Raw genomic sequence first — 48,968 nt, 5'->3', positions numbered from 1 at the left:
GGCTTTTTTATGCGGTTAACGGAGGGTCTGTTTAAGCTGTAGGATCAAGGTTTTGGAGGCTTTCATCGTCCCGCTCAGGGGATAACCCAATAACCCGTTTATATAAAAACGAGGCAGAACTTGTTGAAATTGCAAGGAGCAGGGGGATTATCAGAAGATTAGTCAGAATGAAGATTATGACCTTTAAGGCCGCTGCCGTAAAAATCATGCTCAATAACTTCAGCGCAAAGAAAGCGCTCAGACCTAGAACTGTTCCAATAAGGGCGAGTAAAACCAAGGCAATGATGAAGGAAAGGATCAGTTTTACACCCTTATTCAGGAAAAGCCTGATCTGGATTGGTTGATCCAGGGCAATTGCCGGATAAATGAAAACGACCGTTACAAGAATGGGCACTAGGAGCAATAAAAATAGCGGTAAGCCAATCTCAAGCGGAAAGACTTTTCCTATTCCGGCCGCCAAGCTGGTCATGCCAAGCGTAAATAAAACAGACAGAGCGCCGAATTTTAATTCTCGTTTTCCAAGCCTGTAATTAAACCACTTCTTCTGTCGTTCGGATTGCAGAATAGAGTATCGATGCCAGGCAACCGCAAACATTGCATAGATAAAGGGCTGCAAAAGATTACCGGCCGGTATCATCCAGCCTCCCAGCCAGCCTTGTAACCAGGCAACGATTGAGACCAAAAACAAAATAGGGATGACATGAAAAATACAATTCAGGAAATTTGCAAAGACAAACTTGACTGCGTCATAAACGCAGTGTGTCACACTCAGGTAATTTGTCATTTATTCCCCAACCCCAAATGATATTACATCTGCTTACTATAGGTATCCCTCCGTCCTTTAACAATAAGAGACATTCGTCAGGGAGACGGTGTGTTTGGCGAGAGGGCGCGTACATTAAGCAGACATACAAAACCATTTGCCAAGCTGCAAAGGTATGATCGCGATTGTTTGGTATTTGTTATATTAATTAAATTAAATATAATGGTTTGAAACAGCTGGGAGGAACCTGCATGTTTAGTAAAGATCAATTTATTGAAGATTGCAAAAGCGCGGCTGAAGAAGGACAGAGTGCTGTAAGAGCAGTTGTAGAGCGGGCGGTTTCCGATCCTGCGGCTATTATGCGGGAATTGGGCGCGCCTGAGGTCGCGGGGATTGAACCGATTTATCACTCTGATAGTCTGACTATCCTAAATGTGATCTGGCCGCCTTTCATGAGCGTGACGCCGCACAATCATAACATGTACGCGGTCATCGGACTATATACTGGCCGGGAAGACAATGCGTTTTGGCGGCAGAAAGACGGCGAGATAGAAATCGCGGGCGGAAAATCCATCGGGGTAGGGGATGCTGAAACACTGGGGCGGGACATTATTCATTCGGTCCTTAACCCGATTAATAAGAAAACAGCGGCCATACATGTGTATGGCGGTGATCTAATGTCTCCTTTAAATGACCGTATGCAGTGGGATGCAGAAACGTTAAAGCCCGCGCCATTGGATATGGATGACGTGAAACACCGCTTCGCGGAATTCGGCCAGCGATATGACCAATGGGAAAAACAGGCGTGAAGTGCGCAGAGTGCGTACGTTCAGAGTGGATCCCGATTCTCAGGCAAGGCCGAGTTCGCGCTGTTTCGCCTTGGTTAGTTTATTGGAAATAATGCGCCAGGCTTCTTCAATATAGGCTTTTATATCGCCATCTGACATGCCGGCCGGATCTGTAATTTGAACCCATTTGGCGCGGGCAAGATAGGGCGCGGGAATGATGCCCTCCTGTTCGGTCAAAATGGAATAGGATAAATCATTACATTTAAACGATATTTTTTGGTTTTTTCCCGGGCCCCAATGAGAACAGATGGCAAAGATCTTCCCACCCACTTTCCAGACACTCGCGTTTCCCCACTGGATGACGTTTGTTGTAGCGGATAGCTGGCTGCAAAAAAGATCAAATTCGTCGCGTGTCATAATGTTCCTTTTCTATGCATCACGATACTCGTTGGACGGTTGTAGCCAGCATGGGCGTTTTCTCTTATTTTTGTAAAGCCCTTACGTGAGAATAACGCCTGATTTTCCGTGAGCTCAATTCGCACTTCCAGTTCAATGTCCGGTTTCTCGTTTTGCTGGGCGAATTCGATACAGGCAGTAATCAACATTGAGCCAATCCCCTTGCCCTGACAATCTGGATCAACAGCCAGTTTTCCAAGATAGAAATTTGACGGTTGCTCTTTCAAAAAAACGCATCCAACAAGTCGGTTCTCTTCAAATGCGATAAACAGTGTCTCGGATCGTGATTTTGCCTCAAGGCTTTCAGCCGTTAGTCTGTTCATTGAGGAGGGAGGATCAATGCGGGCTGCCATATAGGCATATGATTTTTGTATTAAGGTCAGCAAGTCTTGCCAGCGATTAAAATCATCTGTGCATATTGATACGGATATCATTAAAAAGGCCTCGATTATATCAGGGCCGAGAGTTTAGCGAGGTGGTTTGTTGAACGCAATAAGGGTTACAGGCCGGGCCGATAATTGAGAGAATTGGTCGAGTTGGAAGCAACGTCTTCTTCAATATCCTCATCTGTTTGACTGACATAATCGACAAAGGACAGGATTTTGTTCACAGTCTCGCCATCGTTGGAAATAGGGCAGCTTACGGTATGAACTTTCAAGAATTCTTTGTGCGGACCTACATAAGGGATTTCGCTGAAATTAGAAGTTTTAGTGATAACAATATTCTCAAACGCCTCCCAGATTTTACTGCCTGGTTCGCGTCCGGGAAAGTTCCGCCAGTTTCGACGCATGCTATTGCTGTTGCTGCGTTCCAGAATATTCTCGCCGGTTATCATCTCGACAAAATCAAGTGGATCCCTGAGGACATGGGTGACGATTGCAGAAGGAAGTAAAGGTTTGAATTTTGCCGGATCAATGTCTGACCAACGGGGCATTTCCCTGTCGCCTTTACAAGACATCCAGTAATTATAACCTTGGCTTACAATTTCAGATATTTGACTGGAACTGGACGTCAGCAACATATTAAAGACCATAACAACAGGATACCTAAGGCCTCTAATATAAATTTATTCTGATTAAAAAGGAATATCTTTTTGGTCTATTTGGACTATAGGCTTAAGACACCAGTACTTTTGTTCTGCTTGCCGGAAAAATAACGCAGGCCGCGGTTCCCTTGTTGATTTCGCTTTTTAGTAGAAATTGCCCGCCATGGGCTTCCGTCAATAGCCTCACAAGGCTTAGCCCCAGACCGGTTCCCTGATGATTTCGGTTGTATGACGATTGAACCTGTCCAAATTGTGCTTGAACATGTTTTAGGTCTTTTTTGGCTATTCCGATGCCGTTGTCCAGAACGTTGATGGAGATAGATTTGTCGTCACAAATTTCGATTTGTACTTTGATCGTGCCTTTTGCATCGGTAAATTTGACTGAATTGGACAAAAGGTTCGCAATAATTTGCTTAATGCGAGTAGGATCCCCAACAATTATGGGCAGGTCTTCAGGGATGTCTGTTTCCAGTTGTATTTCGCGGCTTTTTGCATCGACAGAAACCATCTGAAGACATGACCTTACAACTGATTTCAGGTCTAGATCCTGTTCTAACAAATTGATTTGGTTGGCTTCGATTTTTGCAACATCCAGAATATCGTTGATCACTTGAAGCAAATGAGTACCGGCAGAATTGATATCACCCGCATATTCGGCCCGCTTTTCCTTCTCGAGCATGGTGTAATCGTCCATCATCAGAAGCTCTGAAAAGCCAATAATCGCATTTAAAGGCGTGCGAAGTTCGTGGCTCATATTTGCAAGAAACTGCGATTTGGACTGGCTGGCTTTTTCAGCAATCTCTTTAGCGGCCTTCAATTCCGATGTTCTGGCTTCTACACGTTCTTCCAGTATTTCATTGTTATGCCGTAAAATATTTTCAGCATGGGTTTGTTCCGTTACGTCAGTGTAACAAATAACCAGTCCATCTGTTGTCGGTTGGGCGGCAATTTTAATGTGGCGATCATCGTTCCGGTGGCGGACCGTTGTAAACGGAACTGCAGCACGGGCAATCGACATGTATTTTTCAACTTGCTCTGATTGGTCGCCTGCTCCGTATTCTCCGCTTTGGGCGTTATATTCGAAAAATTGTCGGATTGGCGTACCGGGGACGTTGAGTGAACTTGGATAGTTTAGGAGTTTGATAAAATTTTCATTGCAAGCCACGAGACAGAGGTCATTATCAAACAAAGCCAAGCCGGTTTCTACACTGGTCATGATTGTTTCCAGGGCTGTCGCCTTTTCAGACAGTTCCTGTTCGCGAATTGCCAACTGTTGGGTTCGTTCCTGAACCCGAATGTCCAGGATTTCGTTGGCATTTTCCAAAGCACTACGAGAGTTTGAAATTTCCGTGATGTCAGTATAGGTCGAGATCATACCGCCGTTGGGAAGAGGGGATCCATCGATTTGCAGTACCAGACCATCCGGGCGCGTACGCTCAAAAGAGTGGGGCACCATCAGTCGGCACAAATCTATCCGTTCCTGAACCAGATCTTCAATGTCGCCCGGTCCATATTCACCGCGTTTGGCATTATATCTGAAGATATCGCCTATCGGGACACCGGGAATACCTAGATAGCGGGGAAGTTCGAGTAATTCACAAAACCGGTCATTGCTGAACGCTACTCTTAATTCTGAGCAAATGACAAGAACGCCTTGATCCAAATAACCAAAACAGGTCAGTGCGAGATTTTCATCCCAGTTACTAGTCACTTAATTAACGCCCCAGACTGAATTTAATTTATGTCCTGAAATACAGTTTATTCTTATGTTTAGCCTATTTTATCCTAACTATTTACTAATAGTCAGGTGAAAAATCTAATTAAATGCCATAACGTCATTACGTTGACAATTCGATCCAGATCGGGGTGTGATCGGAGGGTCTTTCCTTCCCGCGAGGTCCCTTGGAAATACCAACATTTTTAAGTCTGTCAGTGGCTTCTGCGGATAGAAGTAAATGGTCAATACGGATGCCATTGTCTTTTTGCCAGGCGCCGCGTTGATAATCCCAGTAGGTATAATTAACATCACGGGTCCATGTCCGAAACGCATCGGCATATCCCATATTCAGAAGTTGCCTGAAACGAGCACGGCTTTCCGGTTGGGTCAGGGCATCACCCTCCCACGCTTTGGGGTCGTAGCAATCTTCATCTTGCGGGATGATGTTATAATCGCCGGCAAGCACAATAGGCTCCTCCCACGACAGTAACGTACTGGCACGGGCGATCAGGCGGTCCATCCATTCAAGTTTATAAGGGAATTTTTCTGTATCGACCGGGTTTCCGTTCGGCAGATAAATGGAGGCGATCCGTACACCATTGATTGTCGCTTCAATATATCTGGATTGCTCGTCCGCATCGTTTCCGGGAAGACCACGCATCACGTCTTCGATAGGAAATTTGGAGAGAATTGCAACGCCGTTATAGGTTTTTTGCCCATGAGTTTCGATGTTATATCCCAGTTCTGCAACTTCTTCGCGGGGAAACATTTCGTCGATTGCCTTAAGTTCCTGAAGGCAGACAACATCAGGGGCTTCATCCTGTAGGTAATCAACCAGACGGGGCAGGCGTGCTTTTACTGAATTGATGTTCCAACTGGCGATTTTCATTAGGCGGTCCCATTTATCTCAAAAAGCAAATTCTGCCGTTATTGATGACGGCTTTTAACGATGAATGCAAATTGATATTGTGGACTTCTTAAACCGAGAAAGAAGACCCGCAGGAACAGGACGCCGTTGCATTGGGGTTTTTGATTTGGAAAGAGGCACCGATCAGGTCACTGACATAATCAATTTCGGCCCCTGCAAGGTAAAGCAGAGAGACACTATCCACCAGAAGGGTCGCGCCTTGATTTTCGACAACCACGTCATCCGGGTTTTTTGTGTCTTCCAAGTCAAAGCTATACTGGAACCCTGAGCATCCGCCTCCATCGACGGCAACCCGGAGCATGTTTTTTTCAGATTTCATTTCGTCGACAATAGCATTGATCCGCAATGCCGCGCTATCGGACAATTTGACGGGCGGTTCAGTTGTTTGTGGTGCAAACATTAATATTGCTTCCAAAATTAAAGTGATAGACAACGATTTTTACATCTTAGTTGTATCAGGTTTGGACCCTGAACCCTAATCATGTATTAATCCTGATTGGATTTGTCAATTGTAACACATTTGCGCAGAATTGGGAATATGAGCGAAAACCACACGTCGTCTATCCGTCGCATCCTGGAAACGGTATTTTTAAAGCTGATTTCAGACGGTAAAATGGAACCGGACCGTTTAGCTGATCTCAAGCTTCGCCCTCCGTCGAATGAGGGTTTTGGTGATTTATGCAGCAATTGTCTTATGCTTCTTGCACAGGAAGAAGCCCTTAAGGACGAGGACAATGCTGCCTTGTTCATCGCACCGCTTAAAGTGCTTACTTTTGTTCAGTCGGTTGACGTGGCGTCAAATGGCTATTTGAACATCACGATTAAGCCGAGCTACTGGTTCGATCGGATGGTGGACCTGTTAAATGATTTCAAGGCGTTCGAACAAAGCGCCGCTACGGCCCTGAAGGTTCGGCATCAGATGGTTGAGGTTCCGCAAAATTCAGAGGGTCTTACTAACGCGCGTCGGGTCTGGAATGCTGAGGCCCTTGGGCATCTGGCCGTAAAGCTGGACTGTCAGCTGGAGACAGTCCCCGGTCCGGAGGCGCAGCAGGCAGGATTTCCGGCGCAAGCGGCGATAGCAAAATGCGGATTGGCCCGCACCAAACTGGCCGTGCTTTCTAACGCGCCAGATTTTTCCGTCAATTTCAGCCCTGTATTGGCGATTGATGCCAGTTACGATAATCCGGTATTTAGTCTGGCCTATGCCCATGCCCGTATTCAATCCATGCTGGCCCGGGTGGAGAAGGTTTCTGCAGATGGTCAGTTGCTTCATCCTATTTCTGACAGTTCTATTGAACTGAACCAACGACTAGAAAAACAACTATTGAAAATGGTCTGTGATTGGCCGGACATTGCTGTTCAAACGTGGGAAAAAAGAGATATGCTCCATCTGTTCTCTTTCCTGCAGGACCTAACCCTGCTATTTTTTGCGCTGGTTGAAAAGGAAAGGCCACAATCCACTGATTATTTGATGGAAACGGAGAAGGGCGGGGGGCGCCAATTGCTGTTCCGGGCCGTTGACCGATTGATCTGTGAAGGGCTGGGCCTTGTGGATTTCGACATCTTAGAGGAGTTTGTCTAGGTGAGTGATAACTATAATTTTGACGATGACGATGATGCTTTTTACGACGATGAGGATATTCCCTCATTTAACCGCTGGAAGCTGATCGGCGGCGCGCTAACGGTTGTGATTGTCGTCGGTTTTGGCATCGGAATCTGGTACGCATATGACCAGGGCGTTAAAAAAGGAGTGCAACTCGCCCCACCTATCGTTACCGCGGATACCTCACCTGTAAAAACCATCCCCGAAGATAAAGGGGGAATGGATATTCCGCATCAGGATAAGAAGGTCTTTAGCGTTCTGGAAAATGAAAAAGAAGAAGAAAAGGTGGAGACCCTGATGTCACCGCCAGAGAGCGCTATTCCAGAACCTGCCCCGGTCGATATTTCCGAAAGCGAGACTGAAAGTGCAGAAGCCAAAGCGGATAAACAGTCTGAGACATTGATGTCAAAAGCAGAGGCTGCTCAGAAACAAGCTGAAGAGGCCGCGGCTCTTGCTGCGGCTCAGGCAGCCAAGGTGGCAACAGAGTTAAAGAAAAAACAAAATGAGCCAGTAGCGGCAGTAGACGCGACCAAGATGACGGACAATACGGAGCCGGCTGCGAATACCAGCAAGGCAATGGAGGCACCAAAATCGGTGGCTGATGTCAAGGTCGCGGACGCCCCAAAATTAGACGCTGCTAAAGAGGTAGCGGAAGCCCCGGTTGTGAAAGAGGCTCCGAAGCCCGTCACGCCAGAGCCAGAAGCAAAAAAGGTCGTGGCAGAGAAACCTGAACCGGCTAAGGAACTACGCCCGGAAGATATTAAATTTCGTGTTCAGTTAGGGGCGTTTCGATCGACCGATGCGGCTGAAATAGCCTGGCAGCGTTTCCAGAAAGCCCATGAAGGACTTTTGCGAGGGATCCCGCATCGCGTTCAGGAAGCAGAGGTTAAAGGAAAAGGTCTGTTCTATAGACTGCAAGTAGGCGCCTTTGCCGACAAAGCGTCGGCTGGTAAATTATGTGCGGATCTCAAGGCAGAAAAGCAGGACTGTCTCGTTGCAAAAAACTGATATGAAAGATGTGAAGTCGGTCATTTTTTCATGTGAAGGGCTCGTACTCACGGCTCAGGAAAAGGAATTTTTTGCAAGCGAAAAGCCGCTTGGCTTTATCCTGTTTGCCAGAAATATAGACAATCCGGAACAGGTTAGGACCCTTGTCAACGCCCTGCGAGTGTCTGTCGGTCGGCCAGATGCGCCGGTTCTGCTGGATCAGGAAGGAGGGCGTGTTCAACGGTTGCGCTCTCCGCACTGGTTTGAAGCGCCTTCATTCGGACGGTTGGGACAGCTGTATGATTTGGATGCTGCAAAAGGAATAGAGGCGTGCCGGCTGGCAACGGCCCTAATTTGTGACGATTTGAACGGGGTCGGCATCACTGTTGATTGCTCCCCCTGTCTTGATCTGGCGCTACCCATTACCTCATCGGTTATTGGGGACCGATCGTTTCACGCGGATCCGAATATCGTTGCAAAACTTGGTGCAGTTGTAGCGTTGGAATTTATCGAAAATGGCATCATTCCAGTCATAAAACATATACCCGGTCATGGGCGCGGAACCGTCGATAGCCACTTGGAGTTACCTGTAGTGGACGCGGGTATAGAAGAGCTGGCATCCACTGATTTTGCCCCTTTCAAACAATTGGGCCATAGTCCCTGGGGGATGACCGCCCATATCGTTTTCAAGCAGATCGATCCAGAACGGCCCGCTACGCAATCTGCAAAAGTGGTCACTGACATTATTCGAAATCAAATCGGGTTTGACGGACTTCTTCTGACGGATGATCTCAATATGGACGCATTGGACGGTCCTTTGGAAAAACGGGCAGAACGGGCGCTGGAAGCGGGTGTGGATGTGGTGTTGCATTGTTCAGGCAAGCTGGACGAAATGAAGGTAGTGGCACAAGCTTGCGGTCCCCTGCAAGACGCGTCTCTTAAACGGTATCACGCGGCGCAATCAATGATCCAGACCCCTCCCCAAGACACGTTTTCACCATCACAGATGAAGGCGCGACTGGATCAACTTTTAGAGTTGGTAAACTAATTTATGAATATTGAAGCGATTTTGTATCAGGTTTCCGTCTGGTTGATCCCTGCGCTGCTGGCGATAACGTTGCACGAGGCCGGACACGCCTTTGCTGCCTGGAAATTGGGGGACGGAACGGCAAAAGCAATGGGTCGGGTAACCCTTAATCCTTTTAAGCATATTGATCCGGTTGGCACTGTTTTAATCCCCGGAATGCTGCTTTTATTGAAGGCCCCCTTTCTGTTCGGCTACGCAAAACCTGTTCCGGTTAATTTCCGTGCCTTGAATAAGCCTCGGCGGGATATGGTTCTGGTTGCATTAGCCGGTCCGGGGATGAACTTCGTGCTTGCCTTTCTCTTTGCCTTATCCATTCATCTGTTGCCCTTACTGCCGGAAGATGTTGCTCTTTGGGTGATCGAAAATCAGCGAAACGGCATTGTCCTGAATGTCGTCTTGGGCGTTTTTAACCTGCTGCCCATTCCGCCGCTTGATGGCGGACGAGTAGCGGTTGGCATTCTTCCAAATTTTCTTGCCATTCCTCTGGCACGACTGGAACGGTTCGGCTTTTTGATTTTAATCGGGTTGATTATTCTTCTGCCAATGGTCAGCAGAAGTTTGGGCATGGAATTTAACCCAATTGGCTGGGTGATGAGCGGACCGATTTCATTTGTTGTGTCCGCAATTGCCAAGTTGGCTGGTCTCGGCTAAGGTTTTTTATCAGAGCAGGCTTGGGGGGCTCATGAAAAAACCGCAGGGATTATTCGATAAAGGATCAGAATTTCAGGAGGATGAGCGGCCGGACCGCCCAACGAACGCCCTTGTCGTCGATTTGGAAGGGTATGAAGGGCCGCTGGATGTTTTACTGGTTCTGGCGCGAGACCAGAAAGTGGATTTGCTGAAAATCTCTATTCTGGAACTTGCGGAGCAGTATCTCGCGTTTATTGAAGAGCTGCAAAAGTTGCGGCTGGAAATTGCGGCCGATTATCTTGTAATGGCAGCATGGCTTGCGTTTTTGAAATCCCGTTTGCTTATTCCGCAAGAAGATGAAGAAGGCCCGAGCGGCGCTGAGATGGCTGAACGGCTTGCTTTTCAACTTAAGAAGCTTGAGGCCATGCGGGGCGCGGCAGAAAAACTGATCAATGGTACTTTGACAGGCCGGGATAGGATGAGGCGGGTGCAGGCCGAAGGGGTCACTGTTATTCGCCATTCCAAATATGATTGTAGCCTTATGGAACTGTTGCAAGCCTACGCTGCCCATGAAGATCGCAAGGGCATTCGAAATCCATTGAGACTGATGCGGGATACGGTTTTTACCGTTGAAGCTGCCCTCGAAAGATTGGAACGAATGCTGGGAACCCTGCCTGAATGGACAGAGTTAAAAGCCTATTTGCCTGAAGGGTTGAAAGACCCGTTTGCGGTGCGCTCGGCAGAAGCATCAACCCTGTTGGCCAGTTTGCAAATGGTCAAGGAAGGGTATCTTGAAGTACAGCAATCAGAAACCTTTGGTCCAATTCGGATCCGTTCGAGAAAAGAGGGGAGGGACGAATGAGTGTAAATCCAGATCATGTCCGAATGGCAGAAGCGCTTCTTTTCGCGGCCAAGGCACCGTTAAGTGAAGTGGATATTGCCGCTCGTTTGCCTGAAGAGGCCGATATCATGGGCGTATTGGAGGTTATTCAGCGTCATTATGAACATAAAGGGTTTAACCTGGTAAAAGTCGCCGGGAAATGGACGTTCCTGACCGCTTCTGATTTGTCCTGGTTATTGCAGGATGAGAAAGAAAAAACCCGTAAATTAAGCCGTGCCGCGTTGGAAACATTAGCTATTATTGCGTACCATCAACCGATTACAAGAAGTGAAATCGAAGAAATTCGGGGTGTTGGCCTTAGTCGCGGTGTGATGGATGTTTTGTTTGATGCAGGCTGGATCCGCCCGCGCGGGCGCCGCCGCACTCCGGGAAAACCGGTTACATATGGTATTACAGAAGAATTCCTGATCCATTTCGGTCTGGACGACATACGCGATCTGCCCGGCTTCGATGAGTTGCGGGCGGCCGGGTTGCTCACGACAGAACCTTCCGGGCTGTTTGACGACCTTGTGGGGGGTGAGAGCGAGCCTCACCGTGACATTGAGGAAGAAGAGGATTAATCCAGCGGCGTCAGATTCAGGGTTTGCCGGGTTGCCTCGGTTAGTCGGTGTGGCAGGGACGACAGGTCAAACCATTTAAGTTCTGTAATTGCCTCTGGTTCTTTGATCTGTGGGGTGCCCGCCTGTATGGATGCGTGGTAAACCGGGGCAAGCCAGTGTTCCCGGTTCTGTGTATCGATAAATTCCACGAGATGAGCAAGGCCTCTTACTTCTATATGAAGGCCAAGTTCTTCTTTTATTTCTCGGATCGTGGCCTGTTCGGTTGTCTCACCGAAATCAACCTTACCGCCCGGAAATCCCCAAGAACCAGCTTCAGGGTCCCGGCGACGCTTAACCAGAAGAACCTTCTTGTTTGTATCCTGAATATAGGCACCGCAACCTACTCTGGGCTCATTCTGCTGCATGCTGTCTCTCCGCTATTCTTGAGCATACGACCAATCTGTCCGCTTCGTGACGATAGGGGTATCAGACGGATTGCCGCAATTCAAAAAGATTTTTTATCCTCTAACAGTGACGAATTGTCGCCTCTGCGACTGATTATTATTTACAGAACGGACTGAGAAGCTTATGCAAGGCCTATCACGAAACTGGTACAAGAGAGCGTATAGTTTGGCCTTAGCCGATCAGCCATATAGTTTATCGTCTGATAAGGGGCGCCGTTTGCCTTGGGGCCGTTGGTCCAGTACGGCCTTTTCCATGCTGGTTGCGGCTCTTGTCTCGATCCCGGTCGTCGTGATTTTTGGCTTTTTATTCGTGCCTTTTGGTGACATTTGGAGCCATTTGGCGTCGACGGTTCTTCCCGTTTATCTGATGAATACCGTCATTCTGGCCTTGGGTGTTGCGGTGCTGGTGTTAAGTATTGGTGTTTCGACAGCCTGGCTGGTGACCATGTACGAATTTCCGGCGCGAAAACTGTTTAGCTGGGCCCTGTTTCTTCCACTGGCAATGCCCGCCTATATTATCGCGTACACCTATACTGGAATGTTTGATTTTGCAGGTCCCGTTCAAAGCTTTGTGCGGGACGTGTTTGACTGGGGACGGCAGGATTACTGGTTTCCGCCTGTCAGAAGTATTGGCGGGGCAATTCTGATGTTGGGGCTTGTTCTATACCCTTATGTGTACCTTGTCGCCCGCGCCGCGTTTCTGGAACAATCCATTTGTGCGCTAGAAGTCGGGCGTACCTTGGGCAAAGGACCGATTGCTCTGTTCTTCAAAATTGCCTTGCCCCTTGCCCGGCCTGCCATCGTTACGGGGTTGGCGCTCGCGTTAATGGAAACGCTGAGTGATTTTGGGACGGTTCAGTATTTTGCGGTTGATACCTTTACCACCGGAATATATCGCACCTGGCTTGGGATGGGCGAAGCACCGGCGGCGGCCCAACTGGCGGCAATGCTAATGGGCTTTGTCTTTTTGCTGGTTGTTCTGGAACGGGTAAATAGGGGAAAGAAAAAATACTTTCAAACAACAGGGCGGTATCAGGAAATACGCCGCAAAGGCTTGACCGGCGGAAAACGGATGACGGCCTTTATTGTTTGCTTTATGCCGATCTTTTTCGGATTTCTGCTACCTTCAGGCTGGCTTCTCAATGCAAGTCTTTCTTTTCCGGAAAGCATTTTGAATTCGCATTTTCCTGTCTTGGCTGGTAGCAGCATTATTGTCGCTGCGCTGGCCAGTGTCGCCGCGCTGGTTATCTCTATGCTGCTTGTCTATTCCAAGCGGCAGGGCGGTCCGAAAAAGACAACCTTTATAAAGACGCTGACCGTGCGTATCGCGGCTATGGGATATGCTATTCCCGGGCCTGTTCTGGCAGTTGGTATCCTGATCCCGTTTGGATTTGCCGATAATGCCGTGGATGGTTTTTTCCGCAGTCAGTTCGGTATTTCCACCGGCCTGATTTTGAGTGGCACGCTCTTCGCGTTGATGTTTGCCTATGTGGTCCGCTTCCTTGCCGTTTCCATGAATACGGTCGAATCCAGTGTTGAAAAGGTAACGCCGAACATGGACCGGGCTGCCCGGACAATGGGGGTTACCGGTTTACAGGCAATCTGGCGGGTGCATGTTCCGATTATTTCCGGAAGCCTCATGACGGCTTTATTGCTGGTTTTTGTAGATGTGATGAAGGAGCTGCCGGCAACCCTGATCATGCGTCCCTTTGGGTTTGAAACGTTGGCTGTCCGCGCGTATGAACTGGCGTCGGATGAACGGTTGGCTGAAGCCGCTGGCCCGTCGCTCGCCATTGTTTTAGTGGGTGTCCTTCCTGTCATTATTTTAAGCCGGGCCATCAGTCGGTCTCGTCCCGGACAGGCCGCTGGGCTGGAAAGTTAAGGTCCTGATTTATGAGTAATCTGGTAATCGACAATCTGCAGCACTACAACAATCTGAACTTTTTCGTTCAGATCGAAAAACTTGAAGTGCGGGAAGGGGAAATTGTTTGTCTGTTGGGGCCTTCCGGTTGCGGTAAATCAACAACACTACGGCTTGCCGCAGGACTGGAGAAACCGGATCAGGGAAATGTGTTTATCAATGGCACACAGGTTGCGGGAGACGGGCTTTTTGTCGGCGCCGAAGAGCGCCGGGTCGGACTGGTGTTTCAGGATTACGCCTTGTTTCCTCACCTGACTGTTCAGGACAATGTGACTTTTGGTCTGGATGGCATGTCGGCGGCCTCCAAAAAAGCAATTGCCACCCGGATCCTTGAAAAACTGGCCCTTGCAGGATCGGCTGACGATTACCCGCACACTCTTTCCGGCGGCGAGCAGCAGCGTGTGGCGCTTGCCCGGGCACTGGCGCCCAATCCGAAAATTATCCTGATGGATGAGCCATTTTCGGGCTTGGATGTCGTGCTTAGAAATTCTGTACGAGATGAGACGCTTGCGTTGCTCAAAGAAAGTGGCGCGTCGGTCATGCTTGTGACCCATGATCCGGAAGAAGCAATGAGAATGGCTGACCGGATCGTCCTGATGAAAAATGGCCGAATAGAGCAGCAGGGGACTCCTGCTGAACTCTACAGTCAGCCAAATAGTGAATTCGTTGCGTCATTTCTTGGGGACGTAAACAAGGTTTCTGGTCAGGTTAAGGGCGATGTTGTTCAAACGGGCCTCGGTGATATCCCGCTGGCTGAGGGGCAATCCCAGAAGGGGAGTGTCAGTGTGTATGTTCGCCCTGAGGCAATTCGTCTTGGTCCTGTAACGGATATGGCGCATCCGTCGGCCGTGGTGGGGAGGATCCGAAATCTGGGTCCGTTCAGCCTGATCGATCTGGAGTTGGACACAGGGCATTCTGTTGTCGCCCGTGCGGCCAGTATTTTGCGGCCTGAAGAGGGGCAGCGATATTCTATTTCTCTCGATCTGCGGCAGGTTTTTATTTTTTGATTTTTAAAGACTTCATTGATCGAAATCCTTTTCAAGGTCACTTTTTCAAATTAGGTATCGTATATTCTTTCAATCGCCGCTATATAAGGGATAGGGAGAATGTTTCGCCAAATTAGGTGAACATTGGGAAATTTTATATTTATGTCGTCTCAAGAATGAGATCGGGAGTTACATTATGAGTATTGGTCCTTGGCAAATTATTTTAATCCTTGTCATAGTGCTCATTATCTTTGGCGCTGGTAAGCTACCTCGTGTTGCAGGAGACCTGGCGAAAGGGATCAAGAATTTCAAAAGCGGAATGAGCGAAGACGAATCCAAAGAGGAAGCCAAGAAAGAATTGGATTCGACTGAAAGCGCCAAAACGGCTTCTGACGAGAAAGACAAGGCAGCACAAAGCTAAGTGCGCGTATCTAACATTTTCAGACTTTTAAAGGCGAGATGGTGAGCCATGTTTGATATTGGCTGGTCAGAGATGGTATTTGTGGTCGTCATTGCGGTGCTTGTTATTGGCCCCAAGGATTTGCCGCGCTCCATTGCGACCGTCGGAAAATATATCCGCAAAGCGCGCTCTCTTGCTCGTGATTTTCAGTCCGGTTTGGATGATTTAGCCAAAGAAACCGAATTGGACGAGATCAAAAAGGATATCCAGGGGAGTACCGATTTCAACCTGAAAAAACAGGTTGAGGATGCGGTTAACCCCACCGGTAAGTTCGAAGAGATGTTCGATGACATTAAGCCTGAAATAAAGGATACGGCACCTTTAGAAACAAACGCGGCTCCTGAAGCTCCTGCTGGAAACTCTATTGCAGGTGATGTCAGTCAAGAAGACGCGCCTTCCTCTCCAGAAACAAAAGTTTCCTGAAATTATGCATTCAGAACAAGAAATTGAAGACAGCAAGGCTCCGTTAATGGAGCATATTGTCGAGTTTAGAAACCGCTTGGTTTACTCGGTCATTACACTGCTTGTTACTTTTATCCTGTGTTACATCGTCAGTGGTGAGCTGTTTTCATTTCTAGTCCGTCCGCTGGTTGAAGCGATGGGCGACGATATTGAAGGTCGGCGGATGATTTTTACCGGTCTTCATGAGGCGTTTTTTACCAATATCAAGATTGCCTTCTTCGTTGCTTTATTTGTTTCTTTTCCAATTATCGCGACCCAGATTTGGGCATTCGTGGCACCGGGCCTGTATAAAAACGAAAAGCGCGCTTTTCTGCCGTTTCTGGTTGTTACACCGATCCTGTTTTTTCTAGGTGGTGCGCTGGCTTATGAAATTGTTATGCCACTGGCCTGGAAATTCCTGCTCAGTTTTGAAACGAGTGGGGATGCGACGATGTATTCTCAGGCATATGGGGCGCTTATTTCAGAGTTTCCGACACTTCAGCAATATCTGCCTGTCCCGTCGGAGCCGATGGCACTGCCAATTCAGGCGGAAACCCGGGTTAGCGAATATCTTAGCCTGTCCATGAAGTTGATCTTTGCGTTCGGCCTGTGTTTTCAGTTGCCCGTCTTGCTAACCCTGCTTGGCCGTGTCGGAATTGTTTCGTCAGCAGGTCTGAAAGCGAAGTTCAAATATGCGATCGTTTTTGCCTTTATTGCTGCTGCCGTTCTAACCCCGCCAGATCCATTGTCACAAATCACGTTGGCGATCCCGATCATTCTACTTTACGCCTTGTCGATTTTAAGTGTTCGCATGGTGGAGAAAAAACGGGCTCAGAATGAGGCAGAGGAAGACGACGACTAGGCCCTCTCTGGCATTTCAGCAACATTTGTGTTCGTACTAATAATTTTATATCAAACGGGTTTCTCGGCTCTGGACTGACAGGGCTGAGGCGCTTATACGTAAGTCTGAACCCTAATTTCCAATCAGTCCTGTTTCGAATGGCAAGAAGATGCTTGATTTAAAATGGATTCGCGAAAACCCTGAGGCGCTTGATGCTGCCCTGAAACGTCGTAAAGCCGCCCCCCTTTCTAATACAATTCTTGCAATGGATGATGAGCATCGTCAGTTGCAGACTAAGTTGCAGACCAGTCAGGCCCGTCGTAACGAAGCGGCCAAAGAAATTGGTAAGGCAAAAGCAGCAGGCGAAGATGCGGACGCAATCATTCGTGAAGTATCCGAGCTCAAAGCATCCGTTCAGGAAATGGAAGCGCAGGAGCGGACACTTGCTGAAAAAATCGACCTCGTTCTCGCAGGCATTCCCAATGTCATGAAAGAGGATGTGCCGGACGGTGAGGATGAATCTGATAATGTGGAACTCCGCAAGGTCGGAACAATTCCTTCTTTTGATTTTAAGCCAAAAGAGCATTACGAACTGGGTGCTCAATTGGGCATGATGGATTTTGAGACAGCGGCCAAACTGTCAGGCAGTCGTTTTGTTGTGACAAGCGGGCATATTGCACGACTGGAGCGCGCACTGGCTGCGTTCATGATTGATGTTCATACGTTGGAAAAAGGATATTTGGAAGTATCACCGCCAACAATGGTGCGCGGACACGCTTTGTTTGGCACAGGACAGCTGCCGAAGTTTGAAGAAGATCTGTATAAACTGGATAACGATAGTTATATGATCCCAACGGCGGAAGTACCGCTGACCAATCTGGTGCGGGAAAGTATTCTGAACGAAGCGGATTTGCCTAAACGTTTTGCGGCGCATACGTTGTGTTTCCGCTCCGAAGCGGGCTCAGCGGGCAAGGATACTGCGGGTATGCTGCGTCAGCACCAATTTGCCAAAGTTGAGATGGTTTCTGTGACCACGCCAGAGAAATCTGACGAAGAACACGAACGGATGACCGCCTGTGCAGAAGATATTCTGAAACGTTTGGGTCTTGCTTATCGCGTTGTTGTTTTGTGCTCTGGAGATACAGGATTTGGCGCCCGTAAAACACATGATATTGAAGTGTGGCTCCCTGGACAGGATACTTACCGTGAAATTTCCAGTGTCTCGACTTGTGGTGATTTTCAGGCGCGCCGCATGAAAGCCCGGTACCGCCCGGAAGGTGAAAAAGGAAACCGGTTTGTTCATACACTGAACGGATCCGGGTTGGCGGTCGGTCGTACCCTGATCGCTGTGATGGAGAATTATCAGCAAGCGGATGGGTCCATCATTGTCCCTGAAGTCCTGCGTCCTTACATGGGCGGGCTTGAAGTAATCCGCTAAACAGACTTTGAAACAAACAAGAAAAAGAAGGTGATATTTTGCGTATATTATTGAGCAATGATGATGGCTTTTATGCTCCGGGAATGGATGTTCTAAAGAAGATTGCCTATTCCCTGTCCGACGATGTTGTTATCGTCGCCCCTACAAAAGAGCAAAGTGGGGCCTCTCGTTCACTGACGCTGCATGATCCGCTGCGCCTGACTAAATATTCGGACACTGAATATGCGGTTGAAGGAACTCCGACGGATTGTGTCATGATGGCGCTCAACCATATTTTCCCTGACGATAAGCCAGATCTAATTCTGTCCGGCGTCAATCGCGGAGCCAATTTGGGGGAGGATGTCCTTTATTCAGGGACTGTTGCCGCTGCCAGTGAAGGCACGCTCCTGGGCGTTCCTGCAATTGCGCTGAGCCAATGTATGGGGAATTCCGAAAAAATCCATTGGGAGACCGCAGAAAAACTCGCGCCGGCGATTATTAAGGATCTTCTGAAACTGGATTGGGGAAACGATGTTCTGATCAATATCAATTTCCCTCCTGTTGCCGCGAAGGATGTTCAAGGCGTTCAGGTCACACGGCAAGGAAAGCGGGATCTGACAAATCTTCTTATTGACGCCCGGACGGATGCCCGTGGCCGCGATTATTACTGGCTGGGATACAGACCATCCTTGGGCAGCCCTTCCGAGGGTGAAGACCTTCAGGCCATTGAGCAGGGAAAAGTCTCAGTAACACCGCTTTGCCTGAACCTGACCAAAGATACGTTGGTCTCTGCCCTGCAAGACGCTCTAGATTAGGTGGTATAAGGTCCTGTGAACAACAATGCTGCACAGAAAATCCGGCTGATTATGGAGCTTCGGCGCCAAGGGATTAGTGACACCAGTGTTTTGTCGGCAATTGAACGTGTGCCACGGGAAGAATTTATTCCAAAGACCTTTCGGGATCGGGCGTATGAGAATATCGCCCTTCCTATCCCAAGCGGTCAAACCATCAGCCAACCCTTTATTGTCGCCTACATGACCCAGATGCTGAAGCCCGATCCCAGACGAAAGGTGTTGGAGATTGGGACAGGTTCCGGGTATCAGGCCGCCGTTTTGTCACATTTGTGCCGACGTGTTTATTCGCTGGAACGGTTTCGTTCCCTGCAGGTTGAGGCGGTTCGGTTGTTCGAACGGCTGAAACTGATGAATATTACCACCAAACTGGGAGATGGTTATAAAGGCTGGGTAGAACAGGCACCCTTCGACCGGATCATCGTGACGGCCGCGGCGACTGAAATTCCGGCTTTGCTGGTAGATCAGTTAAACGATGGCGGCATTATGATTTTACCAGTGGGGCCAGAGCCGTCCAGTCAGCAAATTGTCAAGCTGACAAAAGACGCAACCGGTAAGGTTATGGAAGAAGAGTTGCTCGCGGTTAGATTCGTTCCGTTAGTTCAAGGGCTTGCTGTAGAAACTTAATATATTACAATATATTCTTTATCCGTAATTTTGTTGCGATTCGTCTAAGATTCTCCTATATTACACCGTATGATGGCACGAAAGTTCAGTTTTGCATTAAAAATGACCGCCAGCGTTTTGCTGATTGCGGGGGCTTCTGGGTGTGTCTACGATCTGTATCTCCCGCCAGAGGGGAGCGCGCAAAAGAACGCGAGTTCAAGCTTTCAGGCACAGCGATCCGGAAAAATTCAGCCCGTCAGTGACATCTCTAATTACCCGAACGGGTATTATAAAAAACTGGCCTATCAGCTGGTAACGGTTCAGCCGGGCGATACGCTGTCCAAGATCGCATTACGATACGATATACCAACCCCGTCGGTTATCGCGCTGAACAATAGCCAGCCACCTTATTTGATCCGCGTTGGGCAAAAAATAAAGATCCCGTACTTCCGTATTCATCGTGTGCGGGGGGGCGAGACCCTATATGCTTTGTCAAAAGTCTATGACGTCTCAGTGGCGGAGTTGATCCATTTCAATCATTTGGAAAAACCCTACATCCTGCGCCCTGCCATGGCGCTAAGGGTTCCAGAAAGAGACAAAGGGGAGTTGCGGGTTGCGTCTGTTGACGCCAAAACTTGGCCAGTGACACGCGCCGCTTCTCATTATGAAAAAGAAGAGATTGTTCTGGTTCGGCCGCAACCGCAAAAGACCAATAAGGATTTAAGCAACAAACAGGTGGCACCTGCGGCCCAGCCTCGTGAAAAGAAGCCGGCACAGGAATATGCCAGCTTATCGGTGAACCCTGTCTCAACGGCCGCTGCTGCAGAGTCGAAGCCCAAGCCAGTGCCATTGGCGGTGCCCGTTGTTAAATCCGAACCTGTTGAATTGGGCGGTACCGAGATCAAAAAATCTGATCTGCCGCCTCTTCCAAGAAGCCGCTACAGCATCAAACATCCCCCTAACAGATCAGGTAAGATCTTTATCTGGCCGGTCAAAGGGAAGCTACTCTCGGGATATGGGCGGAAGAAAAACGGTTTGCATAACGACGGCATTAACATTCTTGTTGCCGATGGCACACCCGTTCGGGCCGCAGAGAACGGTATTGTTTCCTATGTCGGAAATGAAATGCGGTCCTTTGGCAATCTGATCCTGATTTCTCACGCGGATGGGTATGTCACGACTTACGGTCATACATCAGAAATACTGGTCAGTAAGGGGGACGTGGTACGCAAGGGGGATGTGATTGCCCGTGCAGGGTCAACCGGTGATGTTGAGACGACACAGCTTCATTTTGAAATCCGCAAAGAAGGGACGGCATTAAATCCTGCCGTCCATCTCGCGTCACGGTAATTAGTCCAGCGGCGTTTCTGTCCGGCCTGCCAGATCCTGAACAAACTGCCAGGCAACCCGACCGGACCGGGATCCACGTGTCCGGGTCCACTCGATAGCCTCTTTTTTCATGTCATCGTCTGAAACCGGGATGTTGTAATGGGCTATATAGCCACGAATCATTTCAAGATATTCATCTTGTGAGCAGCTATGGAAGCCCAGCCATAGGCCAAATCGATCAGATAACGAGACTTTCTCTTCAATCGCCTCAGAGGGCATGACCGCCGTTGCGCGCTCGTTTTCAATCATGTCGCGGCGCATCAGATGACGCCGGTTCGAGGTGGCATAAAAAATAACGTTCGCAGGACGGCCTTCCAAACCACCATCCAGAACTGTTTTTAGCGATTTGTAAGTGTCGTCATCGCCGTCAAAAGACAAATCATCGCAGAATAAAACGCAACGCCGTTCGGTTTTTTGCAGGCTCTGCATCAGCTCTGGCAATGACGGAATGTCTTCCCGGTGTATTTCGACCAGAACCAGGGCATCATCCAGTTGCTGGTTGACCAGAGCATGGGAGGCTTTGACAAGCGAGCTTTTCCCCATTCCGCGGGCGCCCCACAGCAAGGCATTGTTGGCAGGCAACCCTTTGGCAAAGCGAAGCGTGTTATCCAGAAGGATGTCTTTGACCCTGTCAATGCCATGCAGCATGGACATGTCGACATAGTTCACCTTGGGTACGGGGCGCAAAACATTTGTTTCGGCTTGCCAGACAAAGGCAGTCCCCTGACTGAGGTCAGGTTCAGGAAGTGCGGGCGGAGCCAGTCGGTCAAGACTGTCTGCAATACGGGTTAATTGTGTCAGTAAAGCGTCGTTTGTCATAAGTTCTGATTGAAAAGTTAATGAGGAGTTCCAATCTATCCCATTAACTGAAAAAGCACAGTAAAAACTGTTTCGCTCTAAATCGGACGGCTGTCTGGACATGAACAGTCTGGAATACCGTCAGGAAATGAGGCAGGTGGGTATTTTGCTGCTTGCAATGAGGGGCAGGACTACTATAACAGTCGTTCAAATATTTTTGTGTATAGCCGCTGAAAACGGGCTATGCGAGGCTATAAAAGTCGTTTTAGAGGGTCAAAATTATGAACCAGGAATTAGCGCAGTTTTTGCCGTTGATCCTTATCGGTGTTGTATTCTACTTCTTGCTTATCCGTCCGCAGCAAAAGCGGGTGAAAGAACATAAAGCCATGGTAGAAGGCGTTCGCCGCGGTGACAATGTTGTCACTGCTGGAGGCATCATGGGTAAAGTAACGAAAGTTCGGGATGACAATGTCGTTCAGATCGAAGTTGCACCTGAAGTACGGATCGATGTAGTGAAATCCACACTGTCAGAAATTCGCAGTAAATCTGAGCCTGCCAATACAGCTGCTAAGCCGGCTGAAGAAAAAGAAGGCGGGTTTCTAGGGAAGCTGAAAAAGAAATAACGGATATTTGCGATGATTAGCTTCCCCAAGTGGAAGACCGCCCTTGTTTTGCTTGTAAGCATTCTGGGGGTGGCCTATACGATTCCTAATTTTATCCCGGCCGAAAAGTTGGTGGACATGCCTGAATGGGCACCGCGCCAACATATTAATCTGGGCTTGGATTTGCAGGGAGGCTCTCATCTGCTCATGCAGGTGGATACCGCAGACGTTAAAGAAAAAATGATGGAGGGACTGGCGGATTCTGTTCGCGCCAACCTCCGCGGGACCGAGCCGAAACTAGGTTTCAGAAACCTGACCGTGAACAAGAACTCGGTTACGTTCAGTTTGCGAAATCCAGAAGACCGGGATTTGGTTCGGGAACGGCTGGCGTCCATCTCAAATTTGATGCCCAACGGCCAGCGTAGTCATTTGATCACTATTGGCGATGATGATGTTGTGACGCTGGAGCCTAGTGAGCAGGCCATTGCGGACCGCGTCAGCGCCGTTGTTACTCAGTCTATTGAAATTGTTGGGCGCCGGGTCAATGAAACAGGCATTAACGAGCCCACTATTCAGCGGCAAGGTAAGGATCGAATATTGGTCCAGCTTCCAGGTCTTGGTGATCCGCAACGGATCATTGATTTGCTGGGGCAAACGGCGCAAATGACATTCCATCTGGTCGATGTCTCTGCGAGTGCAGCAGTTGGCCGCCCGCCCGCGGGATCCAAACGGCTTCCGGCAATGGAAGCAGGCGAGCCAGATTATGTCATCAAGAACCGGGTTATGGTGTCTGGTGAAAATCTTGAAGATGCTCAGGCCACTTTCCAACAGGGACAACCCGTTGTTTCCATCCGTTTTAACGGTTTAGGCGGCAAGCAGTTCGGTAAAGTAACGTCTGAAAATGTTGGTCGGCCTTTCGCCATTGTTCTGGATGGTAAAGTGATTAGCGCGCCCCGGATTAACGAGCCGATTTTGGGTGGCAGCGCGGTGATCAGTGGTGGCTTCAATATTCAGGGCGCTCAGGATTTGGCCCTGTTGTTACGGGCTGGTGCTTTGCCCGCTCCGTTGAAGGTGATCGAGCAACGCTCTGTTGGTCCAGACTTGGGTAAAGACTCTATCGAAGCCGGTAAAATTGCCGGTATTATCGGTATTGTCGGTGTTATCATTTTCATGATCGTCACCTACGGCTTTTTTGGGCTGGTTGCCAACATTGCCCTGATCATGAATATGTTCCTGATCGGGGCCTCATTGTCCGTATTGGGCGCAACACTGACGTTGCCGGGTATTGCAGGTATTATCCTGACCGTCGGTATGGCCGTGGATGCGAACGTTTTGATTTTTGAACGGATCCGGGAAGAAATGAGAGTGGGTAAAACGCCGCTCAATGCCATTGAATCCGGTTATCAGCGGGCCTTTACAACCATTGTGGATGCGAATGTAACGACGGGTATTGCTGCGGTTATCCTGTTTGTCATGGGATCAGGGCCGGTAAAAGGCTTTGCGGTGACATTGGGGATCGGCATTATTTGTTCCATGTTTACTGCGATATTGCTGTCGCGCATGGTTATTTCCCTTTGGGCGCAACGGACGCGTCCGAAGACATTGAGCATATAGGGGAGAGCTCGGATGTATAAACTGAAACTTGTCCCTGCTGAAACAAAGCTGCCTTTTCTACAGGCGCGGTTCATTGCTTTCTTGGTGTCAGCGGCTCTTATCCTTGGTTCTGCTGGCATGTTCTTTGGTGTCGGGCTGAATAAGGGGATCGATTTTGAAGGCGGCATTATGATCGAGGTGGGGATGCCAGAGGCTCCTGATCTTGCAAAAATGCGGTCAAGTCTGGGCTCCCTTGGGCTTGGGCAGGTGTCGTTACAAACCTTTGGTGCGCCGGATGATATTCTGATCCGGGTCCAGCGTCAGGAAGGGGATAGCGAAGCCCAGAAAAAAGCGGTTGAGTTGGTAAAAGCTACTCTTGAAAAAGAAATTTCAGATGAGATTTCTTACCGCCGTATTGAATTTGTCGGTCCGACAATTTCTGCAGAACTTGTCGAAACGGCGATTGAAGCTGTTTTGGTCGCGGTTGTCGCCATCCTGATTTATATCTGGCTCCGCTTTGAATGGCATTACTCTGTGGGCGCGATTGTCGCTCTGGTCCATGATGTGATCTTGACGATCGGTATGTTTGCTATCACAGGGATTGAATTTAATCTGGCATCGGTTGCTGCAATTCTCACAATTGTCGGGTATTCGATCAATGATACCGTTGTAGTCTATGACCGCATTCGCGAGAATTTCCGTCGCTACAAAAAGATGGACGTAAAAGATCTTCTTAATCTGTCCATCAATGAAACATTGTCGCGCACCGTTATGACGTCCTTAACGACGTTACTTGCGTTGCTTGCACTGTTTATTTTTGGTGGGGAGGTAATTCGTGGCTTCTCGACAGCGATGATTTTTGGTGTCATTGTCGGTACCTATTCGTCTATTTTCGTAGCCGCTCCGATACTGCTTCACATTGGTTTGACCCATCGCAGTGAAGAAGAAGATGGCTTTAAGCCAAGCGATGACACGGCTGAAGCGGAGAGTTAATTCTCCGCTTTTCTAACCGCGGGACACTATTATGCAGGATATTTCAGGTCTTCCAAAAGAGGGGCAACAGCTCATCAACTCCTATGGAGAAGGTGGGTTTCGTGTGAGCGGCGTCCGTCATGAAGGATCTGTGATTGTTTTTCCGGACGAAACAACCTCTTGGGCCGTGGTTGATCTTGGTGAATTGACGTTGGATAGTCTGGACACGGTGATGCAGGCAACCCCGCCAGTGGAAATTCTGCTGATCGGATGTGGGGCCAGTATGGGTTTTATTGATGATAGCATTCGCCGGCCGTTGCGTGAAAAGGGTATCACGATCGATAGTATGGATAGTGGTGCCGCTGCGCGGACTTATAATGTCCTGTTGTTGGAAGGGCGGCGGGTTGCGGCCGCTTTGATCGCTCAGTAAGATGAGAAAGCAGGCGTTATTTTCCGCGCCAAGCAAGCATGGTAATCGCCTTAGCCTGTCTTTTCTTTGTGCAGTCTATCTCTTTTTAATCCCTTTTCTACATAAGACCCTTTTGTATGGGCTTCCCTTGTTGGAACCTTATGCCCTGTTTCCATTGGCCAGCCTGGTTTCGTGGTCAAAGGGTTTTGATCTGGTCCGTTTTGAGATTGTTTCTGATTTACTGTTTACCAGTGGTTTTTTGTTTGTACTGGGCGGTTGGTTTTTTGTTTTTCAAAAAGTTTCGGAAAAGACGCTTCAACGCTTGCTGATTTTCGTTGTGTCCGCAGGCGTTTATATATTTGCCGTTACGATGGCGCATCAATTTGGTCGCTAAGTCATAAAAAAAGGCACCGATCAAATCGGTGCCTTTTTTGTTTCAAATGCGAATTAAATTAGGCGTTTGCCAAATTCTCATTTGCAAAATCCCAGTTTACCAGGCTTTCCAGGAATGTCGCGATGTAGTCTGGGCGACGGTTCTGGAAATCAATGTAGTAAGCATGCTCCCAGACGTCCATTGTGATCAAGGGAGTTGCGCCAGATGTCAGCGGGCATTCTGCATTTGGTGTTTTGGTCACTTTCAGCTTGCCGCCATCAAGGACCAGCCATGCCCAGCCACTACCGAACTGTGTTGCGCCAGCAGCTTTGAATTCTTCGACAAATTTGTCGTAAGAGCCAAAGTCTTCGTCGATCTTCGCGGCGATTGCACCGGTTGGTTTACCACCACCATTTGGCGCCATTGAGTGCCAATAGAATGTGTGGTTCCAGATCTGTGCGGCGTTGTTGAAAACACCAGCCTTAGAGGCATCACCAGCGGTTTCTTTCATCAGGTCTTCAAGAGACTTACTGTCATCACCATCCAGAAGATTGTTCAGGTTTACAACATATGTGTTGTGATGTTTCCCATGGTGGAAGTTCAGAGTTTCTTCTGAAATATGGGGTGCCAATGCATCTTTTGCGTATGGTAGTTCAGGAAGTTCAAAAGCCATAATAGTCCTCTAGCTTGGTTATGGAACGCATGCGTTCCTTGTTATTAAGCCAACGAACAGTCAGTGTGCTGACCGCTCTATTCATACAGTCGTTTATATCGTAAAAATATCGTCAGAACATCCATTTTTTTTAATTATTCTAAACAGTTTCTGTTACATAGAGCACAGGCGATACAGAAAGGTGGACGAAACGTGAAAAATGGCGAAGAACGATCCCATTTGGCAGAGGAAGCGCATCGATATGATTATGATCGATGGCTGACAACCCTGTTTGCGCCTGCGTCCATTCGCGAAACACTTTACGCTTTGATTGCCTTCAATATTGAACTATCGCGTATCCGGGAAACGGTCACCGAACCATTGTTGGGAGACATTCGCCTGCAATGGTGGCGCGAAGCCCTTACCGGACTTGAAACCCATACACCCAAAACGCATCCAGTGATAGAAGCACTGGACTTTGCCAATCGTCAGAAACCCATTGATTTCAAACTGATGCAGGCCATGGTGGATATGCGGGCCAAAGATCTGGACCCAACACCACTTAGTAGTGATGCAGATTTTATTGCTTACGCCGATGGGACAGGGGGGGCTTTGCATCGCCTGTTACTTGCAGCGAGCGATCTGGATGTGACGGAGGCCGATGAAGAAGCGGCTGCGGCGGCAGGCCGTTCTTTTGCGATGACCGGTATCCTGCGGGCAATTCCGTTCCACTTTCAGCATGATCTTGTGCTATTGCCAACAGAACGCCTGGAAGAGCAGGGGGCGACACGAAATACGATCTTTCAACAGGAAAATCGGAGTAATTTTTTCAATATTGTTAAAGAGCTTCGGGCATTGTCGCTGGAAGAAAATCGGCGGGCTAAAAAGCTGTCGAAAAATGGCAGCAAGAACGGCGCTTTTGCACGCAAGATAAACGGAATTACCGGACTTTATCTGACACGGTTGAAAAAAGCAGGGTATGATCCGGGCGATACAAAAATGCAGATTGGCGCGCCGCGCAAAATTCTGTCCCTGTTTCTAACCCGATAAAAACGCGCAAAGTGAAGACGGTTTAAACGTTACCCAGACGCCAGGACTGGCTTTGAATGAAATTCTGGGCCAGAAATCTGTAAGTTGCTTTCAGTTGACGCTCAACCTCAGGGTCTTCTTCTGGTTGAAGATTTTTCCAGCCGTTAATCATATCATCCCAAATCATGAACCGTTGATGCAGATCGTCGCGGGTTTTTCGGATATGATCGATTGTCGGATCAAAGTTTTTCAAGATTGTCAGAACTTCACAGGTCTGTGCGTCGATTTGGTCGAAGCTTCTCTCAAAATTACTGATAACCGGCTCAATCAGGGTATGGATCCGGGACAGGTCTTCCATCATGCCGCGGTCGCGCTTATACACTGTACGGAGCTTGTCGATATTGGTGCTGATCTTCTTAATCTGGCTGTAATGGTCGCGCAGAGCTTCGATGAACGAGAGTTCACGAATAACATCGTCTACTTTTTCAACAACATCGTCCTTGGTGATACCAAGCTTATTTGCAATTTCCTTGAAAGCCTTTTGCACCTTGTCTTTTGTATTCGGGTCGTTTGCTATGCTTTCCAGTTCACCAATATTGGTGATGATTTCCTCGCTGCCAGCCAGCCAGGAAATAAGCTGCATGGTGATACGGCCGCGGGCAATCTGTTTGTGAATTTCTTCAATGGACCAAGAGGCTGATCCATCTAGAATTTCCGTTGGAATAGAATCGTTTGGATGGATTTCTTTCACGAACTTCAAAGAGCTGCTGATGGTTCCCAGAAGTTCAGCATCGGTGCTGTCCTTGTCAATTCCAAACTCCTGACAGATGGAGCGAACAGGGATCGCGCCTTTCATTTCACCCAGTTCAACAAAAAAAGCAGGTTCTTTGCTGTCATGGGTCAGCTTGAAATAAGCACCCTTGACACCAAAAATCTTGTGTTGAAACGCGAAATGAGTACTAGGGCTCAAGTCACTGTTCTCACTGGTTTTTTCTGCTTCCGACATAGGTGCGTCAGTATCCCTTGATAAACGTGGCCATAAGAACCAATTCTGGAAAATGGTATCCTGAATGTTCTCAGACTAACCAGACATCGTATATAAAAGGTTACCAAAACCACTTTATAAGCACTAATTTATTCAAATTTTTAGCGTTTCAGTAGATGGCAACAGTTGGACCGTCCGGTTCTTGAACAGTCGTCATTATACCGTTTTTCACGTTATTAAGCACCTGCAATATTTCAGTTACTTTGTATTCTGATGGTTATGCGGAAAGGGTTTCTTTCCATTCCTCAAAATCAGTTGTCGCCCGCTTCGTATAGGCCTGTTTACGTTCTTTCTTTTTGACCCGTACTTCAAGGGGCGGGAAAAGACCAAAATTGACGTTCATAGGCTGGAAGGTGCTGGCTTCAGCGTCACCTGTAATATGTGACATCAGGGCGCCAAAAGCCGTTGTTTGTGGTGGGATCGTGAATGATTCATTCCGTATCTCTGCCGCAATAAACCGCCCGGCCATCAAGCCAACTGCTGTGCTTTCAACATAGCCTTCAACGCCCGTTACCTGACCGGCAAACCGAAGGCGGGGAACTGATTTGAGGCGTAGCTGACGATCCAGAACGACCGGACTATTAATAAAGGTATTTCGGTGCAAGCCGCCAAGCCTCGCAAATTCTGCATTCTCAAGACCTGGAATTTTTTGGAAGATCCGGACCTGTTCCGCATATTTCAGTTTCGTCTGAAAACCAACAATATTGTAGATGGTACCCAGCTTGTTGTCCTGACGTAACTGGACGATCCCATAGGGTTTGACAGTTGGATTGTTGGGATCTGTCAGGCCCACTGGTTTCATCGGACCATAGCGTAGAGTTTCAGGGCCCCGTTCGGCCATGACTTCAATCGGCAGGCAGCCATCGAAATAGGGTGTATCTTTTTCCCATTCCTTGAACTCGGTTTTTCCGCCTTCGTTCAGGTCATTGATGAACTCGTAATACTGCTCTTTCGTCAAAGGGCAGTTGATATAGTCGGTTCCTTCGCCTTTATCGTAGCGGGACTGGAACCAGGCAATATCAAAGTTGATGCTATCTTTGTAAATAATGGGCGCAATGGCATCAAAGAAAGAAAGCGCATCTGCGCCCGTTGCTTCATGCACAGCCGCCGCCAAATCCGGTGAGGTTAGCGGACCGGTTGCAATCAGGGTGCTGCCCCATTCTTCCGGGGGCAAGCCTTTCACTTCTTCGCGGGAAATTGTGACAAGCGGGTGGTTTTCCAGTTTGTTCTGGACGTAATTGGAAAATTCGACCCGGTCAACAGCGAGGGCACCGCCTGCGGGCACTTTGTTGGCGTCCGCACTTTCCATAATGAGCGACCCAAGTTCACGCATTTCTTTGTGCAGAAGGCCAACCGCATTATTTTCGGCATCGTCTGAGCGAAATGAGTTGGAGCAGACAAGTTCTGCCAAGCCATCGGACAAATGGGCATCGGTTCCGCGAACCGGACGCATTTCATGCAGGATAACCGGAATCCCCTGACGGACCAATTGCCAGGTTGCTTCTGAACCAGCCAGGCCACCGCCGACCACATGAACGGGTTTGATCTCTTCTGTCATAATTACTCTTCTCGCCGAAAGTGGATTAGGCCGCTTTGGTCTTTTTAGATTTCTTGGCGTTGGATTTCTTCGCCGGTGCTTCCCCTACCGTGACAGGGGGGCGTTTTGCAAGGATTTCCTTCAAATACCGGCCTGTATAACTGGCTTCAACCTCGGCAACCTGTTCAGGGGTGCCTTCTGCCACCAGATAACCGCCCGCATCACCCCCATCAGGGCCCATATCAACAATCCAGTCCGCTGTTTTGATGACTTCCAGATTATGTTCAATGACCAGAACGCTGTTACCGGCATTCACTAGCGCCTGCAAGACTTCCATCAACTTTCGCACATCTTCAAAATGTAGTCCGGTTGTTGGCTCGTCGAGAATATACAGCGTGCGCCCCGTTGCCCTACGGGACAATTCTTTGGCCAGTTTCACCCGTTGCGCTTCACCGCCGGAAAGGGTTGTGGCCTGCTGGCCAACATGGATGTAACCCAACCCAACCTGTTGGAGGGTTTCAAATTTTTCCCGAATAACCGGTACAGCCTTGAAGAAGATGGCGGCTTCATCAACCGTCATATCCAAAACATCCGAGATGCTTTTATCTTTGAAGGTGATTTCAAGGGTTTCGCGGTTATAGCGTTTACCTTTACACACATCGCACTGGACATAGACATCCGGCAGGAAGTGCATTTCGATTTTAATAACGCCGTCGCCTTTACATGCCTCGCACCGTCCGCCTTTTACGTTGAACGAGAAGCGCCCTGATTTATAGCCCCGTGCTTTCGCTTCAGGCAGGCCTGCGAACCATTCTCGGATAGGTGTGAACGCGCCGGTATAGGTCGCCGGGTTGGACCGGGGTGTCCGGCCGATCGGGCTTTGATCGATATCGACGATTTTGTCCAGCCACTCTATCCCTTCAATCCGATCATGCGGACCGGGATGATTCCGGTTATTGTTCAGCTTTTTGGCAATTGCCTTATACAGAGTTTCAATAATCAGGGAGGATTTACCGCCGCCGGAAACACCGGTTACGCAGGTGAAAGTGCCCAGCGGAATATTCACATTGACGCGTTTCAGATTATTGTGCCGGGCACCGATAATGCGCAGTTCACGCGCGGTCTGAGGCTTCCGTCGTATCGCAGGCAATGGCACTTCTTTTGTCCCTGAAAGATACTGACCGGTGATACTTTCAGGGTTATCCATAATATCCTGTGGTGTTCCCTCGGCGATCAGCTTGCCGCCGTGGCTACCGGCTTTGGGTCCCATATCGATGACATGATCTGCTGTCATCACAGCTTCTTCATCATGTTCGACAACGATAACCGAATTGCCTTGATCCCGAAGGTTAACCAGTGTTTTCAAAAGACGAGAGTTGTCCCGTTGGTGCAGTCCGATAGACGGCTCGTCCAGAACATAAAGAACACCGGTCAGGCCGGAACCGATTTGCGAGGCAAGCCTGATCCGCTGACTTTCACCGCCAGACAGGGTTCCAGATCCTCGTGAAAGGGTCAGATATTCCAGACCCACATCGACCAGAAAGCCAAGACGTTCGTTAATTTCTTTCAGGACGCGTTCGGCAATCGATTTTTCTTTCTCACTTAGAACATTGTTCAAGTTCAGAAACCATTTGCGGGCATCCAAAATGGATTTTCCCGAAACCTCACCAATTTGCAGTCCATCAATTTTAATGGCGAGGGCCTCTTGTTTAAGCCGATGTCCGCCGCAGGTTTTACAGGCAGTTTTATCCTGATATTTTTCCAGATCTTCACGGACCCAGCTGCTGTCGGTTTCGCGCCAGCGCCGTTCGATATTCGGGATGACACCCTCAAACGGTTTGTTGGTTTTGTAAGTCCGCATACCATCATCAAAAGTAATCTGGATTTTCTGATCACCTGTGCCTTGTAAAACGGCCTGCTGATGTTCTGGCTCCAATTCTTCCCAAGGGTCGGTAGTCTTAAATCCGAAATGCTTGGCGAGCGCTTCCAGTGTCTGCATGTAGTAGGGGGCTGGCGTCGCGGACCGTGACCACGGGGCGATTGCGCCGTCGCGCAAGGATTGTGTTACATCTGGCACCACAAGATTGGGGTCGAAATACATTTCGGTTCCCAAACCACCGCAGGACGTGCAGGCGCCATATGGATTGTTGAAAGAAAAGATACGCGGCTCAATTTCTTCGATTGTAAAACCGGAAACGGGGCAGGCAAATTTAGCGGAAAAGATTTTTCTTTCACTGGTATCGGCATCTTCGACAACGAACAGGCCATCCGCCAACTCGAGCGCGGTTTCAATGGAATCAGCCAGGCGTGTTTTGATATCATCATTGATGACAACACGGTCGACAACGACGTCGATATGGTGCTTCAGTTTTTTGTCCAGCTCGGGCACATCCTCGATTTCATAGATCTCGCCATCAATCTTGACCCGTTGAAACCCGCGTTTTCGCAAATCCATGAATTCTTTTCGGTATTCGCCTTTGCGGCCTCTGACGATCGGTGCCATCAAATACAGCCGTTTACCTTCCCCCAATGCCAGAACCTGGTCTACCATCTGGCTTACAGTCTGGCTTTCAATAGGAAGACCCGTAGCCGGGGAATACGGAACACCGATGCGGGCAAATAACAGACGGAGATAGTCGTAAATCTCGGTTACGGTACCAACAGTTGACCGCGGGTTTTTCGACGTCGTCTTTTGTTCGATGGAAATCGCAGGACTTAAGCCGTCAATATGGTCAACGTCCGGTTTTTGCATCATTTCCAGGAATTGCCGTGCATAGGCTGAAAGGCTTTCAACATAGCGGCGCTGTCCTTCAGCATAGATTGTATCAAACGCAAGAGACGATTTTCCTGACCCTGACAATCCGGTGATAACAACCAGCTTGTCGCGGGGAATGTCAACATTCACATTTTGCAGGTTATGTTCGCGTGCGCCTCGGATACTGATAATCTTATGCATATGTCGTTTACACCTGAATTCTGGATTTCTTGGAGCACAAGAATTTATAGGGAATGCGGCCAAAATGCCAGCAGCAATCTTGAATAATGTTGTTATTTTGTTCCTGTTTACCCGTCCTGTGATCAAGAACAACTTTTTGCGCCCGTTCTGTTAGTTTTCTCACAGTTTTACTTCCTCAGGATTTGTATTAAAGTAGTAAAATATAATATAGGGAGGCTGGGGATGGTTATGTTGGAGGCCGCATTGGCCTTTGCCGTGGTCATGATAATCTTTTCGACAGTCGTGACGGGGATTATTGAATTTATTCACCGAATAATGGGAACGCGCCATAAACACCTGAAGCGCATGGTGGGGCACTTGTTTGACCAGTATCTGGTGCCTCGTCTAGGACGTCATCTATCCGCCACCAACGCCCGTGACAGAGAAAAATTTATACAGGCCATGACTGAAAACCCGATGGCTGAAGCCCCTGAAAAATTTGTTCCCCCTGCCACAGACCTGAGTTCCCTTGGTTTCTTCGAAAAAATTATTCAGTTTTATAGCAGTCTGAAGTCTTTCTTTTTGTTTTCCATGTCTCCTTTTCGCCGAAAAGTGTTCGGTAAAGAGATTGAAATCCTGACGCCTCTTGCCTTCGCCGAACGTCTTGCCCGTACCGATATTGGATTGGCGATCCTTGAAGAAGGTGAGGACCAGCTGGAGGCGCTGATCGATGATTTTTCGAGAAGTTTTGATCGGCTGGGACGAACTGCATCCGAGTTTCTTCAAAATCGGGCTCGTTCATTATCCATTCTTGTCGGCATTGTGCTTGCCCTTGCGGTGAGTATTGACGCGGGAAAATTGATGACGGCCTTGGTCGAAAATCCGGAACTGCGAACCGCGCTGATCGATCAATCCGAAGAAGCCATCGAGGAAAACCGTAAAGCGTCGCAGAAACTGGATGACCTTCTTGTCGATATAAAGGCAGGCAAAGCACAGGCCGTTACTGCGAAGGATATTGTTGAGGCGCAGGAAGCGCTGAAAAACAATGTGGATAGCCTCAAGAAACAAGGACTGCCCATTGGTTTTGAAGAATATCCATGGGTAAAGGATGCGCCGGTTGAACCTTCAGGGTATGTCAGATGGTTTTTCATGTGTGTTCTCAGTGGCGTTTTAATTGGGTTGGGCGGACCCTTTTGGTATCGGGTTTTCACCAAAATATCGCAACTGACAACCCTGCTTAAAGCTGTTGGTTTTGGCGCCCGCAAAGAGGTGGAGGAGAGCAAACAGCCTCCAAAAACAGCAGAGGAAAAAATGAGGCCAGAGACTGTCAGCGACGCTTTCTTGACGGCAGCGCGTAACCACAATATCGCTCATAAGGCCCGCAACCGTGCCATTTTAGGGGCGGACGGAACACCGCTTTAGAAAGGAAAAAAAATGGATCCGATTTTTGCCATTTCCGCTGTTAGGGCGATTATCCGAATTGGGGATGTCTCAAAAGATGCATTTAGTCAGTATGCGCAGGAAAAACCCATTTTATTGCCATCGGGAGAAAGTATTCCCCACGACCCCATCATTGCAATTCGGGATATCTGCGAACAATACCCGGCCTTCACGGCGATGTTGGAAAATGATGAAGAGTTAAAAAAGCGCTGGGCTGACAACCGCGAAACAGAGGTTCCTGGTGCTTTGGAAACGGTTTATCTGGCGGCTGTCCAGTTTGAGGCAGACCAAAAGGCGGAAAGCCGAGTGGAAGGCGTCGACCCGTCCAACGATTTCGTCGAGGACGCTGACAAATCGAAACTAGCGGCCGGGGCCATGGTTTCCCAATGGGCAGTCGGGCAGGGGCCGGTGTCACCTGTTGCGCGGGTTTTTGTCTCGCTCGCCGATGTTGCCCTTGAATTTGTGAGTGCTGATCCGTCTATTCTGGGGGTGGGCGGAAAAGGCGAAAAGCTCATCGGTGCGATCAGTCTTGCGGTTTCAGAGGCTATTCCTGATATTGATACGCGGGCATCCCTTGGGCCAAAAGATCGCTTCGCTGAACGGTTGTCCGGGCTGGCATTGCGGGCCTGTTTGCAGGCGGTCACGAGTAATCCGGATCTGGTTGTTGAAGAAAAATCTGTCCAGCAGCTTCTTAAAAACAGCTTACCACCGATCATTGCCGCAATGCCTTCAGGGGATGGCAGCATTGCTGAACAAATCAAATGGCATCAGGTGACGGATGCCTTTTTTGGACCAGCATTATCGGCGGCCCTTGATACGATTTCAAACGACCCATCGGCTTTTCTTGGCGGTAGTTTTGATCGGGAAAAAGCGGCCGGGGTGATGGTCACTGGGTTGTTGAAAGCGGCGGCGAAACAAGATCTGGAAACCCGATTTTCGAAATCCGGGGTCATTGAATTGGCGCGTGCGGCGGCCGGTATCGCAGCAGAAAACCCGGCTTTGATTCTGGGGGAACTTCTTGGCAATGACGATCTGACGGATCCGCAAAAACAGGAAATATCAGAGACTATCTCTGTTCATTTATTCGCGGAAATTTCGGCAACGCTTGCCCACAAAAAGGCTCCGTTCAGTGAAGGGCTCGGAGTTGCGATCGCAGCGTCGATGCTGGAGGGGTTAAAGAAAGCAGGACCCCAAATCTTTAAAAGCGACCGCCCTTGGGATGTTGTTGCCTCCAAGGGGTTGAACCTTATCCTAGATGGGTTTTCGGATGCTTTGCTTAAACCAGACGGAAGCTTTGTTTCGACGGTCTTTAACAAAGATCAGTTAATTGAACTGGCGCGGGTAGTTGTGGCGCAGGTGGCAACGACCCCTCATATGCTGGGAACGGATAACAAAGACATTCAGCGTGTTGTTTCCGGGGTTGCCAAGGCCATGGCGGCCGATAAAAAATTACTTCTGACCCGTGAAGATTGGGTTCAGATTATCGCTGTCGCGGCTGAGGAAGCGGCGCTAAATCCCGGACGATTGTTCGGAATTAATGACAAAAATCCTGAAGGATTGCTGGCCACTGAATTGATTACACAGCTGCTGGATGTTGCTGCTGAAGACCTTCAGAAACAAACCGGAAAAGTGGGTCCTGTCCTTATTGGCACCACATTAAGGGATGCCATTACAACAACCCTTCGGTCTGTCGGTGGGAATATTCATGCCGCGGTTACCCACAAAACCAAAATGAAAGAATTAGCTCAATCTCTCACGCAGGTCGCGGCGGCACGGCAATTTGAGATCGGCGGGAAAGAGTGGAAACGCTTGTATATGCATTTACTGCCCGGGGTTTTGCGGGATGGTGTTATTCCGACATTAAGTGCTGAGAAAATAGAAGATATTCTGTCTGCTGGATAAAGGTGCGGAGATGGCGAAAATACTAAAAGCATTGTTCGTTGTGACTGTCTTCCTGATGCTTCAAGGGTGTCAGGCCACAACGTTGCTGGATCTCAATAAAGACTATGTGACACTGGCCGAGCAACAGGCAAAAAACCAACGTTATTCGAAAGATGGGGTGCCGTATCATGAGCAAGAGCTGGTGACCGAAGCCTATGGTCTTGAGCTTGAGCAATTGGCGCTGAAAGCATTGGAAAGTGCGGATGAGGCTGCGTCAGATGTCAAAAGTGCCTCGGATGTGCAGGAGAGAAATAGCGCCCTTCGTAATGAAGCGTCTTTCCTCAATGTGTCGGTTCGAAGTTATCTGTCTTCAGGGAAAGTCGCAGATCACAATGTGGTATCTGTCGCCAATCGCGGGGTGGAGGTGTGCGAAGGGCTAACAGGCTTGGAAGGATTGCCCACCACATGTGGTTATTTTCACATTGTAAAAATGGTTGCGCTTAATAATGAACTGGCCCGAAAAACGCGCGCTCTTCTGCGCAAGGCAGCTCTATTAAACCAAGGCGAAAAATTAACGGCTGAAGAGGGAAAGATATTGCTCGACGCGCATACAGGATCAGTAGCGGCGATTGTTCAACTGGAAAAATTACGATTAGGGAACACAATTAACTGGCAAGAAGCGTCCAAAGGCTTGCAAGATTATCTGATCGATGAACAAATTAATTTACTGTGCAATGCGATTACCTATCGGGGGCGTATTCTTGACGCGAAGGCAGGCGATGATTGGGATCCACTGGCCGTTTTAGAGGAGACGAGACCCGCATTCAATGAGGTGAGAGAAGCGCTGAAAAAAGATCCTCAGGAATTCAATCGGCAAACAGACTGCGATCGGGTGTGATTTCTTCTGGTCAGGAATTACTGAAGCGGATAAAGTGCCGTTCAATTTTTCTTAGGTTAGATATAGAATCGAAAGCACGAAGATTATGGCAGGCAGCGTCAATAAAGTAATTCTTGTAGGCAATCTGGGAGCGGATCCTGAAGTTCGCTATATGCAGAATGGAAAACCCGTTTGTAACCTGCGGATTGCTACATCTGAGAGCTGGCGCGACCGCGAAAGCGGAGAGCGCCGCGAAAAAACAGAATGGCATCGGGTGGTCATTTTCAGCGAAGGTCTGTGTAAAATTGCAGAAAACTACCTGAAAAAAGGCTCAAAAGTCTATCTGGAAGGTCAATTGCAGACCCGGCAGTATGAACAGGATGGCATGACTAAATACTCAACTGAAATTGTTTTGCAGGGCTTTAACGCCACGCTCACAATGCTGGATGCTGCAGGCGGTCAGGGCGGTGGCCAGGCGGCTGGCGGTCAAGGCGGCGGAAGCTTTGGCGGAGGTGGCAATCAGGGCGGTGGCTTTGGTGGCGGCTCTTCCGGCGGCGGAAACGGCGGCGGTTTCGGTGGCGGACCATCAGGTGGTGATTTTGATGACGACATTCCGTTTTAAGGCATTAGGTTCTTTTTTGCTTTGGCCGAAATGGATAGAAAGCGGGCTTTATGCCCGCTTTTTTGTGTTTTCAGGGCTTCCCGCGGAGAAGCGTGACCGTTTCGATTGCCTCGTTCAGACCTTTTAAGCCCCCCTCGACATGTATTCGATCAACCGGGGCAACGCTGTAGTCGTTTGTGTAAAGATCACGAATATGGGCGCTGTCGATTGAAAAGGGCGGTCCCGACATCAGGGATTGATCATATTCATAGCAAATCAGGAATTGTGGGGCCCGATCCGTTATATTGATGAGGTGGCGGGCGTAGCGCGTCCGCATGTCTGTCGGTAAAGCGACCAAGGCGGCTCGATCATAAATTCCGTGAACTGTACCCAGAATATCCGCGTTAAGTTCGAAAATGTCCCCGACGAAAATATCAATATCCGGGGCAGAATATTGGGTCAGGGAGCCTATTCTGGTGATCGTTGGTTCCAGTGACAGGCCAGAGAACAACTGTTTGATTGCAAGTTCGCTTAGCTCGACGCCCACAACTTTATATCCCTGATCAAGAAGCCAGGCGATATCACCGGTCTTACCACATAGAGGGACAAAAATTCGGTTGCCCGGCGCAACCTCAAGCAAGTTAAACCTTTTCGCAAGAATGGGATTTCCTTGCTCCTGATGAAATCCCAAATTGTTAGTTTCCCATAAACCGTGCCAAAATTCTGTTTCCATATTGTCTCCATTCCTCTTGAGATATTGCGTATTTTAAGTAAGATACAACCTCAAGTTAACTTTAGGTCAAGAAAAAAATGAGCACAGAAATTCTGGATATTGGAGAGGTCTCGAAATTTGCAAAGCTGCCTGTTTCGACATTACGGTACTACGAGGAAAAGGGTCTGATACAGTCGGCCGGCCGGCGGGGACTGCGGCGTCTTTTCGATGGTAAGGTTGTTGAAAGGCTGGCGTTGATCACGCTTGCCCGCAAGGCTCATTTTTCGCTTGAAGAAATAAGTACCATGCTGGGAACAGATGGCAGCGTTCATATCAACCGGAATAAGCTGAGGGACAAAGCACAGGCCTTGGATCAAACCATTCGTCAACTGACAACGTTAAGAAATGGTCTCAATCACATAGCCGAGTGCGAGGCACCCAGCCATCTTGAATGCCCAAAATTCAGACGTCTTATGCGCCTTGCAGGGAAAGGGAAGGCAGACGCCGGGCCAAAGAACCCATCGATAAATTTTTGAGGCCGAGGCCGCTCCTTGAGGATTGGAAAAGTCTGGACAAGAACGATTTTTGCCGATATCTCATATAAGAGAATTTTTCTCAATAAAGAGAATATGAGAGGCTGAATGACTAATACCTTGACTGAGAAGTTGGCAGATCGGTTAAAGAATTTGCGGCAGGAACACGGGTTTTCGCTTGATCGTCTGGCCGTTCAAGCAGGGATCAGCCGCGCCACATTATCCCGGCTTGAAAAAGGGGAAGTCTGCCCGACGACAGAACATCTTGGGAAGTTATGCAGCGTCTATGGACTGACACTTACAAGATTAATGGCCATGGTGGAGGAGGGGTTCGCCGCGTTAGTGTCGCAAGAGGCGCAATTGATTTGGCACGATGCGAAGCAGGGGTTTATCCGCAGGTCTGTCTCGCCACCATCCGATAGTCTGGGTGCTGAAATGATTGAAGTTCTTTTGGAGCCTGCCGCTGATATCGCTTATGAGGCACCGCCCCGACCGGGCCTTGAACATCACTTGTATTTGCTGGAAGGAGAGGTGCAGATCACCTTGGGCGATCATCTGTATGACGTCAAAGCCGGTGATTGTTTACGCTATCAACTATATGGCCCTAGTCGTTTTCAGGTTCTGGGTCAAAAGGCGGCTCGGTATGTGATGGTCTTATTATAGGAGAAAGAAATGACAGATATCGTCATACAGAAAGTGGGACCGGAGCAAATAAAAAATTTCCCTGATGCCCTTGGAAACCTGTTGAAACGATGTGTAGATAGCGGCGCGAGTGTTGGTTTTATACAGCCTTTTGGACATCAGGAAGCCCGGCACTACTGGATGAACACTGTTGTTCCCGGGGTGGAGAGATCACAGATTTTGTTGTGGGTTGCCCTGTTGAAGGAACGGGTTGTTGGTACCGTGATGTTACAGGTGTCCATGTTGCCCAACCAAACACACCGGGCTGAGGTGGGAAAGCTTCTCGTGGATCCCGATTGCCGGCGAATGGGAATTGGTCGGCGGCTTATGCATCAAGTGGAAGAAGGGGCGTTGCAGGCAGGAAAGCTTTTATTGACCTTGGATACCCGCACGGGAGATGTGGCGGAACCTCTTTATCATCAATTGGGGTTTCGGACCGCGGGTGTTATCCCAGACTATTGCAAGCCCCCTGAAATTGGTTCTCAAACACTGGATGCAACAACCTATATGTATAAACGAATAGATTAACTGCTATGGCCTGTACTGGTCGCGATTAGCCGGGCTTTGTGCGTTGATGTGTCCCTTTGGAAACACGGGGGCCCGGCGTTAAGCAAATGTTTTGTCGCGGGATTTCACGTTTTCATCACCGTCTTTTTGGGGGCGATCGGTTTGCGGAAGAAAGATTGTCACGGTCGTTCCGTTTCCAACTTCGGAGTCCACTGTGATATGGCCGTCGGATTGTTTTACAAAGCCATATACCATCGATAATCCCAAACCTGTGCCTTTGCCCACATCCTTGGTCGTATAAAAAGGCTCAAATACATGCTGGATATTTTTCTTTGTAATACCAGAGCCTGTATCAGCAATCGATAAGTAAACATAATCGCCGGGCTTGATATGCTCTCCGTTTGACGCGGTCGCTTCTTCGAGAAATTTATTGCCGGTTTCAATGGTGAGCTTTCCACCGGCAGGCATTGCATCCCGGGCATTTAGAACCAGGTTCAGGACCGCGTTTTCCAGCTCACCCGGATCAGCAATGCAAAAACCCAGATCAGGTGAGGTAGAGGTATGGATGGAAATGGCTTCGCCGATGGTTCTGGCAAACATTTCAACCATGCTATCAACCTGTTGGCTCAGGCAGGTGATGGACGGCCTGAGTTCCTGTTTGCGAGAAAAGGCCAACATGCTTTTTGTTAATTTCGCACCGCGTTCTGAAGCACGCAGGATCGCCGTTAGCTGCGAGACCAATTGTTCAGAAAGGCTTTCGCTGCTTTCCAGCAGTAATTCAGCGTTCCCCTGAATAACCGCGAGCAAATTGTTAAAGTCATGGGCCACACCACCGGTGAGCTGACCAACGGCTTCCATTTTCTGGGATTGTCTGAGTCTGCTTTCCAAAGCAAGTGTTTCCGTTATATCCTGAGACACTCCAAAGACGGAATCCACATTTCCTTTTTCATCATATTCCGGTCTCATTGACCCTGCCATCACTCGAATACTGCCATCTTCAAGGTGAATTCTTGTTTGGAATTCATGAACTTGTTCCGTTTGGGCCGTTTTCATAATAGCGGATCTCATCGCGCCCCGATCTTCTTTAAGGACAAGACTGATAGCCCGCTCGATGGTCAATGTGTCATTATTGGGATCCAGACCATGAATTCTGAAAAGTTCATCGGACCAGAAAACAGAAAAGTCCGACATTTTTACGCGCCAATGTCCGAAATGACCAATTTCCTGAGCCAGCGCCATTTCTTTTTCTTTTTGAATAAGGCTGGTTTCGTATTGGCGGCGCTTGGAAACATCTTTAATGATGTTCATTGTTCCAAGCTTGCCATTCCAGATCACAGCCTTTGAATGCATCTCTGTTTGGAAGACTTCACCATTCGCCCGTTTATGGCGTGTTTCAATAAACGGCTGTTTTTCCCCTCTGAGAGCACTGTTTCGAAGATTGATTACTTTTTCCCGCTCTTCATCATCCAGGATGACCAGACTGTCTGAACCGATCATTTCTGACTTGGAGGACGCGCCAAAAATCTGAACCGCACTATCATTGACATATTGGGTGATGCCATTGACCTGAACGATCAAGGCATCCGGTACAAGTTCAAGCAAGTCGCGGTTTTGTTTTTCACTTTGTTTCAGTGCCTGACGGGTTTTATCGGTTTCCGTGATGTCCAACAGTGACGAGATAATGGCGTTTTTACCCTGATAATTCACATAAGCGCTGGAGCAATTTACGGTTAGGATGTCGCCGTCCAACGTCTTCAGGTCAATTTTACGGGTAACCTTGGTCATCCCATTATTCAATAACTCAAACAAGCTCTCCCGATCTTCTTTTTGGACATAAAAGTCGAAGATATCCATTCCGATTAGGGGCGTTTGTTTGGCTTTGAACAGATCATGTGCATGGGAATTTGCATAAATGCACTGATTGTCGGCTGAAATGATAAGTGGAATAGGGGCATTTTCGATTAACGAGCGAAACAACAATTCATTCTGAACTGCTTTTTCACGTTCTTCCACCAGTTCAGTAATATCAGAACGAACAGCAACTGTTTTATCCGTATCTGTAACGTAATGCGTCAGGCGAATGGTCCGGCCATCAAGAAACTTCTGCTCTTCCTGATGGCGATGCATTTTAAGCTGTTGCTGCCGCTTTTTTATCCATTTCTCACCGTCCTTCTTGGCGGCGTCCAGATGCCCCGCCTTTTTTTGAAGATTGAGTAATGCGGTATAAGTGGCACCCAATTCAATATGTTTCCCGACAGATGGAAACAGGTCTTTCTGTTTCGAATTATAGGCGACAATCTGCTCGTTTGAATCGTAAACGATGAACCCGTCATCAATGGCATCAAGGGCTTCCTGAAGGATAATGGGGTCTGGTGTAACTCTATTTTCCGTCAGGTGTTTTTGGATGAGGGCAGGTGCCGCCATCTCGAAAATTGTTTTTATGCCTTCGGTAAGGTCGCCTAGATCATTGCCTTCGGGTAACACGATGGAAAAAGAGGTAACATAGATATCGCTTAGCTTAGCGGTGTAGCTGATCTTGTTCGCCGTTTTCTCGTTTGCATGCCAGCCGAGGGGTGGGCAGGTTTCATCAATACGTCCAGCAACAGTGTCTTCACCGTCTGTCACAGGATATTGGACCTGAATTTGATGTGTTTCAGTAGAATACAGATGAAAGGACAGGTGCGGGAGCGCGAGCCCGGTACGCAGGCAATCCAACCCGGCTTCGACAGATGAAGAACTATCCAACTGCCAATCAGAAAACGCTTTAGCTACTTGTGAAACTGAAGGGCACCAAACCATTCAAACATCTACTCCGTATTATCGCCCCAAGGGGACGTTAACAAGTTTGATTAGGTGAATAAACAATATTTTTCTCTATTCGGTTAACAAAATCGAGAAAACTGAATTTATTTTCATAAACCATGCTGATCGAAAAGATGGGATCTTTCCGATCAGCACTTTGAGGATCACAGCATCCGTCTTAAGGTGTTATGTCCGTCTAATAATTGGTGTTTCAGCGCCGCTCCGGCGTGAAAAAGTGCGATGATTCCAATGCCATATGTTACGAAATAATGCACTGAAATAGCCAAATCCCGAGAAGAATTTGCAACCTTAAATATCGCCGGGATATCAAATAACCCAAAGAAGGTAAATGACGCGCCTGCTGATGTGGAGATGATATATCCGCTCACTGGTGCCAGAAACATGGCCACAAGTAATAGGCCATGCACCACTTTTGCCGCCATGACTTCATACCATAAAAGTTCCCTTTGCAGCGGTGGCTTGGGAGCAAATATTTTCCAGATGAGGAAAAAACTGGCCAAAGCAAGCACGAGGCTGCCAATTGACCGATGAAGCTCCAGTCCCTGATGGTACCATTTATCGTAATAGCTCAGTCCGACCATCCACCACCCGAGCCCAATAAGGCCGAGTATTGAGGCGGCTATAAGCCAGTGAAGAATTTTACTCACTGGCGTATAGCCTTTTGATGATGCTTCCATCATTAAGCTAATTTGACAGCTACTGACGAATTGCTTCGATATAGAGGTCCAGCTTTACAACTTCAGCCGCGGGACCAAGATTATAACCCATGTCAAAATCTTTTCGGACAAGATCGTAGCTGCCTTCAAAGCCAGCCCGGTATCCTCCCCATGGGTCATCGCCTTCACCGATTTTCTTGATATCGAAAGAAATGGACTTCGTTACGCCATGAAGTGTCAGATCACCGGTCAGGGTGCCGCCGTTTGCGTCCCCCTCAAACCCTGTGCTGACAAATTTGGCTGTCGGAAATCTCTCGGTATCCAGAAAATCTGCGCTGCGCAAATGTTTGTCGCGTTCTGCATGATTGGTATCAACACTTGCCGTATCAATTTCAATCACAATTTTTTGGTCGTTCGTCGATTTGGCGGGATCATAGTTCAACACGCCGCTGATTGTGTTGAAACGTCCAGCCAGCCAGCTGAAACCCAGATGCTGTGTTTTAAACTCGACAAATGAGTGGGTGGGGTCAATTGCATATTCAGCAGAATAAGCCGGACTGGCAATCGCTGCTAGGGCCAGTAAACCGACACACGCACTCGATATTCTACTAACGGTTTTTGAAATCATACTTTTTCCTTTTTCCTTGGGGTGTAAAGTCTTTAGGAACTTTCAGTTAAGGGGTGGCCGGTGGGTTTGCCAGTAAAGAAATCGAGTTTTGAATGCCAAGTTGGATTGCTGTGACCCGGGTCACAGCGCAAGGGCCTAATCGTTTCTGACGCAGGTGCATGCTGGGTTTTATATATTCCGTCATTTGAAAATTAGCGAATAACAGGAAAGCTATTCATTATTTTCTTTAAGGCTCCAAGGGAATTGGCTAGGCTTTTTTTAACAAAAAAAATGAGAGGAAACGCTTGATGCCCATGCCAATTACAGCCCCTTTCGAAGGGCTAAAGGACGTTGTCGCCTTTGAACAGCAGGCCGAAGATGTTTGGTTGTCCAAGAACAGTATTTACGAGGCTTTTTGTCAAACGGCGGAGCGATTTGCCTCCAAAGTTGCGCTTACAGCCCTGCCATCCGGTGATCCGTTAGGGGAAGGGGTATCGATTTCTTTTGATCAATTACTGCGCGGCGCCAACCAAGCGGCAAATATGTTTCTTGGCGCTGGTCTGGAAAGGGGAGAAACCGTTTGTCATCTTTTACCTCTGTCATTTCAGGCTTTTTACACGCTGCTTGGCGCTGAGGCTGCAGGCATTGTGAACGCTATTAACCCATTATTGGAGCCCGAACATATTCTGGGGATTGCCGAAGCGGCAAATGCAACAATTCTAGTGGTTCCAGGATCGAGCTTAAATGAAGAGGTCTGGCAAAAAGCGTCATATGTGATTGATAATTTACCAAGTCTAAAGGCGGTTTTTGTTTTGGGCGGTGGGCTCGAATGTGACGGAATAAAAATTTTTGATTTTGATGAGGCTCTTTCTCGTCAGCCGGCGGATCATGTTCATCAGAAAGAACCCGGACAGTTGGATGACATTGTTGGTTATTATCATACAGGAGGGACCACAGGAGTTCCAAAACTAGCCCCTCATACCAACCGTATGCAATTAATCCAAATGGCGTCGACCGGGTTCCTGATGGGGGTTTCCGAGCAGGATGTTATGGTCGCGGGTCTGCCACTCTTTCATATCAGCGGATCGATTGTCAGTGGGCTGGTTCCCTTGATGGCGGGGGGGACGCTGGTCATACCAAGCCCTTTGGGTTTCCGTGATCCGCTGGTCATCGGGAATTATTGGCGGATCGTCGATAAATATCGGGTATCCATTCTGGGGGCCGTCCCGACGATGCTGTCGGCGCTTCTAAATATTCCTGTTGGCGACGCTGATATCAGTTCATTGCGGGCTGGAATGACGGGCGGCGCTGCGGCCCCTGTTGAGGTTCTGAAAGCGATTACAGAACAAACGGGCGTTCCTATGCTTGAAGGATATGGCATGACGGAGGTGACATCCTTTACCACCCTGCAACCGCGGGATGGCGAGGTGCGTTTTGGCTCCGTGGGTATTCGTGGTCCTTATGTTGCGATCAAGGCAGTTTTGTTGGATGAAAACGGGGATATAAGCCGTGAGGCCGACGTGAACGAAATCGGTGTCATTGTCATGCGCGGGACATGCGTAATGCCGGGATATGTGCAGCAGGTGCACAATCGTTCCGCTTTCCTGGCAGAGGGATGGATAAACTCTGGTGATCTGGGGCGTATTGACGAGGATGGTTATGTCTGGCTAACGGGACGCGCCAAGGATCTGATTATTCGCAGCGGCCACAATATTGACCCTTCCTTGATCGAGGAAGCGTTGCACGAACATCCGGCAGTGGAGCTGGCGGCGGCGGTGGGTAAACCAGATTCTTATGCCGGTGAAATGCCCATCGCGTATGTCCAATTCAAACCCGGGGCCGCGGCTACAGAGGATGAATTAAAAGATTTTGCCAGAGAACGGATTGCCGAACGGGCCGCAAATCCCTCAGATATTCACATTGTGAGCGAAATGCCACTGACGGGGGTAGGGAAAATCTTTAAACCGGCGTTACGCGCAGATGCGACCAGAAGAGTCTTTTTGCAGGAACTTTCCATCTTGGATGGCCTTCGTGATGGCTATGATGTGCAAGTAGACAATCACCCGTCTCTTGGCATGGTGGCGCGGGTTGAACTGAATGATCCTCAGAACAGTGATTTGGAAAGTCAGATTAAAAATCAGTTGGGGCGGTTTACCACCCAGCATCAAATTGTCTGGAAGGTCGGGTAGCCGGACCAGATTTCGATTTATTTTACTGAGAGGCCGGGATGTCTGATGAAAAAAATAAGGATGAACAGGAAAGTGGAGGCGTTCAAAAAGGACGCCTTGCCATTGCTGTTCTTGGTCTTTTCTTTGCTGGGTTGGGCAGTGTTTTATACGGCTTGCTGGCAAATTTGGTTTTTGGTGCCGAGACATGGAAAGCCCATGTCTTGAAAAATTTTGAAATGATCTCGGGATTGCCTATGGCAGCAGCACTGGCCTTTGGCATTGTTGTGATCTTTCAAAACAACACCAAAGGCCCGGTTTCTGTGAAAGTTGTAGGCCTTGAACTGAAAGGGCCCGCAGGTCCTATCCTGCTTTGGGCAATTTGTTTTCTGGTTATTGTCACCGGGATTGCGATCACATCCAACAATATCTGATTAGGGGGGCAGAGGGATCGTTCGGCCATTCCGGGCGGAAACCAAGGGAATATCGCTGTCGGATTTCTTGCTGTTACCCGTCCAGTTTGTGACTGGCAAATCTGCAATGATTTTATGGGGGTTATGATCGCCATCGTTCACGTAATACCCTTCCAGGATCGCGCTAAAATTCACTGTGTCAGAAACGCCGGGCAGATTGAAAATTCTGCGGGCATAGGGAAAAAGAAAGGGATAGTCCACCAGCCGGTGTCGGGTGCAGCGAAAATGAGTTGCATAGACTGCATCAAATCGTACGAGTGTTGCAAACAGTTGTAGATCGCTCTCTGTTAGTAGGTTGCCACACAGAAACGGATTGATCCCAAGTAGATTTTCTAAATAATCCAACGTGGCAAACACCTGATCCGCGGCTTCGCGATAGGCGGCCTGACTGCGCGCAAGGCCCGCCCGGTAAACCGCGTTCGAAAGTCCGTTATAGATCCGGGCGTTCAGGCTGTTGATGCGGGCCGCTAGCGCCGTTGGATAAAGCGTAAAATCTTGCTCAGACGTAATCTTATCGAGCCCACGCATCAGAGCCGTAGACTGGTTGCAAACGATTTTCTGGGTAAAGCAGTCGTAAAGAAGGGGCACTGTCGCCCTACCGGAATAGGTGGAGTCCGTTTTCGAATAAAGTTCGTGGATATGGGTTATTTTACCATCGATCTTTTCTTTTCCGGCCTGATCCGGCAGGGCGTACCCTTCAAGCCTTGGACCTGCTGCGATCAGGAGGGGTACCCGCGTCTGCAAACCCTTCAGGGCCCGCATAAGGACGACCCGGTGAGACCAGGGGCAGCTTTCCGAAATGATCAGAATATACCGGTCTTCATTATGGTTCAGACTATCGATGATCGCGTTCGGCAGCGGTTGGCTGTACTGGCTGTCTGTTCGAATAAAGTGACCGTTATTGAATTTCTTGTCGGCATGCTTCTGCCATTTACCATTGTCAATGTAACCCATCTTTTCCTCCGTCTGATTGCAAGAAACAGAGTATCAAAGATATTGGACTATTAATGGTACCAAATGTGTATTTTTTGGTCTAATATTTAGACCATGAAATCATTACCACTTAATAACCTGCATGCTTATTCTGTTGTCTTTGAAGCGGGCGGCGTGCGCGCGGCGGCGCGTGTTCTCGGTATTACACATTCATCTGTCAGCCGCCATATTCGCGAGTTGGAATTGTGGATGGGGGTTCCCCTGTTGGAAACGGCCGAAGGTCGCCGGAAGCTGGTTTTTACGCCTGAAGGTGAAAAGTTGGCGAAAGAGGCGAGCGCTCATTTTTCCGGGTTGCAGGCTTCTGTTCAATCGATCAAGGAACGTGCGGACCAACGTACTGTGGTTATTGAAACCACACCGAGCGTTGCAATACGGTGGCTTTTGCCGCGCCTTAGCGAATTTGAGGAAGAACACCCCGATATTGACGTGTCTGTCTTGATAGATCAGCGCCAGAAAACTCCTTTTGAAGCGGGTGCCGATTTTTCAATTCGAATGGGCCGTGGTCCCTGGAGCGAGGTGGATTGCACGTCTTTAATGGACGAAGAATTTATTCCGGTCGTCTCGCCTGATCTTTGGAAAAAATGGGGAGCTCCCAAAGCTTTAAACGAAATCAGGAACATACGATTGATACATGACCGGGATCCCAACATATCATGGCATGCTTGGTCCAAACAGCATGGCGTCTCTTTGCATGATCCAAACAAAGGGCCTCGTTATACCTCATCCGACCTTGTTTTAAGGGCGGCGGAGCAGGGGTTGGGGATTGCTTTGGCCCCGAAACGAATGGCGGTAGAGAGTATAAAAGCAGGGCATCTGATTGCGCCGCTTTCCTCTGTTTCTTTTGAGATCAAAGATTACTATTGGATTATTCAATCCAGGATCAGGCCGGGCAGATGGGCTGTTGATCGCGTCATTCAATGGGTTCAGGGCCGCGCGGCCGGTTAATGCTTTTCAAAGGTTCCCCAAACCTTCATTTTACCGTCTTTCAGAAGGGTCTTGCCTTTTGCGATGACTGTCGAAAGCGTCAAATCCTGATCGAGGAATAGAAGATCAGCGTCTTTTCCGACGTCCACAGATCCTTTCTTCTTGCTAAGGCCAAGGGACTGCGCGGGTGACGAGGTTAAAGGCACAAGTGCGTCCTCTAGGGAAAGTTTCTCTCGTTGAACCATGTCTCGGAATTCTTGCATCAAAGGCTCAAACCCGGCGACGCCAATCCCGCTCAATACACCGTTCTCATCAAAGACGGGGACCGAC

General features: G+C 48.6%; 51 protein-coding genes. 32 read left to right on the top strand and 19 right to left on the bottom strand.

Features of this window, described 5'->3' with window-relative positions; translation table 11 throughout:
* Positions 1-31 precede the first annotated feature (31 nt).
* Positions 32-784: a hypothetical protein gene (locus ACJAYR_RS12530; RefSeq protein WP_415236916.1), complete on the bottom strand. Its 753-nt coding sequence runs from the start codon at positions 782-784 to the stop codon at positions 32-34.
* A gap of 230 nt (positions 785-1,014) precedes the next feature.
* Here ACJAYR_RS12530 and ACJAYR_RS12525 point away from each other — a divergent pair, with 230 nt between their 5' ends.
* Positions 1,015-1,572 (top strand): hypothetical protein, encoded by a 558-nt coding sequence (locus tag ACJAYR_RS12525; protein WP_415236915.1) that lies wholly within the window; start codon positions 1,015-1,017, stop codon positions 1,570-1,572.
* 39 nt (positions 1,573-1,611) lie between these two features.
* Here ACJAYR_RS12525 and ACJAYR_RS12520 read toward each other — a convergent pair whose 3' ends face one another.
* The 6 genes from ACJAYR_RS12520 to erpA form a co-directional block, all read right to left on the bottom strand.
* Positions 1,612-1,968 (bottom strand): MmcQ/YjbR family DNA-binding protein, encoded by a 357-nt coding sequence (locus tag ACJAYR_RS12520; protein WP_415236914.1) that lies wholly within the window; start codon positions 1,966-1,968, stop codon positions 1,612-1,614.
* On the bottom strand, positions 1,965-2,441 hold the full coding sequence (locus ACJAYR_RS12515) for a GNAT family N-acetyltransferase (protein ID WP_415236913.1): 477 nt from the start codon (positions 2,439-2,441) through the stop codon (positions 1,965-1,967). Before ACJAYR_RS12515 ends, ACJAYR_RS12520 begins: the two co-directional genes overlap by 4 nt.
* Positions 2,442-2,506: 65 nt before the next feature.
* Entirely contained in the window at positions 2,507-2,941 is a 435-nt protein-coding gene (locus ACJAYR_RS12510; RefSeq protein ID WP_415236912.1) for a hypothetical protein, read from the bottom strand.
* Positions 2,942-3,122: 181 nt separating this feature from the next.
* Entirely contained in the window at positions 3,123-4,763 is a 1,641-nt protein-coding gene (locus ACJAYR_RS12505; RefSeq protein ID WP_415236911.1) for a PAS-domain containing protein, read from the bottom strand.
* Between the two features lie 127 nt (positions 4,764-4,890).
* Positions 4,891-5,658, bottom strand: a complete 768-nt coding sequence (gene xth, locus ACJAYR_RS12500; protein ID WP_415236910.1) for an exodeoxyribonuclease III — start codon at positions 5,656-5,658, stop codon at positions 4,891-4,893.
* An 88-nt stretch (positions 5,659-5,746) separates the two neighbouring features.
* Positions 5,747-6,097: an iron-sulfur cluster insertion protein ErpA gene (gene erpA / locus ACJAYR_RS12495; protein ID WP_169545068.1), complete on the bottom strand. Its 351-nt coding sequence runs from the start codon at positions 6,095-6,097 to the stop codon at positions 5,747-5,749.
* A 138-nt stretch (positions 6,098-6,235) separates the two neighbouring features.
* Here erpA and ACJAYR_RS12490 point away from each other — a divergent pair, with 138 nt between their 5' ends.
* The 6 genes from ACJAYR_RS12490 to scpB are packed head-to-tail and all read left to right on the top strand — an operon-like array spanning position 6,236 to position 11,465.
* Positions 6,236-7,279 (top strand): DALR anticodon-binding domain-containing protein, encoded by a 1,044-nt coding sequence (locus ACJAYR_RS12490; RefSeq protein WP_415236909.1) that lies wholly within the window; start codon positions 6,236-6,238, stop codon positions 7,277-7,279.
* Positions 7,280-8,308 (top strand): SPOR domain-containing protein, encoded by a 1,029-nt coding sequence (locus tag ACJAYR_RS12485; protein WP_415236908.1) that lies wholly within the window; start codon positions 7,280-7,282, stop codon positions 8,306-8,308.
* Positions 8,295-9,335, top strand: coding sequence for a beta-N-acetylhexosaminidase (gene nagZ / locus ACJAYR_RS12480; RefSeq protein ID WP_415236907.1), 1,041 nt, complete (start codon positions 8,295-8,297; stop codon positions 9,333-9,335). The genes ACJAYR_RS12485 and nagZ overlap by 14 nt, the downstream gene beginning before the upstream one ends.
* A 3-nt stretch (positions 9,336-9,338) precedes the next feature.
* Positions 9,339-10,025, top strand: a complete 687-nt coding sequence (locus ACJAYR_RS12475) for a site-2 protease family protein (RefSeq protein WP_415236906.1) — start codon at positions 9,339-9,341, stop codon at positions 10,023-10,025.
* 31 nt (positions 10,026-10,056) lie between these two features.
* On the top strand, positions 10,057-10,866 hold the full coding sequence (locus ACJAYR_RS12470; RefSeq protein WP_415236905.1) for a segregation and condensation protein A: 810 nt from the start codon (positions 10,057-10,059) through the stop codon (positions 10,864-10,866).
* Positions 10,863-11,465 (top strand): SMC-Scp complex subunit ScpB, encoded by a 603-nt coding sequence (scpB, locus tag ACJAYR_RS12465; RefSeq protein WP_415236904.1) that lies wholly within the window; start codon positions 10,863-10,865, stop codon positions 11,463-11,465. Before ACJAYR_RS12470 ends, scpB begins: the two co-directional genes overlap by 4 nt.
* On the opposite strand, the gene ACJAYR_RS12460 is transcribed toward scpB, so the two are convergent.
* A complete protein-coding gene (locus ACJAYR_RS12460) occupies positions 11,462-11,869 on the bottom strand; it encodes an NUDIX domain-containing protein (RefSeq protein WP_415236903.1) in 408 nt (135 codons plus the stop codon). The two genes, scpB and ACJAYR_RS12460, sit on opposite strands and share 4 nt — an antisense overlap.
* 205 nt (positions 11,870-12,074) lie before the next feature.
* On the opposite strand from ACJAYR_RS12460, the gene ACJAYR_RS12455 reads away from it, so the two are divergent.
* The 9 genes from ACJAYR_RS12455 (at position 12,075) to ACJAYR_RS12415 (ending at position 20,781) form a co-directional block, all read left to right on the top strand.
* The gene (locus tag ACJAYR_RS12455) at positions 12,075-13,790 is read left to right on the top strand and encodes an ABC transporter permease (RefSeq protein WP_415236902.1); all 1,716 of its coding nucleotides are present in this window, start codon (positions 12,075-12,077) and stop codon (positions 13,788-13,790) included.
* A gap of 11 nt (positions 13,791-13,801) precedes the next feature.
* Positions 13,802-14,836, top strand: a complete 1,035-nt coding sequence (locus ACJAYR_RS12450) for an ABC transporter ATP-binding protein (protein ID WP_415236901.1) — start codon at positions 13,802-13,804, stop codon at positions 14,834-14,836.
* 175 nt (positions 14,837-15,011) lie between these two features.
* The gene (tatA, locus tag ACJAYR_RS12445) at positions 15,012-15,236 is read left to right on the top strand and encodes a twin-arginine translocase TatA/TatE family subunit (protein ID WP_169545086.1); all 225 of its coding nucleotides are present in this window, start codon (positions 15,012-15,014) and stop codon (positions 15,234-15,236) included.
* Positions 15,237-15,284: 48 nt separating this feature from the next.
* Positions 15,285-15,698, top strand: coding sequence for a Sec-independent protein translocase protein TatB (gene tatB, locus ACJAYR_RS12440; protein ID WP_415236900.1), 414 nt, complete (start codon positions 15,285-15,287; stop codon positions 15,696-15,698).
* A 4-nt stretch (positions 15,699-15,702) separates the two neighbouring features.
* Positions 15,703-16,578 (top strand): twin-arginine translocase subunit TatC, encoded by an 876-nt coding sequence (gene tatC, locus ACJAYR_RS12435; protein ID WP_169545090.1) that lies wholly within the window; start codon positions 15,703-15,705, stop codon positions 16,576-16,578.
* A 148-nt stretch (positions 16,579-16,726) separates the two neighbouring features.
* Complete coding sequence (serS, locus tag ACJAYR_RS12430) at positions 16,727-17,995, top strand: serine--tRNA ligase (RefSeq protein WP_415236899.1); 1,269 nt, start codon at positions 16,727-16,729, stop codon at positions 17,993-17,995.
* A gap of 38 nt (positions 17,996-18,033) precedes the next feature.
* Positions 18,034-18,789, top strand: coding sequence for a 5'/3'-nucleotidase SurE (surE, locus tag ACJAYR_RS12425; RefSeq protein WP_415236898.1), 756 nt, complete (start codon positions 18,034-18,036; stop codon positions 18,787-18,789).
* 15 nt (positions 18,790-18,804) lie between these two features.
* A complete protein-coding gene (locus ACJAYR_RS12420) occupies positions 18,805-19,452 on the top strand; it encodes a protein-L-isoaspartate(D-aspartate) O-methyltransferase (protein ID WP_415236897.1) in 648 nt (215 codons plus the stop codon).
* Positions 19,453-19,554: 102 nt separating this feature from the next.
* Positions 19,555-20,781, top strand: coding sequence for a peptidoglycan DD-metalloendopeptidase family protein (locus ACJAYR_RS12415; RefSeq protein WP_415236896.1), 1,227 nt, complete (start codon positions 19,555-19,557; stop codon positions 20,779-20,781).
* Here ACJAYR_RS12415 and ACJAYR_RS12410 read toward each other — a convergent pair whose 3' ends face one another.
* Positions 20,782-21,639 carry an ATP-binding protein gene (locus tag ACJAYR_RS12410; RefSeq protein WP_415236895.1) on the bottom strand — a complete coding sequence of 286 codons (858 nt, stop codon included), beginning with the start codon at positions 21,637-21,639 and terminating at the stop codon, positions 20,782-20,784.
* Positions 21,640-21,899: 260 nt separating this feature from the next.
* Between ACJAYR_RS12410 and yajC the strand changes: the two genes are divergently transcribed.
* The 5 genes from yajC (at position 21,900) to ACJAYR_RS12385 (ending at position 25,588) form a co-directional block, all read left to right on the top strand.
* On the top strand, positions 21,900-22,241 hold the full coding sequence (gene yajC, locus ACJAYR_RS12405) for a preprotein translocase subunit YajC (protein ID WP_169545101.1): 342 nt from the start codon (positions 21,900-21,902) through the stop codon (positions 22,239-22,241).
* A gap of 12 nt (positions 22,242-22,253) precedes the next feature.
* Positions 22,254-23,834: a protein translocase subunit SecD gene (gene secD, locus ACJAYR_RS12400; protein WP_415236894.1), complete on the top strand. Its 1,581-nt coding sequence runs from the start codon at positions 22,254-22,256 to the stop codon at positions 23,832-23,834.
* Between the two features lie 12 nt (positions 23,835-23,846).
* Positions 23,847-24,806: a protein translocase subunit SecF gene (gene secF, locus ACJAYR_RS12395; protein ID WP_415236893.1), complete on the top strand. Its 960-nt coding sequence runs from the start codon at positions 23,847-23,849 to the stop codon at positions 24,804-24,806.
* Between the two features lie 31 nt (positions 24,807-24,837).
* On the top strand, positions 24,838-25,215 hold the full coding sequence (locus ACJAYR_RS12390; RefSeq protein ID WP_415236892.1) for an Mth938-like domain-containing protein: 378 nt from the start codon (positions 24,838-24,840) through the stop codon (positions 25,213-25,215).
* A gap of 127 nt (positions 25,216-25,342) precedes the next feature.
* On the top strand, positions 25,343-25,588 hold the full coding sequence (locus ACJAYR_RS12385; RefSeq protein ID WP_415236891.1) for a hypothetical protein: 246 nt from the start codon (positions 25,343-25,345) through the stop codon (positions 25,586-25,588).
* 58 nt (positions 25,589-25,646) lie between these two features.
* Here the strand turns inward: ACJAYR_RS12385 and ACJAYR_RS12380 are convergent, their stop codons facing one another.
* Positions 25,647-26,240: a superoxide dismutase gene (locus tag ACJAYR_RS12380; RefSeq protein WP_181017907.1), complete on the bottom strand. Its 594-nt coding sequence runs from the start codon at positions 26,238-26,240 to the stop codon at positions 25,647-25,649.
* 192 nt (positions 26,241-26,432) lie between these two features.
* Here ACJAYR_RS12380 and ACJAYR_RS12375 point away from each other — a divergent pair, with 192 nt between their 5' ends.
* Positions 26,433-27,269, top strand: coding sequence for a phytoene/squalene synthase family protein (locus ACJAYR_RS12375; RefSeq protein ID WP_415236890.1), 837 nt, complete (start codon positions 26,433-26,435; stop codon positions 27,267-27,269).
* Positions 27,270-27,291: 22 nt separating this feature from the next.
* On the opposite strand, the gene ACJAYR_RS12370 is transcribed toward ACJAYR_RS12375, so the two are convergent.
* The 3 genes from ACJAYR_RS12370 to uvrA form a co-directional block, all read right to left on the bottom strand.
* Complete coding sequence (locus ACJAYR_RS12370; RefSeq protein ID WP_415236889.1) at positions 27,292-28,254, bottom strand: hypothetical protein; 963 nt, start codon at positions 28,252-28,254, stop codon at positions 27,292-27,294.
* 256 nt (positions 28,255-28,510) lie between these two features.
* Positions 28,511-29,851 (bottom strand): methylenetetrahydrofolate--tRNA-(uracil(54)-C(5))-methyltransferase (FADH(2)-oxidizing) TrmFO, encoded by a 1,341-nt coding sequence (trmFO, locus tag ACJAYR_RS12365; RefSeq protein WP_415236888.1) that lies wholly within the window; start codon positions 29,849-29,851, stop codon positions 28,511-28,513.
* A gap of 25 nt (positions 29,852-29,876) precedes the next feature.
* Positions 29,877-32,786, bottom strand: coding sequence for an excinuclease ABC subunit UvrA (gene uvrA, locus ACJAYR_RS12360; protein WP_415236887.1), 2,910 nt, complete (start codon positions 32,784-32,786; stop codon positions 29,877-29,879).
* 222 nt (positions 32,787-33,008) lie between these two features.
* Here uvrA and ACJAYR_RS12355 point away from each other — a divergent pair, with 222 nt between their 5' ends.
* From ACJAYR_RS12355 to ssb, 4 genes are all read left to right on the top strand, one after another.
* A complete protein-coding gene (locus tag ACJAYR_RS12355; protein ID WP_415236886.1) occupies positions 33,009-34,187 on the top strand; it encodes a hypothetical protein in 1,179 nt (392 codons plus the stop codon).
* A gap of 12 nt (positions 34,188-34,199) precedes the next feature.
* Complete coding sequence (locus tag ACJAYR_RS12350; RefSeq protein WP_415236885.1) at positions 34,200-36,107, top strand: hypothetical protein; 1,908 nt, start codon at positions 34,200-34,202, stop codon at positions 36,105-36,107.
* 10 nt (positions 36,108-36,117) lie between these two features.
* Positions 36,118-36,984: a hypothetical protein gene (locus ACJAYR_RS12345; protein WP_415236884.1), complete on the top strand. Its 867-nt coding sequence runs from the start codon at positions 36,118-36,120 to the stop codon at positions 36,982-36,984.
* Positions 36,985-37,069: 85 nt separating this feature from the next.
* Positions 37,070-37,585 (top strand): single-stranded DNA-binding protein, encoded by a 516-nt coding sequence (gene ssb / locus ACJAYR_RS12340; RefSeq protein WP_169545122.1) that lies wholly within the window; start codon positions 37,070-37,072, stop codon positions 37,583-37,585.
* A 70-nt stretch (positions 37,586-37,655) separates the two neighbouring features.
* On the opposite strand, the gene tmpT is transcribed toward ssb, so the two are convergent.
* Positions 37,656-38,297: a thiopurine S-methyltransferase gene (gene tmpT / locus ACJAYR_RS12335; protein ID WP_415236883.1), complete on the bottom strand. Its 642-nt coding sequence runs from the start codon at positions 38,295-38,297 to the stop codon at positions 37,656-37,658.
* A 77-nt stretch (positions 38,298-38,374) separates the two neighbouring features.
* Here tmpT and ACJAYR_RS12330 point away from each other — a divergent pair, with 77 nt between their 5' ends.
* The 3 genes from ACJAYR_RS12330 (at position 38,375) to ACJAYR_RS12320 (ending at position 40,018) form a co-directional block, all read left to right on the top strand.
* A complete protein-coding gene (locus ACJAYR_RS12330) occupies positions 38,375-38,812 on the top strand; it encodes a helix-turn-helix domain-containing protein (RefSeq protein ID WP_415236882.1) in 438 nt (145 codons plus the stop codon).
* A 105-nt stretch (positions 38,813-38,917) separates the two neighbouring features.
* Positions 38,918-39,472 carry a helix-turn-helix domain-containing protein gene (locus tag ACJAYR_RS12325; RefSeq protein ID WP_415236881.1) on the top strand — a complete coding sequence of 185 codons (555 nt, stop codon included), beginning with the start codon at positions 38,918-38,920 and terminating at the stop codon, positions 39,470-39,472.
* 9 nt (positions 39,473-39,481) lie between these two features.
* On the top strand, positions 39,482-40,018 hold the full coding sequence (locus ACJAYR_RS12320) for a GNAT family N-acetyltransferase (protein ID WP_415236880.1): 537 nt from the start codon (positions 39,482-39,484) through the stop codon (positions 40,016-40,018).
* A 78-nt stretch (positions 40,019-40,096) separates the two neighbouring features.
* On the opposite strand, the gene ACJAYR_RS12315 is transcribed toward ACJAYR_RS12320, so the two are convergent.
* From ACJAYR_RS12315 to ACJAYR_RS12305, 3 genes are all read right to left on the bottom strand, one after another.
* A complete protein-coding gene (locus ACJAYR_RS12315) occupies positions 40,097-42,796 on the bottom strand; it encodes a PAS domain S-box protein (protein ID WP_415236879.1) in 2,700 nt (899 codons plus the stop codon).
* A 167-nt stretch (positions 42,797-42,963) separates the two neighbouring features.
* Complete coding sequence (locus tag ACJAYR_RS12310) at positions 42,964-43,467, bottom strand: cytochrome b (protein WP_415236878.1); 504 nt, start codon at positions 43,465-43,467, stop codon at positions 42,964-42,966.
* A gap of 49 nt (positions 43,468-43,516) precedes the next feature.
* On the bottom strand, positions 43,517-44,104 hold the full coding sequence (locus tag ACJAYR_RS12305; protein WP_415236877.1) for a YceI family protein: 588 nt from the start codon (positions 44,102-44,104) through the stop codon (positions 43,517-43,519).
* Positions 44,105-44,391: 287 nt separating this feature from the next.
* On the opposite strand from ACJAYR_RS12305, the gene ACJAYR_RS12300 reads away from it, so the two are divergent.
* Positions 44,392-46,272, top strand: coding sequence for an acyl-CoA synthetase (locus tag ACJAYR_RS12300; protein WP_415236876.1), 1,881 nt, complete (start codon positions 44,392-44,394; stop codon positions 46,270-46,272).
* Positions 46,273-46,310: 38 nt separating this feature from the next.
* Complete coding sequence (locus ACJAYR_RS12295) at positions 46,311-46,682, top strand: hypothetical protein (protein WP_415236875.1); 372 nt, start codon at positions 46,311-46,313, stop codon at positions 46,680-46,682.
* Here the strand turns inward: ACJAYR_RS12295 and ACJAYR_RS12290 are convergent, their stop codons facing one another.
* On the bottom strand, positions 46,683-47,675 hold the full coding sequence (locus ACJAYR_RS12290) for a glutathione S-transferase C-terminal domain-containing protein (protein ID WP_415236874.1): 993 nt from the start codon (positions 47,673-47,675) through the stop codon (positions 46,683-46,685).
* A 93-nt stretch (positions 47,676-47,768) separates the two neighbouring features.
* On the opposite strand from ACJAYR_RS12290, the gene ACJAYR_RS12285 reads away from it, so the two are divergent.
* Positions 47,769-48,659: a LysR substrate-binding domain-containing protein gene (locus ACJAYR_RS12285; RefSeq protein WP_415236873.1), complete on the top strand. Its 891-nt coding sequence runs from the start codon at positions 47,769-47,771 to the stop codon at positions 48,657-48,659.
* Here ACJAYR_RS12285 and ACJAYR_RS12280 read toward each other — a convergent pair.
* A partial coding sequence (locus tag ACJAYR_RS12280) for an amidohydrolase family protein (protein WP_415236872.1) occupies positions 48,656-48,968 on the bottom strand: 313 nt, incomplete at its 5' end. The genes ACJAYR_RS12285 and ACJAYR_RS12280 overlap by 4 nt on opposite strands.

Origin of the sequence: Sneathiella sp., from assembly GCF_047631475.1 — a bacterium.
Taxonomy (GTDB): domain Bacteria; phylum Pseudomonadota; class Alphaproteobacteria; order Sneathiellales; family Sneathiellaceae; genus Sneathiella.
The sequence above is the reverse complement of the archived record's forward strand: the minus strand, read 5'-3'. Positions and strand labels throughout refer to the sequence as shown.

What these genes read in the sequence shown, in the direction of transcription:
- ACJAYR_RS12530 (WP_415236916.1), bottom strand. Translation starts at nt 784, where the DNA reads ATGACAAATTACCTGAGTGTGACACACTGCGTTTATGACGCAGTCAAG.
- ACJAYR_RS12525 (WP_415236915.1), top strand. Translation starts at nt 1,015, where the DNA reads ATGTTTAGTAAAGATCAATTTATTGAAGATTGCAAAAGCGCGGCTGAA.
- ACJAYR_RS12520 (WP_415236914.1), bottom strand. Translation starts at nt 1,968, where the DNA reads ATGACACGCGACGAATTTGATCTTTTTTGCAGCCAGCTATCCGCTACA.
- ACJAYR_RS12515 (WP_415236913.1), bottom strand. Translation starts at nt 2,441, where the DNA reads ATGATATCCGTATCAATATGCACAGATGATTTTAATCGCTGGCAAGAC.
- ACJAYR_RS12510 (WP_415236912.1), bottom strand. Translation starts at nt 2,941, where the DNA reads ATGCCCCGTTGGTCAGACATTGATCCGGCAAAATTCAAACCTTTACTT.
- xth (WP_415236910.1), bottom strand. Translation starts at nt 5,658, where the DNA reads ATGAAAATCGCCAGTTGGAACATCAATTCAGTAAAAGCACGCCTGCCC.
- erpA (WP_169545068.1), bottom strand. Translation starts at nt 6,097, where the DNA reads ATGTTTGCACCACAAACAACTGAACCGCCCGTCAAATTGTCCGATAGC.
- ACJAYR_RS12490 (WP_415236909.1), top strand. Translation starts at nt 6,236, where the DNA reads ATGAGCGAAAACCACACGTCGTCTATCCGTCGCATCCTGGAAACGGTA.
- ACJAYR_RS12475 (WP_415236906.1), top strand. Translation starts at nt 9,339, where the DNA reads ATGAATATTGAAGCGATTTTGTATCAGGTTTCCGTCTGGTTGATCCCT.
- ACJAYR_RS12470 (WP_415236905.1), top strand. Translation starts at nt 10,057, where the DNA reads ATGAAAAAACCGCAGGGATTATTCGATAAAGGATCAGAATTTCAGGAG.
- scpB (WP_415236904.1), top strand. Translation starts at nt 10,863, where the DNA reads ATGAGTGTAAATCCAGATCATGTCCGAATGGCAGAAGCGCTTCTTTTC.
- ACJAYR_RS12460 (WP_415236903.1), bottom strand. Translation starts at nt 11,869, where the DNA reads ATGCAGCAGAATGAGCCCAGAGTAGGTTGCGGTGCCTATATTCAGGAT.
- ACJAYR_RS12450 (WP_415236901.1), top strand. Translation starts at nt 13,802, where the DNA reads ATGAGTAATCTGGTAATCGACAATCTGCAGCACTACAACAATCTGAAC.
- tatA (WP_169545086.1), top strand. Translation starts at nt 15,012, where the DNA reads ATGAGTATTGGTCCTTGGCAAATTATTTTAATCCTTGTCATAGTGCTC.
- tatB (WP_415236900.1), top strand. Translation starts at nt 15,285, where the DNA reads ATGTTTGATATTGGCTGGTCAGAGATGGTATTTGTGGTCGTCATTGCG.
- tatC (WP_169545090.1), top strand. Translation starts at nt 15,703, where the DNA reads ATGCATTCAGAACAAGAAATTGAAGACAGCAAGGCTCCGTTAATGGAG.
- serS (WP_415236899.1), top strand. Translation starts at nt 16,727, where the DNA reads ATGCTTGATTTAAAATGGATTCGCGAAAACCCTGAGGCGCTTGATGCT.
- ACJAYR_RS12415 (WP_415236896.1), top strand. Translation starts at nt 19,555, where the DNA reads ATGACCGCCAGCGTTTTGCTGATTGCGGGGGCTTCTGGGTGTGTCTAC.
- ACJAYR_RS12410 (WP_415236895.1), bottom strand. Translation starts at nt 21,639, where the DNA reads ATGACAAACGACGCTTTACTGACACAATTAACCCGTATTGCAGACAGT.
- yajC (WP_169545101.1), top strand. Translation starts at nt 21,900, where the DNA reads ATGAACCAGGAATTAGCGCAGTTTTTGCCGTTGATCCTTATCGGTGTT.
- secD (WP_415236894.1), top strand. Translation starts at nt 22,254, where the DNA reads ATGATTAGCTTCCCCAAGTGGAAGACCGCCCTTGTTTTGCTTGTAAGC.
- secF (WP_415236893.1), top strand. Translation starts at nt 23,847, where the DNA reads ATGTATAAACTGAAACTTGTCCCTGCTGAAACAAAGCTGCCTTTTCTA.
- ACJAYR_RS12390 (WP_415236892.1), top strand. Translation starts at nt 24,838, where the DNA reads ATGCAGGATATTTCAGGTCTTCCAAAAGAGGGGCAACAGCTCATCAAC.
- ACJAYR_RS12380 (WP_181017907.1), bottom strand. Translation starts at nt 26,240, where the DNA reads ATGGCTTTTGAACTTCCTGAACTACCATACGCAAAAGATGCATTGGCA.
- ACJAYR_RS12370 (WP_415236889.1), bottom strand. Translation starts at nt 28,254, where the DNA reads ATGTCGGAAGCAGAAAAAACCAGTGAGAACAGTGACTTGAGCCCTAGT.
- trmFO (WP_415236888.1), bottom strand. Translation starts at nt 29,851, where the DNA reads ATGACAGAAGAGATCAAACCCGTTCATGTGGTCGGCGGTGGCCTGGCT.
- uvrA (WP_415236887.1), bottom strand. Translation starts at nt 32,786, where the DNA reads ATGCATAAGATTATCAGTATCCGAGGCGCACGCGAACATAACCTGCAA.
- ACJAYR_RS12355 (WP_415236886.1), top strand. Translation starts at nt 33,009, where the DNA reads ATGGTTATGTTGGAGGCCGCATTGGCCTTTGCCGTGGTCATGATAATC.
- ACJAYR_RS12350 (WP_415236885.1), top strand. Translation starts at nt 34,200, where the DNA reads ATGGATCCGATTTTTGCCATTTCCGCTGTTAGGGCGATTATCCGAATT.
- ACJAYR_RS12345 (WP_415236884.1), top strand. Translation starts at nt 36,118, where the DNA reads ATGGCGAAAATACTAAAAGCATTGTTCGTTGTGACTGTCTTCCTGATG.
- ssb (WP_169545122.1), top strand. Translation starts at nt 37,070, where the DNA reads ATGGCAGGCAGCGTCAATAAAGTAATTCTTGTAGGCAATCTGGGAGCG.
- tmpT (WP_415236883.1), bottom strand. Translation starts at nt 38,297, where the DNA reads ATGGAAACAGAATTTTGGCACGGTTTATGGGAAACTAACAATTTGGGA.
- ACJAYR_RS12330 (WP_415236882.1), top strand. Translation starts at nt 38,375, where the DNA reads ATGAGCACAGAAATTCTGGATATTGGAGAGGTCTCGAAATTTGCAAAG.
- ACJAYR_RS12325 (WP_415236881.1), top strand. Translation starts at nt 38,918, where the DNA reads ATGACTAATACCTTGACTGAGAAGTTGGCAGATCGGTTAAAGAATTTG.
- ACJAYR_RS12320 (WP_415236880.1), top strand. Translation starts at nt 39,482, where the DNA reads ATGACAGATATCGTCATACAGAAAGTGGGACCGGAGCAAATAAAAAAT.
- ACJAYR_RS12315 (WP_415236879.1), bottom strand. Translation starts at nt 42,796, where the DNA reads ATGGTTTGGTGCCCTTCAGTTTCACAAGTAGCTAAAGCGTTTTCTGAT.
- ACJAYR_RS12305 (WP_415236877.1), bottom strand. Translation starts at nt 44,104, where the DNA reads ATGATTTCAAAAACCGTTAGTAGAATATCGAGTGCGTGTGTCGGTTTA.
- ACJAYR_RS12300 (WP_415236876.1), top strand. Translation starts at nt 44,392, where the DNA reads ATGCCCATGCCAATTACAGCCCCTTTCGAAGGGCTAAAGGACGTTGTC.
- ACJAYR_RS12295 (WP_415236875.1), top strand. Translation starts at nt 46,311, where the DNA reads ATGTCTGATGAAAAAAATAAGGATGAACAGGAAAGTGGAGGCGTTCAA.
- ACJAYR_RS12290 (WP_415236874.1), bottom strand. Translation starts at nt 47,675, where the DNA reads ATGGGTTACATTGACAATGGTAAATGGCAGAAGCATGCCGACAAGAAA.
- ACJAYR_RS12285 (WP_415236873.1), top strand. Translation starts at nt 47,769, where the DNA reads ATGAAATCATTACCACTTAATAACCTGCATGCTTATTCTGTTGTCTTT.